49 protein-coding genes (2 of these 49 running past the window's edge) are annotated in these 57,671 nt (G+C 31.7%); 17 read left to right on the forward strand and 32 right to left on the reverse strand.

Going from position 1 to position 57,671, the window contains the following annotated elements; genetic code table 11:
• Positions 1–1,225 carry the 5' portion of a sensor histidine kinase gene (locus FHG05_RS13230; RefSeq protein WP_140998565.1) on the reverse strand. Its footprint begins 44 nt before the window's first position, so only the first 1,225 of its 1,269 coding nucleotides appear in the window; its start codon is at positions 1,223–1,225; the stop codon falls past the left edge of the window.
• Between the two features lie 143 nt (positions 1,226–1,368).
• Between FHG05_RS13230 and FHG05_RS13235 the strand changes: the two genes are divergently transcribed.
• The 7 genes from FHG05_RS13235 to FHG05_RS13265 all read left to right on the forward strand — a co-directional run bounded on the left by FHG05_RS13235 (position 1,369) and on the right by FHG05_RS13265 (position 8,915).
• On the forward strand, positions 1,369–1,842 hold the full coding sequence (locus FHG05_RS13235) for a DUF1573 domain-containing protein (protein ID WP_140998567.1): 474 nt from the start codon (positions 1,369–1,371) through the stop codon (positions 1,840–1,842).
• Between the two features lie 74 nt (positions 1,843–1,916).
• On the forward strand, positions 1,917–2,387 hold the full coding sequence (locus tag FHG05_RS13240) for a methylated-DNA--[protein]-cysteine S-methyltransferase (protein WP_140998570.1): 471 nt from the start codon (positions 1,917–1,919) through the stop codon (positions 2,385–2,387).
• 59 nt (positions 2,388–2,446) lie between these two features.
• The gene (locus FHG05_RS13245) at positions 2,447–3,604 is read left to right on the forward strand and encodes a serine hydrolase domain-containing protein (protein ID WP_140998573.1); all 1,158 of its coding nucleotides are present in this window, start codon (positions 2,447–2,449) and stop codon (positions 3,602–3,604) included.
• A 199-nt stretch (positions 3,605–3,803) separates the two neighbouring features.
• Positions 3,804–4,517 (forward strand): 3'-5' exonuclease, encoded by a 714-nt coding sequence (locus tag FHG05_RS13250; protein ID WP_140998575.1) that lies wholly within the window; start codon positions 3,804–3,806, stop codon positions 4,515–4,517.
• Between the two features lie 57 nt (positions 4,518–4,574).
• Positions 4,575–6,014 (forward strand): nucleoside recognition domain-containing protein, encoded by a 1,440-nt coding sequence (locus FHG05_RS13255; RefSeq protein WP_140998576.1) that lies wholly within the window; start codon positions 4,575–4,577, stop codon positions 6,012–6,014.
• Positions 6,015–6,018: 4 nt separating this feature from the next.
• Positions 6,019–7,104 carry a serine hydrolase domain-containing protein gene (locus FHG05_RS13260; protein ID WP_140998577.1) on the forward strand — a complete coding sequence of 362 codons (1,086 nt, stop codon included), beginning with the start codon at positions 6,019–6,021 and terminating at the stop codon, positions 7,102–7,104.
• 209 nt (positions 7,105–7,313) lie between these two features.
• Complete coding sequence (locus FHG05_RS13265; protein WP_140998578.1) at positions 7,314–8,915, forward strand: fumarate hydratase; 1,602 nt, start codon at positions 7,314–7,316, stop codon at positions 8,913–8,915.
• A gap of 96 nt (positions 8,916–9,011) precedes the next feature.
• Here FHG05_RS13265 and FHG05_RS13270 read toward each other — a convergent pair whose 3' ends face one another.
• From FHG05_RS13270 to trhO, 8 genes are all read right to left on the reverse strand, one after another.
• A complete protein-coding gene (locus tag FHG05_RS13270) occupies positions 9,012–11,921 on the reverse strand; it encodes a M4 family metallopeptidase (RefSeq protein WP_140998579.1) in 2,910 nt (969 codons plus the stop codon).
• Between the two features lie 139 nt (positions 11,922–12,060).
• On the reverse strand, positions 12,061–13,227 hold the full coding sequence (locus tag FHG05_RS13275) for a class I SAM-dependent rRNA methyltransferase (protein WP_140998580.1): 1,167 nt from the start codon (positions 13,225–13,227) through the stop codon (positions 12,061–12,063).
• 72 nt (positions 13,228–13,299) lie between these two features.
• Entirely contained in the window at positions 13,300–13,959 is a 660-nt protein-coding gene (locus FHG05_RS13280) for a CoA transferase subunit B (protein ID WP_140998581.1), read from the reverse strand.
• 2 nt (positions 13,960–13,961) lie between these two features.
• Positions 13,962–14,663 carry a CoA transferase subunit A gene (locus tag FHG05_RS13285; RefSeq protein ID WP_140998582.1) on the reverse strand — a complete coding sequence of 234 codons (702 nt, stop codon included), beginning with the start codon at positions 14,661–14,663 and terminating at the stop codon, positions 13,962–13,964.
• 18 nt (positions 14,664–14,681) lie between these two features.
• Complete coding sequence (locus FHG05_RS13290) at positions 14,682–16,967, reverse strand: penicillin-binding protein 1A (protein ID WP_140998583.1); 2,286 nt, start codon at positions 16,965–16,967, stop codon at positions 14,682–14,684.
• A 2-nt stretch (positions 16,968–16,969) separates the two neighbouring features.
• On the reverse strand, positions 16,970–17,461 hold the full coding sequence (locus FHG05_RS13295; protein ID WP_140998584.1) for a gliding motility lipoprotein GldH: 492 nt from the start codon (positions 17,459–17,461) through the stop codon (positions 16,970–16,972).
• Entirely contained in the window at positions 17,442–18,611 is a 1,170-nt protein-coding gene (locus FHG05_RS13300) for a PSP1 domain-containing protein (RefSeq protein WP_140998585.1), read from the reverse strand. Before FHG05_RS13300 ends, FHG05_RS13295 begins: the two co-directional genes overlap by 20 nt.
• Before the next feature lie 193 nt (positions 18,612–18,804).
• Positions 18,805–20,160, reverse strand: a complete 1,356-nt coding sequence (gene trhO / locus FHG05_RS13305; RefSeq protein ID WP_140998586.1) for an oxygen-dependent tRNA uridine(34) hydroxylase TrhO — start codon at positions 20,158–20,160, stop codon at positions 18,805–18,807.
• A gap of 277 nt (positions 20,161–20,437) precedes the next feature.
• Here trhO and recA point away from each other — a divergent pair, with 277 nt between their 5' ends.
• The 4 genes from recA to FHG05_RS13325 all read left to right on the forward strand — a co-directional run bounded on the left by recA (position 20,438) and on the right by FHG05_RS13325 (position 24,454).
• Positions 20,438–21,442, forward strand: a complete 1,005-nt coding sequence (gene recA / locus FHG05_RS13310; RefSeq protein WP_140998587.1) for a recombinase RecA — start codon at positions 20,438–20,440, stop codon at positions 21,440–21,442.
• 219 nt (positions 21,443–21,661) lie between these two features.
• Entirely contained in the window at positions 21,662–22,069 is a 408-nt protein-coding gene (locus FHG05_RS13315; RefSeq protein WP_140998588.1) for a hypothetical protein, read from the forward strand.
• Positions 22,070–22,085: 16 nt separating this feature from the next.
• Complete coding sequence (locus tag FHG05_RS13320) at positions 22,086–22,628, forward strand: RNA polymerase sigma factor (protein WP_140998589.1); 543 nt, start codon at positions 22,086–22,088, stop codon at positions 22,626–22,628.
• Entirely contained in the window at positions 22,625–24,454 is a 1,830-nt protein-coding gene (locus FHG05_RS13325) for a porin family protein (protein ID WP_140998590.1), read from the forward strand. Before FHG05_RS13320 ends, FHG05_RS13325 begins: the two co-directional genes overlap by 4 nt.
• A 115-nt stretch (positions 24,455–24,569) precedes the next feature.
• Here FHG05_RS13325 and FHG05_RS13330 read toward each other — a convergent pair whose 3' ends face one another.
• Together FHG05_RS13330 and FHG05_RS13335 are read right to left on the reverse strand one after the other, a co-directional pair.
• Positions 24,570–24,914 carry a toxin-antitoxin system YwqK family antitoxin gene (locus tag FHG05_RS13330; RefSeq protein ID WP_140998591.1) on the reverse strand — a complete coding sequence of 115 codons (345 nt, stop codon included), beginning with the start codon at positions 24,912–24,914 and terminating at the stop codon, positions 24,570–24,572.
• A gap of 152 nt (positions 24,915–25,066) precedes the next feature.
• Positions 25,067–26,074 carry a TlpA family protein disulfide reductase gene (locus tag FHG05_RS13335; protein WP_140998592.1) on the reverse strand — a complete coding sequence of 336 codons (1,008 nt, stop codon included), beginning with the start codon at positions 26,072–26,074 and terminating at the stop codon, positions 25,067–25,069.
• A gap of 94 nt (positions 26,075–26,168) precedes the next feature.
• On the opposite strand from FHG05_RS13335, the gene aspS reads away from it, so the two are divergent.
• From aspS to FHG05_RS13355, 4 genes are all read left to right on the forward strand, one after another.
• Positions 26,169–27,914, forward strand: coding sequence for an aspartate--tRNA ligase (aspS, locus tag FHG05_RS13340; protein WP_140998593.1), 1,746 nt, complete (start codon positions 26,169–26,171; stop codon positions 27,912–27,914).
• Between the two features lie 6 nt (positions 27,915–27,920).
• On the forward strand, positions 27,921–28,577 hold the full coding sequence (locus tag FHG05_RS13345) for a porin family protein (RefSeq protein WP_140998594.1): 657 nt from the start codon (positions 27,921–27,923) through the stop codon (positions 28,575–28,577).
• A gap of 6 nt (positions 28,578–28,583) precedes the next feature.
• Entirely contained in the window at positions 28,584–28,817 is a 234-nt protein-coding gene (locus FHG05_RS13350; protein ID WP_140998595.1) for a hypothetical protein, read from the forward strand.
• 74 nt (positions 28,818–28,891) lie between these two features.
• Positions 28,892–29,089, forward strand: coding sequence for a cold-shock protein (locus tag FHG05_RS13355; RefSeq protein ID WP_140998596.1), 198 nt, complete (start codon positions 28,892–28,894; stop codon positions 29,087–29,089).
• A gap of 73 nt (positions 29,090–29,162) precedes the next feature.
• On the opposite strand, the gene FHG05_RS13360 is transcribed toward FHG05_RS13355, so the two are convergent.
• The 12 genes from FHG05_RS13360 to FHG05_RS13415 all read right to left on the reverse strand — a co-directional run bounded on the left by FHG05_RS13360 (position 29,163) and on the right by FHG05_RS13415 (position 40,588).
• Positions 29,163–30,737, reverse strand: a complete 1,575-nt coding sequence (locus FHG05_RS13360; protein ID WP_140998597.1) for an ELWxxDGT repeat protein — start codon at positions 30,735–30,737, stop codon at positions 29,163–29,165.
• 115 nt (positions 30,738–30,852) lie between these two features.
• Complete coding sequence (locus tag FHG05_RS13365) at positions 30,853–31,782, reverse strand: hypothetical protein (RefSeq protein ID WP_140998598.1); 930 nt, start codon at positions 31,780–31,782, stop codon at positions 30,853–30,855.
• A 1-nt stretch (position 31,783) separates the two neighbouring features.
• Complete coding sequence (locus FHG05_RS13370) at positions 31,784–32,551, reverse strand: hypothetical protein (protein WP_140998599.1); 768 nt, start codon at positions 32,549–32,551, stop codon at positions 31,784–31,786.
• A 116-nt stretch (positions 32,552–32,667) separates the two neighbouring features.
• Entirely contained in the window at positions 32,668–33,153 is a 486-nt protein-coding gene (locus FHG05_RS13375) for a hypothetical protein (protein WP_140998600.1), read from the reverse strand.
• 10 nt (positions 33,154–33,163) lie between these two features.
• Positions 33,164–33,556: a hypothetical protein gene (locus FHG05_RS13380; protein WP_140998601.1), complete on the reverse strand. Its 393-nt coding sequence runs from the start codon at positions 33,554–33,556 to the stop codon at positions 33,164–33,166.
• A gap of 1 nt (position 33,557) precedes the next feature.
• A complete protein-coding gene (locus FHG05_RS13385; protein WP_140998602.1) occupies positions 33,558–34,286 on the reverse strand; it encodes a hypothetical protein in 729 nt (242 codons plus the stop codon).
• Between the two features lies 1 nt (position 34,287).
• Complete coding sequence (locus tag FHG05_RS13390; protein ID WP_140998603.1) at positions 34,288–36,801, reverse strand: tail fiber domain-containing protein; 2,514 nt, start codon at positions 36,799–36,801, stop codon at positions 34,288–34,290.
• A 5-nt stretch (positions 36,802–36,806) separates the two neighbouring features.
• Entirely contained in the window at positions 36,807–37,277 is a 471-nt protein-coding gene (locus FHG05_RS13395; RefSeq protein WP_140998604.1) for a T9SS type A sorting domain-containing protein, read from the reverse strand.
• 6 nt (positions 37,278–37,283) lie between these two features.
• Entirely contained in the window at positions 37,284–37,922 is a 639-nt protein-coding gene (locus FHG05_RS13400; protein WP_140998605.1) for a hypothetical protein, read from the reverse strand.
• 2 nt (positions 37,923–37,924) lie between these two features.
• Positions 37,925–38,659: a hypothetical protein gene (locus tag FHG05_RS13405; protein WP_140998606.1), complete on the reverse strand. Its 735-nt coding sequence runs from the start codon at positions 38,657–38,659 to the stop codon at positions 37,925–37,927.
• A 3-nt stretch (positions 38,660–38,662) separates the two neighbouring features.
• Positions 38,663–39,232, reverse strand: a complete 570-nt coding sequence (locus FHG05_RS13410) for a hypothetical protein (protein ID WP_140998607.1) — start codon at positions 39,230–39,232, stop codon at positions 38,663–38,665.
• Between the two features lie 3 nt (positions 39,233–39,235).
• Positions 39,236–40,588: an OmpA family protein gene (locus tag FHG05_RS13415; protein ID WP_140998608.1), complete on the reverse strand. Its 1,353-nt coding sequence runs from the start codon at positions 40,586–40,588 to the stop codon at positions 39,236–39,238.
• 119 nt (positions 40,589–40,707) lie between these two features.
• On the opposite strand from FHG05_RS13415, the gene FHG05_RS13420 reads away from it, so the two are divergent.
• Both FHG05_RS13420 and FHG05_RS13425 read left to right on the forward strand, forming a co-directional pair.
• Positions 40,708–41,247 (forward strand): RNA polymerase sigma factor, encoded by a 540-nt coding sequence (locus FHG05_RS13420; RefSeq protein ID WP_140998609.1) that lies wholly within the window; start codon positions 40,708–40,710, stop codon positions 41,245–41,247.
• 1 nt (position 41,248) lies between these two features.
• Positions 41,249–41,950, forward strand: a complete 702-nt coding sequence (locus tag FHG05_RS13425) for a tetratricopeptide repeat protein (RefSeq protein ID WP_140998610.1) — start codon at positions 41,249–41,251, stop codon at positions 41,948–41,950.
• Here FHG05_RS13425 and FHG05_RS13430 read toward each other — a convergent pair.
• From FHG05_RS13430 to glmS, 9 genes are all read right to left on the reverse strand, one after another.
• Positions 41,930–44,923 carry a CHAT domain-containing protein gene (locus FHG05_RS13430; protein ID WP_140998611.1) on the reverse strand — a complete coding sequence of 998 codons (2,994 nt, stop codon included), beginning with the start codon at positions 44,921–44,923 and terminating at the stop codon, positions 41,930–41,932. The genes FHG05_RS13425 and FHG05_RS13430 overlap by 21 nt on opposite strands.
• A gap of 85 nt (positions 44,924–45,008) precedes the next feature.
• A complete protein-coding gene (locus FHG05_RS13435; RefSeq protein ID WP_140998612.1) occupies positions 45,009–46,160 on the reverse strand; it encodes a beta-ketoacyl synthase N-terminal-like domain-containing protein in 1,152 nt (383 codons plus the stop codon).
• A 131-nt stretch (positions 46,161–46,291) separates the two neighbouring features.
• Positions 46,292–47,563: an adenosylmethionine--8-amino-7-oxononanoate transaminase gene (gene bioA, locus FHG05_RS13440; protein WP_140998613.1), complete on the reverse strand. Its 1,272-nt coding sequence runs from the start codon at positions 47,561–47,563 to the stop codon at positions 46,292–46,294.
• An 89-nt stretch (positions 47,564–47,652) separates the two neighbouring features.
• Complete coding sequence (bioD, locus tag FHG05_RS13445) at positions 47,653–48,273, reverse strand: dethiobiotin synthase (RefSeq protein ID WP_140998614.1); 621 nt, start codon at positions 48,271–48,273, stop codon at positions 47,653–47,655.
• 72 nt (positions 48,274–48,345) lie between these two features.
• Positions 48,346–49,488: an aminotransferase class I/II-fold pyridoxal phosphate-dependent enzyme gene (locus tag FHG05_RS13450; RefSeq protein ID WP_140998615.1), complete on the reverse strand. Its 1,143-nt coding sequence runs from the start codon at positions 49,486–49,488 to the stop codon at positions 48,346–48,348.
• 70 nt (positions 49,489–49,558) lie between these two features.
• Positions 49,559–54,358: a T9SS sorting signal type C domain-containing protein gene (locus FHG05_RS13455; protein WP_140998616.1), complete on the reverse strand. Its 4,800-nt coding sequence runs from the start codon at positions 54,356–54,358 to the stop codon at positions 49,559–49,561.
• Positions 54,359–54,449: 91 nt separating this feature from the next.
• Entirely contained in the window at positions 54,450–54,731 is a 282-nt protein-coding gene (locus FHG05_RS13460) for a F0F1 ATP synthase subunit epsilon (RefSeq protein ID WP_140998617.1), read from the reverse strand.
• Positions 54,732–54,809: 78 nt separating this feature from the next.
• Entirely contained in the window at positions 54,810–56,321 is a 1,512-nt protein-coding gene (gene atpD / locus FHG05_RS13465) for a F0F1 ATP synthase subunit beta (RefSeq protein ID WP_140998618.1), read from the reverse strand.
• Between the two features lie 152 nt (positions 56,322–56,473).
• On the reverse strand, positions 56,474–57,671 hold the 3' portion of the coding sequence (gene glmS / locus FHG05_RS13470) for a glutamine--fructose-6-phosphate transaminase (isomerizing) (RefSeq protein WP_140998619.1). The gene runs 650 nt beyond the window's last position; only the last 1,198 of its 1,848 coding nucleotides appear in the window; its start codon lies beyond the right edge, outside the window; it ends in the stop codon at positions 56,474–56,476.

Genomic DNA, 57,671 nt, shown 5'->3' on the forward strand with positions numbered 1-57,671 from the left:
AACCCGGATTTATATTTTCAGCTTTTATTTTCCAACCGTGCAATTGAACAATCTTTTTAACATAGGCCAAACCAATACCAAATCCTTCGATTTCTTTACTATCTGTTCTTTCTACTCGATAAAATTTATCAAAAATAAAAGGCAAATCTTTTTTGGGAACACCTGCACCATTATCGACAATCTGAATGGAATAATAAGTTTCTTCTTGTTTTACGGATATGGTTACAATCGGGTTTTTAGGACCATATTTGACTGCATTTTCGACAATATTATAAAAGATATTATAGAAATGGAATTCATCAGCTTGCACCATTAGGTTTTTCGAGAATAAAAAATCAAACTGAACTGGTTTTGTATATTTTAAAGAAATATTTTCTTTGGTCAATTCCACCATTTTCCTAAAATCGACTGCTGATTTATTAAGTTCAATATTGTTACTATCTGTTTTCGCAAGAGATAAAATCTGTTCTATATGTTCGTTTAATTTGTTACTTTGCTTAATTATGATTTGAATGTATTTGGAAAGCCTCGGGTTTTTCTTTATTTCTTCTTGATCATTAGCATAGTTAGAAGCAATTAAAATAGAAGCTAAAGGCGTTTTAAATTCGTGCGTCATATTGTTAATGAAATCATTTTGCAACACTGTGTATCGCTTTTGTTTTAACATCAATAAAACGGAATATACATACACAATAAGTACTACACACAAAACTACCGTATACAACCAATACTGCTTTAAACTTGTAAAATAACTTTGCTTTAAAGTAGGAAATCGAACCGCAAAATAATAGATTAAATCGTCATTTTTGGTAAAACAATCCACACATTTTTTACTGGGCTGACTCGTAGCGGTAATATAATTTCCATATACCATATTATTTGAACCACAATCATAAATTGCATATTCAAAATCCAAATCTAACTTTACTTTGGCAAATTCTTTCTTTAGATAAAACTCCAAGATGTTATTTTCAAACACATCATTCACATTGACTACATAATAATTATGAGCCACTTTTTTTATTTGGTTGGTAACGATTAATTCGGAATTATTATCTACGTAAATTCGTTCCACCACATCTAATAAAGCATAATGTATTTTGTCTTCCACTTCTTTTTTTTCAAAAGAATACGCTTGATTAAGCAAAAACAATTGCATCACAATAACGCCTAATATGGCAAGAAATCCAACCAGAATAACTATATTAAATCGTGTAAACTTCACCTTATTTTTTATGTAATGGTACGAATAATGCTGTTTGATTTTTAACTGTTAACAAGTCATTAACAATCATTACACGTTAGTTAACAACAAAGTTACTATTCCTTTTTAAATTTGCATATCGAATAATTACAAAAACATTATATATGAAAACGCTTAAACTATCAATTGTTGCATTATTCATTACTTCTTTATCTTTTGCACAAGCAGTAGAAGCTAAAAAAGTAGCACCAAAGGTCCCTAATACAGTTGCAACTCCAGCTCAAACTAAAGCTTCTGCTATGAAATGGAATACAGAAACTCATGAATTTGGAGAAATTGAAAAAGGAAAACCTGTTTCATATGAATTCACATTTACGAATACAACAAAAGAAACGATATTAATTACAAATGTAAAACCATCTTGTGGTTGTACAGCAGCTAATTATACAAAAACACCTATTAAACCAGGTGAAAAAGGAAGTATTACTGCAACATATAATGCAGCATCTCCAGGAAATTTTACAAAAACAGTAACAGTTACAACTAGTGAAGAAGGTGCAGCTCCTAAGGTATTAATCATCAAAGGAAGCGTTAAAGCTGAAGAGAAAAAAGAAGAAAAATCTGTTATGTTCAAATAATAAAACAACAATTTTTTTATATCTTACTTACGAAAAACCATCTTTTTATAAGATGGTTTTTTTATATTTATAAAATGCAAACAGTCTTTATTAATACTCCTTTAGGTACAGCCAAGATAGAAGGCGATACAAATGGCGTCTCTGTAATTTCAATTAGAGAAGAAGGAGAAATTTCAACAAAAATTCCTACCGAACTTAAAGAAGTGGTACTGCAATTACAAGAATATTTTGCAGGCAAAAGAACACAATTTAATTTTGAAATGAATCCTAAAGGGACCGATTTTCAAAAAAAAGTTTGGAAAGCGCTTCTCGAAATTCCTTATGGAAAAACCACTTCATACTTAGAATTATCCAAAAAACTAGGCGATGTAAAAGCCATAAGGGCAGTCGCTTCTGCCAATGGCAAAAACCCTCTTTGGATCGTGGTTCCTTGTCATAGGGTCATTGGTACAGATGGTTCTTTAACCGGTTATGCTGGAGGATTGTGGAGAAAGAAATGGTTACTTGAGCACGAAAATCCAGTAAAGCAAGAAAGTCTTTTTTAAATTTTTAAAAGCAAGCCTTTTTTTGTTTATTTTTATGCTTATAAAACCAATAAGCAACTATGAAATTCTTAAAAAAATTCTTCAAGTGGTTTGCAATTATACTTGTATCCATTATCATATTAATGTACATCTTTGATGTAGACTATTTATTAAGAGCAGTCCGAACAATTTATTTTAGAGGTTACACTACAGCCTTTTTGGAAGATTACACCCATTTTCCAAATAGAGAAATAAAAAATGGAGTGGCCCAACCTTGGAATATTGCTAAGGATTACAACCAAGTTCCTTCAACTGAAACGTTGGATAAAACCCACAAAGAGTTACAAACCGTTGCTTTTTTAATTATTAAAAATGATAGTATTGTTCACGAAAGTTATTTTGATGGATATACTAAAGATTCTAAATCCAATTCCTTCTCTATGGCAAAAAGTGTGGTTACTATGGCCTTAGGTAAAGCTATTATGGAAGGAAAAATAAAAAGTTTGGATCAAAAAGTAGCTGATTTTTTTCCAGAATTAAAAGGTGCATTTGCAAAAGAAGTTACTGTAGGTGATTTATCTTCAATGGCATCTGGCTTAAGTTGGGACGAAAAATACTACAGCCCATTTTCTATAGTAACCCGTGCTTATTTTGATGATGATTTAAAAAAGGTGATTTTAGGATTAGAGATAAATGAAAAGCCAGGACAGTCTTTTAAATATTTAAGTGGCGCAACACAATTATTAGCCATGTGTATTGAAAAAGCAACTGGAGAATACCTTTCAGATTATGTTTCCAAAAACTTTTGGCAACCTTTAGGAGCAGAAAACAATGCTTTGTGGCAATTGGATCATGAACCAGATGGAATTGAAAAAGCGTATTGCTGTATTGCAAGTAATGCTCGAGATTTTGCTCGTTTAGGAAAATTATATTTGCATAATGGAAATTGGAAAGGAAAACAAATTTTAGATTCTACTTTCGTACAAAAATGTATAACACCTCGCTTTCCTGAAAGTCCACAGTATGGTTATGGTTTTTGGATGCACACCATTAACAATAAAAAATTGTTTTATCTGAGAGGGCATTTAGGACAATTTGTAATTGTAATTCCAGAAGACAATCTTATTATTGTTCGTTTAGGACACATTAAAGGTGTACAAACAGAAACCGATCCTCACAGCAATGATTTATATACGTATGTTGAAGAAAGCTATAAAATTTTAAATCAAAGAAAATAAATACAAAACGAATAGTCATTTTTCAGGATTACACCATTAGAAACATTTCCTTAAAAAAAAAGGATAAAAAACGCATCGATATAAAAGACAAAGCAACAGGTTTTTTATTTTACTTGTTGCTTTTAAAAATTATAATTTTTTATTATTCGCCACTAGCTATAAAAGCAATTGAATCTTTATAGCATAAAACTATTTTAAAATGATTGAAAAAATTAACCTCAACAACATCTTATTTTTAGATATTGAAACCGTTCCTGAGTATGACAGCTACTTAGGTATGGATGAAGAAACCAAAAAGTTATGGGAAAGCAAAACCCAATACCAAAGAAGAGACGAAGTATCACCAGAAGACTTTTATGAGCGTGCTGGAATTTGGGCTGAATTTGGAAAAATAATTACCATTTCTGTAGGCTATTTTACTAACAAAGCTGACATTAGAAATTTTAGAGTGACTAGCTTTTGGGGAGAAGAGAAAAAAATTTTACAAGACTTTTCTAATTTATTAAACAATCATTTCAATCAGCCCCAACATCTTTTATGCGGACATAATGCTAAAGAGTTTGACATTCCATTTATCGCGAGAAGAATGATTATTAATTCCGTTCCTTTACCAAGCAAACTGAATTTATTTGGTAAAAAACCTTGGGAAGTACCTCATCTAGACACCTTAGAATTGTGGAAATTTGGAGATTATAAGCATTTTACTTCCTTGAAATTACTCACAAAAGTATTACAAGTTCCTTCCCCAAAAGATGATATTGATGGCAGTGAAGTGGCTCATGTATATTATATAGAAAAAGACATCGATAGAATCATTACATATTGTGAAAAAGACGTAATAGCTGTGGCTCAAATATTTTTACGTTTTAGAAGAGAAGACTTACTAATCGAAGATGAAATTATTCATGTATAATAGGAATTTGATTTTTTCATTCAATTTGAATTCATACTTTTACAAAAATTCAATTTTATGGTTTTAAGTAGATTTTGGTTAGCTATTTTTGTTTCTTCAATTGCATTTATAATTATTGGTTTGTTTACCAATAAATATTACTCTATCGATTATGTTTTAAATGGCAAACAAGGAGAGCCCATTTTAATAGCTGAAAAATATTTAAAAGATATTCCTCAAGCCGTTCAAGACTCGATTCTTAAGTCCAAAGAAAATACTTTTACAGTTAAAACAGCCAAGACCACTACTGATACCTTATATGTTTACAACAAACAATCGGTAAAAATTTATAGTGGGGTGCAACAAGCTGACGGATTACTTCCCATGGCAAAAAGTAGTTTGTTGGATTTAATTATTCCCTTAATTGCTTATTTAGCCTTTTTTTGTGGTATTATGGAATTGCTAATCATTTCAGGAGCTTCTGAAAAGTTAGCCAAAAAACTGAGTCCCATGTTTGCAAAGGTTTTTCCCACAATTCCTAAAAATCATGAATCCATATCGTATATGACCTTGAATTTTGCAGCCAATTTTTTAGGGCTGGATTCTGCTGCCACTCCATTTGGTTTAAAAGCAATGCAAAGCTTACAAGAATTGAATGACGATAAAGATCGAGCAAGTGATGCCCAAATTATGTTCATGTGTTTGCATGCTGCAGGTTTAACTTTAATCCCTACTTCGATTATTGGTTATCGCGCTGCCGAAAATGCAGCCAACCCTGCCGATGTGATGTTACCGTGTATTATTACTTCTTTTGTAGGAACAATTGCGGCATTCTTGTTAGTAGGCATGAAACAGCGTATCAACTTTAAAAGTGTCTCCCTTTTAGCTGTTTTGATGGGACTTATAGGTGCCATCATTGGTTTGTTATTTTATGTAAACACTTTAGACTTAATTGGTAAAAATTATTTTACAGCTAATTTATCGGGTGTATTGTTACTCGCTATTATTGGTTTTACCTTAATTTTCTCATTTGTAAATGAAAAAAAATTTACGGAGCATAAAACCACCATGTTTGACACTTTTGTTGTAGGTGCCAATAACGGACTCAAAACAGGAGTTATGATTTTCCCCTATGTGATGGGAATGTTAGTTGCAATTTCTTTACTGCGCAACAGTGGTTTGTTTGAAATTATAAGTCAGGGTATTTCTTTTATTTTTTCTCATTTAGGAGTAGCTAAAGAAATTACCGATTCACTTCCTGTAGCCATTTTAAGACCTTTTAGTTCTGGAGGATCTAGAGGATTTATGATTGATGCGATGCGTACTTTTGGCCCAGATTCTTTTGCAGGTCGTTTAAGTTGTATTTTTCAATGTAGTGCAGAAACTACTTTTTATGTAATCGCGGTTTATTTTGGTTCAGTAAGTATTAAAAATACGCGCTATACGTTAGGCATGATGCTTTTAGTCGATTTAATATGTGTGATTACAGGTGTATTAGTGGCCAGTTGGTTTTTTTAATAGTATGAAACCTTTATTTTTATTTTTTATTCCTTTACTAAGTTTTTCACAAATTAATTTTGATAAAATTAATAAGAAGACTGAAATATTAGCTTCCAAATATTTAAAAAAAGAAGATATTCCTGGAATGAGTATTAGTATTTCTTATAATGATACTATTATATTCTCACAAGGTTTTGGTTTTGCAGATTTAGAAAAAAAAACAAAAATATTTCCCTCAAAAACAAAATTTGAAATTGCTAGTATTACAAAAATGATTACGAGTGCCGTTTTAGGTAAAATGTATGAAGAAGGAACTATTGACTGGAATAAAACACCACATTTTTATTTGGATAGCTTAGCAAAAAAACCATTTGATTTCACAATTAAACAGTTAGCAGGGCATATTGCAGGTTTAAGAAGAAATGCTAGCGAAGAAAAGTGGTCTCTTGATAACAAATATTCTAAAAAAGATTTTTACAGAGTTTTTACTAAAGATTCATTACAATATCAACCGCAAACAAATTTTGTTTACAGCAATTATGGATTTAGTGTTTTGGGTTTTGTAATAGAAAAAATCTATCATAAAAATGTTTTTGACATCCAAAACGACTTGATTTTTAAACCTTTACAAATGAACAATACTTTTATAGATGATGGACATTATGATGAAAATACAGTTACATTTTATAAAGAAATTGAAAATAAAAAAGTAAAAATTACAGAATACGTTTATAATAACACATCATATTCTGCAGGTTGTCATCTTTCAACTTCTGAAGATTTGATTAAACTTGGTAATGCTTTTTTATTTGCTAATAGATTACTTAAACAAGAAACTTTAGTAGAATTAATTAAACCTCAAAAATTAAATTTTGGAGGTAAAACATTTTATGGAATGGGTGTAAATGTAAACAAAGACATCTATGGAAATTTTAATTATGGTCATGGGGGAAATGCAATTTCAGCTAGAAGTAAATTGTTAATATATCCAAGTTCCAAATTAATAATTGTTATGTTAGCAAATAAAAGTAAGACTAAAGAAGATAATTTTGTAGAAAAGATTGCAGATAATTATATTCAATTTTTAAATAATAAAATAGATTTTTAACCTCTAAGCATATTGATCTCTTTTATCGCTTAGATCGATCCTTAATTATCCAACCTAATGTCAAACTAAAAAACAAAGTAGTTAGCAGAATAATTGTTAATATGAAAATTGATTTTCAACTTCATACAAGACATTCTAAATAACCACAGAAATTTTTTATCAAAAATATTGAAATACTTACCTTTACCCCACTAAAAAAACACAAAAAAATGGATTTTATATACCAAGAACCTTTTCCAATTGAAAAGGATGACACCCAATACAAAAAAATAAGTTCTGATTATGTAAAAGTGGACAAAATAGGAGATAGAGAAATTCTAACTGTTGATCCAAAAGCACTAGAATTACTTTCTGAAGTAGCCATGAATGATGTTTCCTTTATGCTACGAACCAAACATTTACAAAGTCTTCAGAATATTCTAAATGATCCTGAAGCGACCGATAACGATCGTTTTGTAGCTTATAATTTATTACAAAACGCTACGGTTGCAGTAGAAGGCGAATTACCTTCTTGTCAAGATACAGGAACAGCTATTGTTATGGCAAAAAAAGGTGAAAATGTTTACACGGGAGCTGATGATGCCGAATGGCTTTCAAAAGGAATTTTTAACACCTATGAGAAAAAGAACCTGCGTTATTCTCAAATTGTGCCTATCAGTATGTTTGAAGAGAAAAATTCAGGTTCGAATTTACCAGCTCAAATTGATATTTATGCCAAAAAAGGAAATTCGTATGAATTTTTGTTTTTAGCCAAAGGTGGAGGTTCAGCTAACAAAACCTTTTTGTATCAGCAAACCAAATCGCTTTTAAATGAAAAATCATTAGAAACATTTATTCGTACCAAAATAAAAGATTTAGGTACCTCGGCCTGCCCTCCGTACCATTTAGCTTTAGTCATTGGTGGTACTTCTGCTGAATCTAATTTAGCAACCGTAAAAAAAGCCTCTGCAGGTTATTTAGATCATTTACCAACCTCAGGAAATATGGGTGGTCAAGCTTTTCGAGATTTAGAATGGGAAAAACGAGTACAAGAAATTTGTCAAGAAAGTGCTATTGGAGCTCAATTTGGAGGTAAATATTTTACACATGATGTACGTGTGATTCGTTTACCAAGACATGCTGCTTCTTGTCCGGTTGGTTTGGGAGTTTCTTGTTCAGCTGACCGAAACATCAAAGGTAAGATTACTAAAGATGGTATTTTCGTCGAACAATTAGAAACCAATCCAAAACAATTTTTACCAGAAGTTGCCCCTCATTTACAACCTGCTATTGAAATTGACTTAGACAGACCTATGCAGGAAGTATTAGCTGAATTAACCAAGTATCCTATTAAGACACGTTTGAAATTGAATGGAACGGTTATCGTTGCTCGTGATATTGCGCATGCAAAAATTAAAGAATTATTAGATGCTGGTAAACCAATACCAGACTATTTCAAAAATCATCCTGTATATTATGCAGGTCCAGCAAAAACACCAGAAGGAATGCCATCGGGTAGTTTTGGGCCTACAACAGCAGGAAGAATGGATGTTTATGTAGATGAATTTCAAGCTGCTGGAGGCAGTATGATTATGTTAGCCAAAGGAAATAGATCCAAACAAGTAACCGATGCTTGTGCCAAATATGGTGGTTTTTACTTAGGCTCTATTGGGGGTCCAGCTGCCATTTTAGCACAAGAAAATATTTTAAAAGTAGAAGTGGTTGATTTTCCAGAATTAGGAATGGAAGCTGTTCGAAAAATCACAGTGAAAGATTTCCCAGCTTTTATTATTACCGATGATAAAGGAAATGATTTCTTTGCTAACTTATAATTATTCACGGTAAGAAATTATAATATAGAAATAAAAAAAGAGGCTACAAATTGTAGCCTCTCCTTTTGAATATAACTAACTTAACTTAATTAATTCTTATTCCTTAATAAATTTCTTAGTGATTTTTTCCTTATAAGTATTCAATTCAACTACAAAGATTCCTGTATTTAATGAACTGATGTTAATTTGGTCATTCTTAATTTGTCCTTGTAATACTAATTGACCCATAACATTATATATCTTATAATCTTTCATACCATCATTAGAAATTACATGTAAAACATTTCCTTTAACTGGATTTGGATACATTACAAAATCTACACCTTTACTTGTTTCTGTAATGGTAGAAACCTCAGTTACTAAACCAGTTGTACCCACACAGAAGTTTGTTGACTCACTTGAACCAAATGAACCACCACTAGCTAAAGTTGTTCCATTAGAAGTGACAGAATAACTTCCGTTTCCATAAGAACAGCAAATTCCATCACCATAGCTGTCGTTAATTTTAAAAGTATAACATCCAGCAGCTAAACATTTCGTAATTGTTAATGAAGAGCCATCAGCTTGACTACCGTAAGTTCCTCCAGACTCAACCACCTGTCCGCTTGAATTCAAAATCTGCCAGCTTGTTTCTTCTGGATAATTATCAAATACAAAATTGATATTCACATTGGTACATGTTGGTGGATTTACGGTTCCAGTTGATAAGGCCACATCATCCACAGCAATATCTCCTTGCCAAGTACTTCCAGTTGTTCCAACAAATCGTAATTGAACAGTTGAACCTGTGTAAGTAGCTAAGTTAACAGAAGCAGATAACCAAGAATTACCTTGGTTCCCAGATTTTGTCCAAAGATCGGTCCAAGAAGTTCCATTTGTACTTGCTTGTAATGTTAATCCTCCCATACCAGCTGCTCCATACATATGATATTTAAAGGTAAAAGTTGCTGCTGAAGCGCTACTTAAATTATAACATGGTGAGTTTAATATTGTCTTTTTATTAGAATAATTAGGGCTAGAAGCTTCTACGTATACATAATAAGAACCTTGAGCAGCACTTGATGGTCCTGTACCACTTGAAGGAGTACCATTCGCGTCAACAATCCAATCGAAATCATCTCCAGAACCTTGTGTCCAAGCTCCCAAAGTATTTTCAAACCCTTCAGCATAAGGGTATGAAGTAATTGTAGTTGAACAAGTAGTTCCACCACCACCTCCGCCACCAGAGTATGCCGCACCAACACCTACGGCATAGAATGCATTAGTTGTTGCTATTACTTCAGCTGAACCAGCTCCATATAAATCAGTAGCTGCTTGTATACCATAAGTTCTTGCGTTTGCAAATGTAGAGTTAGCAGAAAGATAAACACTTTCTAAACGATACGCAATTTTTGCAGCTTTATCAATTCCAATTCCAGTTACGCTATATGTATTTCCAATATCATTAGTTCCCGATTTACCAACCGTTAAAATATAAAACCAGTGATTTAAGACACCACTATTTCTATGCACGCCACAATAGTCATTCGATTGCGTAGGCGTTCCACAATTAGGATTTGTCCAATAGGTTCCGCCATATGTATCTGGTTGTCCTTCACTATTTGGATCACTCATAGAGCGAAGCGCTAAATGTCCTGAGCGTCTTTCAATATCCTCACCAATTAACCAAGTACTTTTATTTGGAGCCGCATAATACTCTACAGCTGCTCCCCAAATATCTGAAAAAGCTTCATTTAAAGCTCCAGACTCTCTTTGGTAAGCCAGATTAGCAGTGTATGTACAAACTGCGTGACCTATCTCATGAGCCGCTACATCTAATGCTGTTAAAATGTCGAAATAGGTACCACTTCCGTCTCCGTATGTCATTCTAGATCCATCCCAAAAAGCATTATCATAATTAGAACTATAATGTACATAACTATTAATAGCTGCTCCTGAGTTGTTAAAACTATTTCTATTGTGTACTGCACTCCAATAATCATATGTTTTTTCTGCACCCCAATGTGCATCTAAAGCTCCATTATCTTTATTGGTCGAATGCTCAGCGGTTGTCCAATTATTATCATTGTCTGTGAAATTTACAGCAGAATTATAGTTGGTACTTTTATTTAAATCGTAGGTATTCACTCCATTTCCTCTAGTATTATCCTTTAAGATATAACTCCCTCCACTTAGGGTAGTTTCAATACTTTGAGAACCGCTATATCTTGTTGCCGCTGTTCCAGAAACTAATGCCTCAAAGGCTTTAGCAATTTTCTCAGGATTTTTAAGATCTGAACAAGCATGATTTGATTCAAAAAGGTGTGCGGAACCATGCCCAAAATTAGTAGCGTGTTTTATGGTAGCATTATAAAACAATACTTTACCGGTTTTAGCGTCTACATAAACATCAGCTCTGCTTATAGGATTGGTTCCATAAATGTCAAATTTATAGGCTAGTTGTAATTGCGGTTCTACTCCTTCCTTTCCTATACTTTCTAATTCAGGTAATAAAACCAATTCTCCTTGAGGTTTTGAGTAACCAATAAGAGCCGCTTCTTTTGCGTTTTCCCATAAAAAGGAAGTACTATGGGTTGCTTTTTTAGCAGCTTCAAGAGCTACGTTTGAGCTAATAGTTGGATTAATGTTAATTTTAGTTGGATTGTAAATTTCACCGTTCATAGAAACAATTCTACCGCCTTTAGAATTGATTGTATAAGTGGCAAACTCTATTTTAACATTATTATAAAAAAGTTGATACTTTTCATGAGAAAACCCAAGGTTGTCGTTTTCTTCTTTAATTTTTTGAAAAGTAAATCCACTTTTAAGATTCAAATTTTCTTTTAGAATACTTTGAAAATTTGAAGAAGAAAGGTTAGCACCTTCTTTGAATACAATTAGACTAGGTTTCCCATTTTCATCTAAAATTTTCTCTTTGATTTTTTTATCCCCTTCTTGCCCATAGGATAAAAATGAAAAAGAAGCAAGCAAAGACAATGCTACTGCTTTTTGTAGTTTGTTTTTCATAATTGTTTGATTGTTAAAGATTAGTTAAAAACAAAGGTAATAATTTTTTAACACAAACAATTACAGTAAAAATATATTTTTTGTTAAAATTAAATAAATAATGCTTTTTTTATATTAAAATTTATTAAAAAAATAAAAACTATTCAACAAAAAGCACTAATCCTTTAAGATAATGCCCTTCTGGATGATAAATGTTTGTAGGGTGATCGGGTCCTTGGTTTAATTTATGCAAAACTCTAATATTTCTACCTGTTTCAATAGCAGCTGCTGCTATAGTATTATAAAACAACACATCGTCAATAACTTGAGAACAAGAAAATGTAAACAATATTCCATTTGGTGCTAACGCTTTTAACCCTGCTATATTTAATCTTTTATAAGCCTGAGTAGCAGTATGCTTACTTTTTATATTTTTAGCAAATGCAGGAGGATCTAAAACAATTACATCATATTGTTGAGAATGTTCTTTCATGAATTCAAACACATCAGAAGCAACTGCTGTATGATTGGCACTAGGAAAATTTAATTGCATATTCTTTTTAGCTAAATCTACTGCTTTTTGCGAAATATCTACAGAAGTAACCAAGTTAGCACCCGCGTTCATTGCATAAATTGAAAAACCACCGGTATAACAAAAAGTATTCAGTACTTTTTTATCTTTTGAAAATGTTCCTAATAACTTTCTATTATCTCTTTGATCCAAGAAAAAACCCGTTTTTTGCCCTTCTACCCAATTCACATGAAATTCGATTCCATTTTCATTAGCAATACACTCGGATTGATTTCCGAATAAGAAAAAATCTTTCCCAGTATTTGGAAGTGTACCGCTACTTTTACAATAAATTGTTTCACAAAAATCTTTTAAACTTGTTTTTATAGCATCTGCTATAGCCTCCATTTGCAAGTAAATTCCAGAGGAATGTGCTTGAATTACCCAATTTTTATTATAATAATCAATAATTAAGCCTGGTATTCCATCTCCTTCACCATGAATAACTCGGAAAGCATTCGTTTGATTTAAATTCAGTAATTTCAATCGTAATTCCCAGGCAGAAGTAATCCTTTTTTTCCAAAAATTAGAATCAAAAGTTTCATCATTAAAAGTTAAGATTCGAACAACAATACTTCCTCTATCGCTAAAAAAACCAGTTCCTAAATGCGCATTGTTATAATCAACCACATCTACCATTTCACCATCTTCGATTTCCCTACTGACTCCATACACCGCTCCACTAAAAACCCATGGATGTCTTCTTAAAATCGACTTTTCTTTTCCTTTCTTTAAAATTACTTTTGGATAACTCATATTGTAAAAATTAGCCACAAAACACTACTATAAACAGTGAATTGTGGCTCTATTATATTTGTATTATTTTATTTAATCTAGAATCATTTCTGGAATATCTCCTTCTATAATCAAAGTCCCTTCTGTAGCATTTTTCACCTCTTCTACAGTAACACCAGGAGCTGTTTCTAACAATTTAAAGCCTTCTGATGTAACTTCAAGAACCGCTAATTCTGTTACGATTTTTTTTACACAACCTACTCCAGTTAAGGGCAAAGAACATCGCTTTAACAACTTTGATTCACCCGCTTTGTTTACATGCATCATGGCCACAATAATATTTTCAGCTGAAGCAACTAAATCCATAGCTCCTCCCATACCTTTTACCATTTTACCAGGTATTTTCCAATTCGCAATATCACCATTTTCAGCTACTTCCATAGCACCTAAAATAGTTAAATCGACTTTCTGACTTCGAATCATCCCAAAACTAAAAGCGGAATCAAAAAAACTAGCTCCAGGTAAAGTAGTTATGGTTTGTTTACCAGCATTGATAATATCTGCGTCCTCTTCACCTTCGAAAGGGAAAGGCCCCATGCCTAAAACACCGTTTTCACTTTGAAATTCAACCGATATGTCTTCTCTAACAAAATTAGCAACCAATGTTGGTATACCAATCCCAAGATTTACATAGTAACCGTCTTTTACTTCTTTTGCAATTCTTTTTGCAATTTGATTTTTATCTAATGCCATGATTACGCTCTTTTTCTAGTTGTACGTTGCTCGATTCTTTTTTCAAATGTAGCACCTTGAAAAATACGATTTACCATAATACCAGGAATGTGTATTTCATTTGGATCCAAAGTTCCTGCTGGCACTAATTCTTCCACTTCAGCTATCGTAATTTTAGCCGCACCTGCCATGACTGCATTAAAATTCCTAGCGGTTCCTTTAAAAATCAGATTTCCTGCTTCATCACCTTTCCATGCTTTAACAATAGAAAAATCTGCTTTAAATGCTAGCTCCATAACATGCATTTTTCCGTTAAATTCTCTTGTCTCTTTCCCTTCAGCAACTTCAGTACCAAACCCTGCAGGTGTAAAAAAGGCAGGTATTCCTGCTTGGGCAGCTCTACATTTTTCCGCTAGAGTTCCTTGTGGTGTTAACTCTACTTCTAGTTCCCCTGAAAGCATTTGTCTTTCAAATTCTGCATTTTCACCAACATAAGATGAAATCATTTTTTTTATTTGACGGTTTTGCAACAATAGTCCAAGTCCGAAATCATCCACTCCTGCATTGTTAGAAATACAGGTTAAGTTGGTTACTTTTTTATTTACTAACTCAGCTATACTATTTTCTGGAATTCCACAAAGACCAAAGCCTCCTAACATAATTGTCATTCCACTTTCAATCCCTTGTAGTGCTTCGCTAACGTTTTTTACAGTTCGCTTAATCATATTTTATTTGCGTTTTTTTCAAAAATCGAATTCAGACATATTTGGTTTATCCACATCAGTAGAATCAACCGTTGGAGCTGCTGTAGTACAATCGACACGAATACTTATCTTTTCAGGTCTTTCAAAACTTTCTTGAGACACGTTTAATTCTTTATCCTTGTAACATTTATCCATAAATAATCCCCAAATTGGCAAAGCCATACATGCTCCTTGTCCGTATAAAGTTCTTCTAAAATGTGCCGCTCTGTCTTCGTTTCCAACCCAAATTCCAGCTGATAAGTTTGGCACCATTCCAATAAACCATCCATCAGAGTTGTTTTGTGTAGTTCCTGTTTTACCAGCAATAGGATTCGTAAATTTATACTTGTAATTGGTTAAACCATTAACAGAACCCCATCTTAAACGAGCCCCAGTTCCAGATTCTGTAACCCCTTCCATTAACTTAATAATAGCATACGCGACATCTCTGTTCATTACATCTTTGGATTGCGGAATTACTTGATCTAAAACCACTCCGTTTTTATCTTCTATTCTAGTAATGAATGTTGGTGCAATATACACTCCTTGATTGGCAAAAGTACTAAAAGCACCCACCATTTCTTTCACTGTTATATCAACAGCACCTAAAGCGATTGCTGGAGTTACTGGTATTTCTGTAGTAACTCCCAAATCTCTTGCCATATCTACTACAGATTGCGGTCCTACTCGGTCCATCAATTTAGCAGACACAGGATTTAATGAATTAGCCAATGCTTTTTTAAGTGTAACCATACCTTTAAAAGCACCTCCATCATTCGTTGGCGACCAAGTTTTTGAAATCCCCCATTTTCCTTTTTGCATGGTAAATGGACCATCAATAATAGAATCACAAGGCGACATTCCTAATTGTTCAATAGCCGTTGAATACACAAAAGGTTTAAAAGTAGAACCCACTTGTCTTGCTCCTTGGCCTACGTGATCGTATTGAAAATATTTATGATTAATACCACCAACCCATGCTTTAATATGACCCGTTTGTGGTTCCATGGCCATCATACCTGTTTGAAGGAAATGTTTATAGTAACGAATAGAATCTCTCGGAGTCATTATCGTATCTTTTTCACCTTTCCAAGTAAAAATTTTCATTTTCGTTTTAACCTCAAATGATTTCAAGATTTCTTCTTCGGACTTTCCATCGTCTTTCATGATTCTCCATCGTTCCGAATTTTTCATTGCGCTTTTTATAATCTTCTCTGTCTCTTCATCAGTAATTTTTATAAAAGGCGCATTCTTTTCCGTTTTTGCTAATTCGAAAAATTTAGCTTGCAAAATGGTTAAATGTTCTTGTACAGCCTCTTCAGCATATTTTTGCATGCGAGAATCGATTGTCGTATAAATTTTCAAACCATCTCTATAAATATCGTATTCTGTGCCGTCTTCTTTTTTATGATTTTTTACCCAATCTTTCATATACACCTTCAAATACTCTCTGAAGTAAGTTGCAATTCCTTGATTATGATCTTCTGGTCTAAAATCTAAAACAAGAGGTTTTTTCTGTAGTTCATTTTTTTTAGTTTCTTTCAGGTAGCCACTACGAACCATTTGTCCAAGAACAATATTTCTTCTGTTTTTTGATCTCTCTTCAAAACGTTTTGGATTGAATCGAGAGGGATTGGTTAACATTCCAATGATAACAGCTCCTTCTTCAGTAGTTAAATCTTTTGGTTCTTTATTAAAATAGATTTTGGAAGCAGAACGAATACCGATTGCTCCATTTACAAAATCCACCTGATTCAAATACATGGCAATGATTTCGTTTTTAGTGTATTGACGTTCTAATCTAGTAGCAATAATCCATTCTTTTATTTTCTGAACAATTCTCAAAATTATATTTCTAGAACCATCACTACCATGAAATAAATTTTTTGCAAGCTGTTGGCTAATCGTACTCGCGCCACCATCTCTACCTAACATTACAACAGCTCTTAAGGTACCTCTTGCATCAATACCTGAATGTTCATAAAAACGTTCATCTTCTGTAGCAACTAGTGCATGTACTAAATCTTTTGGTAATTCTTCAAACGTAACAGGGACTCTATTTTGGGCATAAAATTTTCCCAAAACAACTCCGTCAGAAGACATAATTTCTGTAGCAATATTCGAATCTGGATTTTCTAAAGTTTCGAAAGTAGGCATCGCTCCAAAAAAGCCCCAAGAAGCAAATAGAAATAATAAAATAATAAATCCTAACCCAAATAAAAAGGTTTTCCAAAATATTTTTATATACTTAGAAAATTCACTGCTTTCTTTTTTCTTTGTTGCCATATTTATTTTGTTTTTTCTATTCTGAAACCCACATCTGTTACACCATTCAATTCTTCTACACCTGTAACACTCCCAGTTTCTCTTAATGCTTGTTGTATTTCTATAGTATACTTCCCTTTTTGTTTAAACACAAAATTTTCTTGATACCATAATTTACTTTCTTTTACATCGGAAAAGCCTTCCCCCATTAATGAACCATCCGGATTTGCCATTGCATATTCTAAAGTATCAATTTTAACTAAACTATCGGGTTGTTTTAACGAAACTGTAACAAATAAGTTGCTAAAAGGATAATCATTATTATTTCTGATATTCAAAAATAAATTATATGGATTAATAGTGTCATTCTGTTCAAAAGTGAATCGAACAACATCCTCTTGTTTCCATTTCCCATTTAATGATTGATATTCATCAAAGACTCTCTTTTCGTCGCAAGAAAAACAGAGTATACATAAAAAAATCAGTATAAAAAAATTACTCCTTTTTAGGTCCATTTTTAAAATTTGTTGGTTTACGACGTTTCTTATTTTTATTATTTTTCTTTTTAGGCTTTTGATCAAATCTAGTTAAACTATCTTGTCCAACCACATTTTGGAAATTTTTCTCAACTTCTTTAGTTGCTTCTACTACAAAATCTTCGATGGCAGAAATTCTAATTTTTTGCTTGTTTTTAGCCAAAATTTCTTTCACATCAGCAACAGATAAAACATGCCAATGCGCCGGTTGATTTTCATAAGAAAACCACATTAATTCTTTGAAAATATCTACCTTTTGGCAGTGTGCATTTCCTTTTTCAGTATATAATTTTGTATCTAAATCTGGGAAGTCTTTAAGCGCATCGAGATAGGTGTCTAATTCGTAGTTTAAACAACATTTTAATTTTCCGCATTGTCCTGCTAATTTCTGAGGATTTAAGGAAAGTTGTTGATAACGTGCTGCAGAAGTATTTACACTTCTAAAATCAGTTAACCAAGTAGAACAACACAATTCTCTTCCACAGGAACCAATTCCTCCTAAACGAGAAGCTTCCTGACGAAAACCAACTTGTTTCATTTCAATACGAATGCTAAATTCTCTTGCAAAATCTTTAATCAATTGACGAAAATCAACCCGATCACTAGCGGTGTAATAAAATGTGGCTTTGGAACCGTCACCTTGGAATTCCACATCAGAAATCTTCATTTCCAAATTAAGCGAAATAGCAATTTCTCGAGCACGCATACGTACTTTCTCTTCTTTATTTCTGGCTTCACTCCAAATATCAATGTCTTTTTGAGAAGCCTTACGGTATATTTTTGCAAGTTCACTATCAACACTTACATTTTTCTTTTTCATTTGGATTTTAACCAATTCTCCTGCCAAAGATACAATACCCACATCGTGTCCAGGTGAAGCTTCAGTGGCTACTATATCTCCAATGGATAATGCTAATTTTTCAGGATTTCTAAAAAATTCTTTTCTTCCATTTTTAAAACGTACTTCTACACAACCGAAAGGTTCTTGCCCTTGTGGTAATGTCATATTGGATAACCAATCAAAAACTGTTAATTTATTGCAGCTTCCTGTGCCACATGATCCTTTATTGCCACATCCTTTAGGAACTCCATCTGTAGTAGTCCCTGTCGAACAGTTATTACATGCCATAATTTGAATATATATTGATTGCGCTTAAACAGCACTACTTGTCTAAAACGTATTTTGAGTGTAAAGATAATATAAATTTACTTATAGATAGAAACTGAAAATTAGCTTTAAAACAAAAAACCTATTTACATTTTAACGCAAATAGGTTTTTTAAAGTATATTTTTAAAACTGTTTTTTATACTCGTAAACTAGTTACTTCATTTTAAATAGCTTATCTGATAATCGCACTCGAAATGGTACTTGGAAAGTTACCTTATCTCCTGACTTAGCTTGAGCAACTTCTTTTCCATTTACTAGCATTTTTTCAAGTAGCAATTCTTCATTACCAGTTGTAGGTCCTGAGATTAAAATTTTATCTCCAATATTTAATTCTTGATTTTCAATTAAAAACTGAGCCACTTGTGCTTTTACAAAATAATGTTCGGCTTTACCTAACAAAACTTTTTTAACTTTAATCTTTTCACGAATGGTTTTTGTCTTTGAAACCACATCTAAAGACGCATCAGACAATACACCAGAATGTTTAAACTTTAACTTTTCTGATTTTCCCTTTCTAAAGACTTTATTCCCTACTTGCTTACCTTTTCTTAATTTCACTTGTTCTGCTAATGGTAAATGAATTACTTCTTGGCATTCTGTTGAACAGCAATTCTCCATAGCAGCTTTACATTCGTCACATTGAATAAACAATAAATGACAACCATCGTTCACACAATTTGTGTGATTATCACAAGGTTTCCCACATTGATGGCATTGCGAAATAATATCCTCAGTAATACGTTCGCCCAAACGATTGTCAAAAACAAAGTTTTTACCAATAAATTTACTTTCTAAACCTTCTTCTTTGATTTGCTTTGCATAATTGATGATACCCCCTTCTAATTGGTACACATTTTTAAAACCCTGATGCTTATAATAAGCAGACGCTTTTTCACAACGAATTCCTCCAGTACAATACATTACCAAGTTCTTCGTTTCTTTAAAATCTTTTAATTGCTCATTAATAATAGGTAAGCTTTCTCTAAAAGTTTCCACATCTGGAGTAATCGCACCTTTAAAATGACCTACTTCACTTTCGTAATGATTTCTAAAATCTACTACAATTGTATTGGGATCTTCGAGGATTTCATTGAATTCTTTAGCTTTTAAATGAATTCCTTTTTTGGTAACATCAAAAGTAGCATCATTTAGTCCATCTGCTACAATTTTATGACGCACTTTAATCGTTAATTTTAAAAATGAATGATCGTCTTGTTCCACAGCTACATTCAAACGAATGCCTTGCATAAAATCATAGCTTTCAAGTGTGTCTCTAAAAGCTTCAAAATTATCTGCTGGAACACTCATTTGGGCATTTATTCCTTCGTGAGCCACATAGATTCTCCCAAGAGCATCTAAAGGATTCCATGCTAAAAATAAATCGTTACGAAATTGTTGAGGGTCTTCAATTTTGGCATACGCATAAAAAGACAACGTTAAACGTTGTTTGCCTGCTTGATCAATTAGCTCGGCTCTTTCTTCTGCGCTTAAGGTGTTATACAGTTGCATGCTATAAACGTTTAAGTGAGAAATTATTTTATAAACCCTAAATGGAAGGATTTATGACTGCAAAGATAAAATTTTATTTTAAAGTGGAAAACAAACAAAATAAATTCAAAATTTAAATTATGCACTATTTACTCGCATAGCAATTTCAAAAAATTTCATCTGAAAATCAACTTTTTAATACCTCAAAAAGCATCCTAAAGCAAAAATTCAACTTGTTAATAAAATTTCATTGCAAAAAGATAAAAATTAGGTATTTTTACGCAAAATATACATAATTATGAGCACAGATAAAGACGCAAAATTAAAAGCCTTACAATTAACATTAGACAAATTAGATAAAACCTACGGAAAAGGAACTGTAATGAAAATGGGAGATGCTGCTGTAGAAGAAGTAGAAGTCATTTCATCTGGTTCATTAGGATTGGATTTAGCTCTTGGTGTAAATGGATATCCAAAAGGAAGAATTATTGAAATATATGGACCTGAATCTTCTGGTAAAACGACTTTAACATTACATGCCATTGCTGAAACGCAAAAAGCTGGTGGAATAGCTGCCTTTATTGATGCAGAACATGCTTTTGATCGTTTTTATGCAGAAAAATTAGGAATCGATATTGATAATTTAATTATTTCTCAACCAGACAATGGAGAACAAGCACTAGAAATTGCTGAAAGTTTAATTCGATCTGGAGCAGTAGACATAGTAGTTATTGACTCAGTTGCGGCTTTAACACCTAAAAGTGAAATTGAAGGTGATATGGGAGACTCTAAAATGGGATTACATGCTCGTTTAATGTCGCAAGCCTTACGAAAATTAACCGCAACAATTCATAAGACCAACTGTACTGTATTTTTCATTAATCAATTGCGTGATAAAATTGGAGTTATGTTTGGAAGTCCTGAAACCACAACTGGTGGTAATGCATTAAAGTTTTATGCTTCTGTACGAGTTGATATTCGACGTTCATCCCAAATTAAAGATGGTGAAAATGTAATTGGTAATAGAACTAAAGTTAAAATAGTTAAAAACAAAGTTGCACCACCATTTAAAACTGCAGAATTTGACATCATGTATGGTGAAGGAGTTTCTAAGGTTGGAGAAGTACTTGATTTAGCGGTAGAATTTGAAATTGTAAAGAAAAGTGGTTCATGGTTTAGTTATGGAGACACTAAATTAGGACAAGGTCGAGATTCTGTAAAAGCCCTAATAAAAGATAATCCAGAACTAATGGATGAATTAGAAGAAAAAATAAAGGAAACAATTAAAGCCGCAAATGCTTAAAACAAAAAAATCACGAAAAAAATCGTGATTTTTTTGTTTAACCACGCAACCTTTTCTACTTCTTAGAATCTTTCATTTAAGTAATGAACATTAAAAACATCTTATTATACTAGTTTATTTATAACAACTTAATTAAACTTTATAAAGATTTAAAAATAAAATTAAAAACATTAAAATAGGTTAACTCATATAGAGCTCCTAAAATTAAAATTTACACCTATGAAGCGAGTCCTTTTTTTACTAACTATGTTTTTAGTACTAAACTCATGCAGTCTTAATGACAATATGGAAAAATACCATCTTGAAATATCCCCAGTTGAAGAGGCTATTTTACCTGACAGTTTTGAACTCGACGGCACTTATGAAATTAAGTTAAAATATTACCGCCCTAGTACCTGTCATGTATACGACAAGATATATTATGAGAAATATTTAAATATAAGAACTATCGCAATTCGAAATGTGGTATTTGAAAGAAATAATTGTGTTCCTTTTGAAAATGAACTTACAGAAGTTACTTTTAACTTTCATGTAACAAACAACGGTTCTTATATTTTTAAATTTTGGAAAGGTACTGACGCAAATGGAGAAGATATTTATGAAGAAGTAGAAGTTCCTGTTATTTGATAAAACTTTATTCATTTTGATAATTGACCAACTCATAAATGATTGCAAAAAGGGAAATACTAAGGCTTTTGAGCAAATATACCGACTATTGAGTCCTAAAGTATTTGCTGTTTGCCTTAAGTATTCGAGAAATTATGAGGAAGCACAAGATAATTTACAAGAAGGGTTTATTTTAATTTATGAAAAAATAAATCAATTCCATTTTAAAGGATCTTTTGAAGGTTGGGCAAAAAGAGTTGTAATTAATTACATCCTTCAACAATATAGAAACCAAGGAATTTTTGAAATAATTTCAGAAAATCTACCTGATGATTCAGAAATTGAAGTTGATGAGGAAAATGTATCTCTTGAATTTTTAACAAAAATCATTCAAGAATTACCCGATAGATACCGGTTAGTATTTAATCTTTATGTAATGGATGGATATTCTCATAAAGAAATAGCAGAAATGTTAGAAATTAATATTGGTACTTCTAAATCAAATTTAGCAAGAGCCAAAGCAATTTTAAAAAACAAAATTGAAGAAAACGCAAACACTTCAATTCCGAAAACGAAATGAAAGAAAACAAAAATATAGAACGCTTATTTCAAGAAAAGTTTAAAGACTTTGAAGCAAATCCACCGGAAGATGCTTGGGATGTAATTGCTTCTAGAATTGAAAAGAAAAAAAACAAACGAAGAGTTATTCCTTTTTGGTTTAAAGCCGCTGGAATTGCAGCCTGTTTGCTTGTCGCTATTTTCTTATTACTTCCTTCTGAAGCCGATAAAAATAATTTTATTCATTCTGATGAAAAAATTGTTTTAGAAAACAACAACAATAATAAAGAAGAAAACAACAACACTATTCACAACAATACAATTAAAAAATCCAATTCTGATGTTGTAGTTACACAAGAAAATAACATTCTCAATTCAAAAGAAGAAAACCCCTCTAAAAACAACAATTTAAATGAGAATCCTATTCTTAACAAATCCAATTCAAATGATAAGATTACTAAAGCTAAAAATAATGCATTCGTAAGTGTTTCAAGCGAAGAAAACAATCTAACACGAATTGGAAACCAAGAAGAAATCACTCAAGAAACTCAAAATAACATAATTACTAATGATAAAGCAAGTCCTAATGAAAACAAGGCATTAGCCAACCATTTTAATTCATCTAAAGAAACTCTTGAAAATAAAAACAAATTAATAGAAACAACATCAACAAATGAAAAAGCGGTTGCTATTTTAACCAACAAAAATATAAGTAACATTGATAAAGAATCTTTAACTAAAGCTGAAGAAAAGCCAAATTCAAATGATACTATTACAAACAAAGTTCCTCTTAATATCATTGTTTCAGGTAAGGCAGAAGATCGAGTTGTAGAAAATCAAAACACTAAAAATTCAAATTTAGTTGAAGAGAAAACATTAATAAAAGATAAAGTTGTAGGTGCAACACAACCCAATCAAAAAACAAAAAATACGACAGAAAACACAATTGATTATACTAGAGAAATTCAAAAAAATGAAATCTCTGGAAATTCATTAGTTGTTACCAATGATGTCAGTAAAGATAGTACTATAACAACTACGGAAGCTTTGGCAGAAGTAAATGTTTTAGAACAATTGCTAAAAGAAAAGGAAGCGGGAGAGAATGCTGTTGAAAAAGAAAAAGAGAAAAGAGATAAATGGGTGATTAGTAGTAATGCTGCGCCCGTTTATTTCAATTCAATTTCGGATGGCTCACCCATTGATGAACAATTTAGCAATAATGAAAAAAGTTATGCCACAAGTTTAAGTTATGGAGTAGGTTTACAATACAATCTTAATAAAAAAATTAGTATTCGTTCAGGTATTAATGCAATTAATATAAATTACAACACTAATAATGTTTATTACTCAAGCACCTTAAATCAAATTAATGCAATTTCATTAAATATTGACCAAAACGTGAACGCGGAAAATTTAGTTTTGAGAAATACTCCATCTGAAGATGCCAATATTTTATCCGCTGATGTTGAAAACATGTCAGAAGCAACTCAAGCAAGTTTAAACCAAGAGATGGGTTATATAGAAATTCCATTAGAAATGACCTATAAAATTTTAGACAAAAAATTTGGCATAGAAGTTATTGGCGGAATGAGTACTTTAGTGTTGAATAAGAACAATATATCCTTAGTCTCTAATGGTTCCGAAATGGTTATTGGAGAAGCCAACAATTTAAATAACATACATTTTAGTAGTAATGTCGGTTTGGGTTTTAACTACAATTTTTTGAAATCATTTCAATTTAATTTTCAACCTGTATTTAAATACCAGATCAATACGTTTAATTCCAATTCAGGAAACTTTAAACCTTATATAGTAGGTTTATATTCTGGAATTAGTTTTAGCTTTTAGCTTTATTGGTTAAGCTTAAATTTTAGTTAGGTGTTTCATTACTTCAAAAAAGGATGAAACTGAAAAAGTCCCAATTTCTTGGGACTTTTTTGATATAGGGTTAGTTATTATAAATTTAATTTCTAACTAAAGCTTCTTTAGACCATTTTTTAACTTCCGCAATTCTACTATTTGCAAAATCTACTTCATTTAAAGCTGAATCATTCCAGAAAAACCATTTTCCAGTTTTATTACCATTTTCATATTCTCCCATCGCTTGTTTTGTTCCATCTTGGTTATAAGAAACCCATTTCCCATGAAGTTTTCCGTCTAAATAAAAGCCTTCTTGTTTAACCTGACCATTGTCATAAAAATAAGTTGCTTTCACCATTTGATCTACTACTTCATACTTTGGTTTAACTTCTTGAGCTGCCATCATTCCTGAAACCAATAAAACTGCTGCAATTACTATCTTTTTCATATCTTTAAAATTAATAGGTTAACGATTCTATAACAAATATAGAAAATATTTTACATAAAACAAACTTTTACTTAACAATTTCATAACATTGGAAAAATAGACATAAAAAAACCAACGAAAAATCGTTGGTTTAAATTAATATTTAATTGCTTTTATTTGTTAAAAAACTCTTTCAATGTACTATCTAAAGTAGCAGAAGAAGGTCGTGGTGCATCAGCAAAAATAACTTTACCGTCAGGACCTATTAAGATAAATCTTGGGATAGCATTAATACCATAAGCTTTTATGAAATCAGAATTCCAATTGTTATCTGCAAATAATTGAACACCTCCTAATTCTTTTTCTGAAACAAATTTTTTCCATTTGTCATGGTCTTTTTGTGTATCTACAGAAATACTTACAAAAACAATATTATCGTTATGGTATTTTTCTTCTATTTTTTTCAAATGAGGAATTTCAGCTCTACATGGCGCACACCAAGTAGCCCAAACATCAATATAAACATATTTCCCTTTGAAATCTTCTAATTTGGTCATTCCTCCCTTATGGTTTTCGAAATTGAAAGAAGGACTTGCAACCCCATTCATTTTTTCAGCTATTTTCTTCTGAGCATAAAATTGACTCAACATCATGGATTCTTGTTGAATCATAGCTGTTAACATTTGCGATAAAGAAGTATCAACTCCTGCTTGTTCTAAAGCAGCTAAATCATCTGACTTCTTTTTGTTTAAACCTGCTTGAAAAGCAGTTTCATCTTCCGTAAATAAAAAATCCAAATCTTTTTCAAAAGCTTCATCAGTTAAGGCTTTTTTTGCCAAGTAGTTATTTTCAACAGATCCTTTTCCTTCATATTTAATAGATTCGTCAAAACTTTTAGCATCCATTGTAAGTTTTAAATCATATCCATTTTTCAAAAACAACATCGTCGTTTCAGAACCATCAAACAATTGAAATAATCCATCTGAAGGAATTTCAAAAGCATCTTTAAATTGACCTCTTTTATTAAGACGTAATGTTTTCTTAAAGTTTTTTCCAGAAGCTAAAACAATAGAATCTGAATTGCGATTTGCGATTTTACCTTCAAAAGAAACCATTTTAGAAGCATCCTGAGCATGTATCGATAAAACAGCAAATAATAATAAAATTACCAATTTTTTCATAAGAGTTAAATTGAATTAAAAATAATCTTCAAATCTAATAAATTTACTCGATAAAATTAATATTTGTTATTACTTTTGCATAAATTTTAATAAAATGTATAGAAGTCATACTTGTGGAGAACTTACCGCTTCACATATAAATACAGAAGTAACATTAGCAGGTTGGGTACAAAAAACCCGTGATAAAGGTTTCATGATTTGGGTTGATGTAAGAGATCGTTATGGGATAACTCAATTAATTTTTGACGAAAAAAGGACCGACACTAGCGTTTTTGAAAAAGCAAAAACGCTAGGTCGCGAATTTGTTATCCAAGTAAAAGGAACTGTGATTGAAAGGGAATCTAAAAACCCTAACATGCCAACTGGTGAAATTGAAATTTTAGTTTCTGAATTAAACATCTTAAATGAAGCCATGCTTCCTCCATTTACTATTGAAGATGAAACGGATGGTGGTGAAGACATACGAATGAAGTATCGTTATTTAGATATTCGTAGAAACCCAGTAAAAAATAATTTATTATTCCGTCACAAAGTAAGTATGGAAGTACGTAAATACCTTTCTGACAAAGGTTTTTGTGACATTGAAACTCCTTACCTAATTAAATCTACTCCAGAAGGAGCAAGAGATTTTGTGGTGCCAAGTAGAATGAATGAAGGACAATTTTATGCTTTACCGCAATCGCCTCAAACATTTAAACAATTATTGATGGTAGGTGGTATGGATAAGTATTTCCAAATTGTAAAATGTTTTAGAGACGAAGATTTAAGGGCTGACCGTCAACCTGAATTTACTCAGATAGACTGTGAAATGGCTTTTGTAGAGCAAGAAGACATTTTAGATATGTTTGAAGGTTTAACGCGTCATTTATTAAAAGAAATAAAAGGCATTGAAGTAGATAAATTCCCCAGAATCACCTACGATTATGCTATGAAAACGTATGGAAATGACAAACCAGATATTCGTTTTGAGATGAAATTTGGAGAGTTAAATGCTGTGGCACAACATAAAGATTTTGGTGTATTCAATTCTGCGGAATTAGTAGTAGGTATTGCAGCTCCTGGTTGTGCTTCTTATACTAGAAAAGAAATTGATGCTTTAATTGAGTGGGTAAAAAGACCTCAAATTGGAGCTTCAGGAATGGTATATGTAAAATGTGAAGAAGATGGTTCCTTCAAATCTTCTGTAGATAAATTTTATGATCAGGAAGATTTGAAAAAATGGGCAGAAGCAACTCAAGCTAAAGCAGGAGATTTAATTTTAGTTTTATCAGGTAATGCTGACAAAACGAGAACCCAACTTTCCGCTCTAAGAATGGAAGTAGCGACTCGTTTAGGATTAAGAAAATCAGATGAATTTGCTCCATTATGGGTAGTTGATTTTCCTTTATTAGAATGGGATGAAGAAAGTGGTCGTTATCATGCGATGCACCATCCTTTTACTTCTCCAAAACCAGAAGATATTGAACTAATTGAAACCCATCCTGGAAAAGTAAGAGCGAATGCTTATGATATGGTTTTAAATGGAAATGAGATAGGCGGTGGTTCTATCCGTATTCATGACAGAGCATTACAATCTAGAATGTTTGACTTACTAGGATTTAGCAAAGAAGAAGCACAAGCGCAATTTGGCTTCTTAATGAATGCTTTTGAGTTTGGAGCTCCGCCACATGGTGGTTTGGCTTTTGGATTGGACCGATTAGTATCTATTTTAGGAGGTCAAGAAACGATTCGTGATTTTATTGCTTTCCCAAAAAACAACTCGGGAAGAGATGTCATGATTGATGCACCATCAAAAATTGACACTAAACAATTAGAAGAATTACATATTAAGTTGAAATAATTATCCATGAAAAAAACAATCTTACTTGTTTTCTTTTTAGCAAATTTATTGGCACAAGCTCAAAATAAAATTATTTTAAGTATTTCTTCAGGTGCTACATTTTCTAATATTAGGGGAAATGATTTTGCAGAAGAGAACAAGTATGATTTTAATTATGTAGGAGGAATTGTCATTGAAAAACCTATTAACACGAATTTTTCATTTGTCACAGGCTTACATTATGAAAATAAGAGCTTCAAAAATGAAATTGATGCTGCTTTTTTTACCAACTCAATGGATCCTTTTGTTTTTAATGAAGGTACACTGAAAGTAAAGGTAACTTTACAATATATTACCATACCGGTTTTGTTTCGTTACTATTTTGATAAAGAAAAACAATTTTATTTTAATGCTGGACCATATTTAGGTTTTTTTCTTAATACCACAACTAGAGTGGATGGAGATAAAATAAAAGAAGATAGCAATGATATCTTTAAAAAGATAGACTTTGGTTGGTCTCTAGGAATTGGTAAAAAATTTAAAATAACTGAAAAAAACAAACTTAGTATTGAATTGAGAGATAATTTAGGCTTACTAAACATAAGTGACGTTCCTGTTCAAGGTAATGGAACTGTAAAAACAAATTCTTTCAATCTCATTTTAGGTTATGAATTTAATCTGTAAGCAACAATGAAATATATCTTAATCGTTTTACTTGTCCTTTTTTTTAGTTTTTTAGGCTATGGTTCCTATTTGAATTCGGAAATTGCTAAATCGGGTGATAAATGGATAGGAATAGGTGTATTAATTATTGCTTTTGGGATAATGCCTCTTTTTATTCTTCACCGATATAAAAAAAGTAAATTAAAAGAATTCTTAAATTCTCAGCTCGATAAAAACAGAGAAAAGTCTGAAAATCAATAATTTTTCGATTAATATCGTGTTTGTTTCATAAATAAGTATATCTTTGGATATTATTAATTATTTTATATTACAACATGCGAACAGGCACAGTTAAATTCTTCAATGAAGAAAAAGGTTACGGTTTCATCACTGATGAAGAAACTGGAAAAGACATTTTCGTACACGCTAGTGGAATGAGAGTTGAATCATTAACTCAAGGAGAAAGAGTGAATTACGAAGAAGAAGAAGGAAGAAAAGGTAAAGTAGCTGCTCAGGTAGTAGTTATCGAATAATACATAATTATTTTTTGATTACCTAGAAAGTGTAAAAGTCCTGCAGTTGCAGGACTTTTTTATTAACTAATAGCTATTTCTTAATTATTTTCTGAATAAAAATCTGATTGGTCTGTAAGTCTTTAATTGTAACTATATATAAACCAGAATTTAAATTAGTAATATCTATAATATCTTGATTTTGGTATTTTACAATTTCTTTCCCAACTATATCGCAAATTACAACTTGAAACTCATTTAAATTTTCCATTTTAATATTCATAACATCTAAAGCAGGATTCGGATAAATCAAAATACTACTACTTTTATTAAAATTTTCGAAAGATAAATTCTGATCAATAATTCTATAAGTTTTGTAACCACTAGCAAAACCATTTGATGTTGCTGTAAAATAAATATAGCCATTCAATTCAAAAAACCCGCTTGGTTCAGAACTTATATCTCCAGGAACAATATCTTCAATTAAAGATAAATTATCATTTTCGTCTAATTTCCAAAGTTCGATCCCCATTTCTGGTGTATATAAAGATAAATATAGAATATCATTATATAAAAAGGGAACTGTAAAATCAGCTGTTAGATTTGGAATATTGGTGACTTTAATTGTCCCAAGTTCTGTCCCATCTGTTTTCCAAATTTGATTACCTGTACCATCATTCTGAACAAAATATAATTGATTATTAAATTCTGTCAAACCACCTGGTGGCGAACCATTCGCATTATTACCTGGATAAACATCTTTGACCATTTGTGTGCCTGCTTCCGTACCATCTGTTTTCCATAGTTCATAACCATTAACATTATCTCTAGCTGTAAAATATAGTATTGGTCCTACTTTAATAAAGTTATTTATTCCAGAACTATTAAAATAATTTGCATCAACATAAATGTCTTTAATTAATAATGTATTGGGAGTAGTAGCGTCTGTTTTCCATAATTCATTCCCATAGGAAGTTGAAAATCCACCAAAATAAAAGTCATTCCCTATTTTCTTTCCAATTGAAATTTGTTTGTAATCAATATTATTTTCTGTATACAAATCTTTAACTAACATGCTTACATTTCCATTAGAACGCCAAATAGCCCATCCATTAGCAGCTGTTTTAGCATTAAATAGTATATCATCATTGTCATAGTTGAATACATATAAATCAAGAACCGTTGTGAAATTTTCAATTGGGGTAACCAAACTTTCGCTATTTGGATTTAAATTCATTTTCCATAGAGTTCTACAACAATTGAAACCACTTGCTCCTTCTGTGAAAAAGATAAAATTTTGTGTTTTTACAAAATTATTTGGTTTTGTAATAGCACTATTATTTACCATTATATATGTACCCGCAACAGTTCCATCTGTTCTCCATATTTGATCATTATTGGCTTGAAAATAAACAACATCATCTAATAAAGTAAAAAAATTGGGATCACTGTTCCCAGTACCTACATTAATATCTTTTAACAAATTTGTTCCCGCCGATGTTCCATCAGAAACCCAAAGTTCGTTACCATATTCAGGAGTATTTCGAACAAATATAACTTTGTTATTCACTTTGGTAGGAAACGACCAGTAAAAATCAGTAACAATTTCTACTTGAGAAAAAATAGTGTTACAGACCAAAAATAATAGTAATAAGGTAATTTTTTTCATGATAATAGTTATTTAAAATTTCTAGTTAGTGTCTCTTTTGAAAAAAAGTAAACATAAAAATGACAAAACCATCAAAAATTAATTATATGGTTTTATTTACATTACTATTTATTTCTTAAAAACCAGCTATTTCTTTATATCCAGTAGTGTCAAATGAATAGCTACCTTCTTCAATTTCTGTAACTTTTACATTAAAGTTTGATCCTGAAAGTTCCGTTATTAAATACGTAATACCGTCAATCTTAAGATATCCAAGATTAAAAAAACCTGCTCCAATAGCTTTCCCATTAGCGAAACAAACATTCCCTCCTGGTCCTAACCAAAGTACCATTTTTTTACCCTCAGCATCCTTTCCTATGTATTCAAATTGAAAATCATTTGTATTTAAAAATGACTTTTTATTTCCAGTCTTTTTAAATTTTGCATGAAATGTATTACTAAAGGAAAGATTATTTAAATCGTTAAAAATAGTTCCATAAGGCATTTTTACTTTCCATTTGTTACCTTCTGCGATTGTATAAGATGTATTTTCATTTTTCTTAAGAAACGTATTCATGACTACCTCATTCATTTCTCCTTGGTAGAGTTGTTGCCAACTTTCATTTGGCATAAAACTTTCTTCTGCTTGTATATTATGAAAATAAAAACCAGAACCATTAAATTCATCAGTAATTACTTCAAATGATATTCGTTTTGTAGTATTTGGACAGTTTACAAGACATCCTTTTTCAAACAAATATTTTCTTAAATCAAAATTCTTTTTTTCCTTAATTGTTCCTTTTCCACCATGAGCTTCATGAATGACTTGTAGTGTTTTATTTTTTTCAATAGTAGAAATACATTCTACTAAATTAAGTATAACAACTCCTTTTTCTTTTGCCAGAAAATTAGGTTTTACTAGTATGGCATCAATCTGATGTTTATTTAAAGTTACTTTTGCAAATTCACAACCCTTGTTTTCACTACAAATAGTAATGGTTTGAACTTGTGTGTATCCTATTTGAGATAAAAACAAGATAAACAAAAAAAGAATATTTTTTTTCATTTTAAATGCTTTTATAAGAATATGTTATTTCACTGCTAGCGACTCCATTAGCGCTGGTAAAAAAAGATTTAACAACAAAACCGTCGGTATCGTAAGTGTTTGTAAATGGATTGGTTTGAGCTAAATTGTCATCAAACATAGAAACAACTGGGTAAGTAGTAGTAACATTGTAATTTGTGGATTCTAAACCTGAAATATACCAAAGTACTGGAATCCATTTCTTATTAATTACATTATATAATGGTCCTTTTTTCGATGTGTCAAATGAAAAAGCATATTCACTGCCATTTCTGTTTTTTATTTCAATATCGTTAGTTTCATTTACGATAAAATTATTATTTCCTCCTGTACTACTATATTGTTTTGTTGAGCTATTATAGGTAAAAAATTCAGGAGCCGAATAATAGTAAGTATAATTAACACTATTAAATATGCCATTATTATATCCATAATTTACCACTGAAGCAGGATCTCCATTCTCAGGTTGATTGTAAATTGCAGAAACTGGTATGTTATTTTGATAGGTATAAGCAAAACTTGCATTTAAATCTCCATTTGAATAGTAATACGATATTTTAGAAATTTCTTTATTCAAATTGTATTCAAAACGCAATTCATAGGTGAATATTAAAGGGAATGTAAAAGGGTTAGTTGTTTTAACTTCAATTTTATCAATTACTTTAAGTAGTGGTTGAGGGGTAGGTTCATCATCTTTGCTACAAGAAAAACTGAACATTGCTAAAGCAAGTATTAAAATTAATTTTTTCATAATTATTTATTTAAATTTCTAGTTAGTGTCCTCTTTTTAAAAAAGTAAACATGGCAATAAAAAAACCGCTAACTTTAAATGTTGAACGGTTTTTAAAAAGAGTTTAATTTTTCTCTTTATAAATTGATAAAAAAACGAGCTGGTGCAATTTCACCTTTTATGCCTAATGCTTTTGCTTCAATAGTAATTTCATAATTCCCTTTTGGCATTTCTGAAATTGTTTCGTTAGAATTTGTTTGTAAATTGGCTAACATAGAAATGAAATCAAATGTTTCTACTGGCATTAACATATCACCTGGAAAAAAAGGAATGGGTGCTCTTTTCATGCTGGCTATCACTTTTCCATCTCTTTTAATCGTTGTATTAAAAACAAATTGAACCACTTCTTTTTTATCTGTATTTAATTGAATATCAGTTCCTGTAAAAACAAAATTGATTTTATATTTATTTTCTCTAAAATCTGCATATAAATTGACTGCTTTATTACTTTTAATTGTTAGCTCTGCTTTGGATTGATTGTTAATTTTTATCTCTCCTTGTACTAATTGAGCTTGTGATTTTATTCCAAAAATCAAGAGTAATATTAAAATGGTATTTTTCATTATAATTACTTTATTTTTTTAATGTGAAATAATCCTCTATTACTTTTGTAGGCCTTGAATCATGAAAATCTATAGTTTGTTTTATATATCCCATATATACTTGTGTTTCTCTATATAAAGAATACTGAATTTCAAAAGTTCTTTTGGCTATTTTATCATTTTCTACCATTGTCATTTTATAACGATTGGTTCTATCTGTGTCGTCGAAAAGTTGGGGTACTTTGTTCCAATTATAAAACAATTTAACAACTCCTCCTACTTTAGAATAAAACTGAGTCGTATTATCAACTGTATTTACAATAAATTTAGGCGTGTTGTTATTGGGTTTATTGTTTTCAAATACAAGTTGTGCATTGCCTTTCAAACCAAAGAATAAAAATAGAGCTAAAATAATCGACTTCATTTTACTTTAATTTTTGATTAATAATCATTCTTGCTGCTTGAATTGCTTTTTTATCATTGGTTAAAGTATCTTCAGAAAAATCTACTCTTAAAGTAAATGAAAGTCCTTTATAAAACACTTTTAAATCTCTTGTAGTTACACCCATAACACCACTATCTACAAAAACAGAATAAGTACCCAGATCTGGAACTTCCTCAACTTTAAATTTGGAAATAGATTCTTTGGCAGCTTCTAAAGCAGCATCCGTTTGATCTTTAGTCATTTTATTCTCTGTATGTAATTCATTTGCTTTTTTATCCATTTCAGCTGTACCATTTTGAATTTCTTCTGCAGTTAAAGTATGATAATCGTGTTTAAATTGTTCCAAAGTGGTATTTTTTACCCAAGTTAACTCGATAATATTATCAGCTGGGACATTTAAAGATTGTCCATTTATAGCTACTTTTTTCGTTCTATCCGATTTCCACTTATATTTTAGACTTTCTAAAGAGGAAAACTTAGAATAATCTTTCTTTGCTTCGCTTTTTGGTAAACCCAAAACCTCGGCAGCCATTTCTAAAGTTAATAGTTCATCTATTTTGCCTTTAAAATCTTCTGCTTTTAAACCCGTTGCCTCTATAGATTCTACCATTTCTGTTTCTAAACCGTTTAGTTGTTCTGATTTTTTATCACCTTCACAAGAAAAGGCAAATAAAAAAATGCTTGCTAATGCTATTAGTGTTGTTTTCATCTTATTTTGTATTTTTTAAAGTTTGTATTTCAGCTTTCAATTCTTCAATCATTATTTGTTGTTCTTGAATAGCTTTTATCATAGGTGCTAATAAGTCATTATAACGAACGCTGTACATGCCTTCTTCATCTTTAGTAATAATTCCGTTGGTGTTTGCTCCGAATTTTTTAAGTGATGTTTCTAATTCTTGAGCTATAATTCCATATTCTACTTTTTTAGTTTCATCATTTTTACGTGTGTAGAAAACCGGTTTTAAATCCTTTATAAAATTCAATCCTAAGTTAGAAGGTTGAATGTTTTCTTTCCAGCGTTTGTCTGATGTTACTGACCAAGCGACTTGCGTTCCTGCATAAGTTATTGAAGTATTTCCAATGCGTACTTGATTTGAACCAGTTGCAGAAGGAACTTGCGCATTATTACCAATTCCAATATTATTTGAGCCGGTTGTATTACCTAATGCAAAGAATCCTATCGCTGTGTTATCAGATCCTACTATATTTCCTTGTAAAGATTGGTTTCCTATGGAAGTATTTCGGTTTCCAGTGGTGTTTTGCCCTAAAGAATAGGCTCCTAACGAAGAATTATTTACACCTGAAGTTTTTGAAGATGAAGATTGAAATCCTACAGCTGTATTAGCAGCAGCTGTTGAACTAGAATTTAATGCTTGAGTACCAAATGCCGTATTTTCTGAACCTGTTGTGTTATTTTGTAGTGCAAAACTTCCATTTGCTGTATTAGAATTTCCAATTGTATTAGAATTTAATGCATTATATCCATTAGCTGTATTAGAATTTCCACTGATGTTAGCATTTAACGCAAAACTACCATTAGCTGTGTTTCTTAAGCCAGTTGTATTATTCTCTAAAGAAGCAAAACCTAATGCTGTATTGTTGCTACCGGTAGAATTTAAAAACAATGTAGCAGTACCATTAGCGGTGTTATTAATTCCTGTGGTGTTGGAATATAAAGAAGACGCTCCTGTAGAGGTATTATTAGTTCCTGTAGTATTTGAAAATAAAGAATTACTTCCATTTGCAGTATTATTGCTCCCTGTTGTGTTTGAACCAAGAGCACCTGATCCATTCGCGGTATTAGAATCACCTATCGTATTAAATTTTAATGCTCCTAAACCAGTTGCAGTATTAAGACCTCCTGTTGTGTTTGAAAATAAAGCCTGATAACCAGTAGCGGTATTGTTAAGACCTGATGTATTTGATTGAAGCGCAGAATAACCTATTGCTGTATTTGCACCTCCAGTGATATTGGAATATAATGCGGACACACCTATAGCTGTATTAGAAAACCCAGTGGTGTTTGAAAATAAAGAATTACTCCCATTTGCAGTATTATTACTTCCTGTTGTGTTTGAACCAAGAGCACCTGATCCATTCGCGGTATTAGAATCACCTATTGTATTAAATTTTAATGCTCCTAAACCAGTTGCAGTATTATGACCTCCTGTTGTGTTTGAAAATAAAGCCTGATAACCAGTAGCGGTGTTATTAAGACCTGATGTATTTGATTGAAGCGCAGAATAACCTATTGCTGTATTTGCAGCTCCATTGATATTGGAATATAATGCAGATACACCTATAGCTGTATTAGAAAACCCAGTGGTGTTTGAAAATAAAGAACCACTTCCATTTGCAGTGTTATTATTTCCTGTTGTGTTTGAGTATAAAGAAGAACTACCAATTGCAGTATTATGACTTCCTATGGTGTTTGAACTTAAAGCTATATTTCCATTTGCAACATTATTATTTCCTGAAGTATTATTAAACAATGTGCCAACTCCAGATGCAGTATTACTGTATCCTGATGTATTGCCATTAAGAGCATACAAACCAATTGCAGTATTATCTGATCCAGTTGTGTTAAAAACTAAAGATTCTCTACCCACAGCAGTGTTGTTTTGACCAGTTGTATTAAATACTAAAGAATTTAATCCAAAACTTGTATTATTTACTCCAATCCTTCCAGACAAAGCATTATTTCGTTTAAAAACTAAATCTTGGTCATCTGTAGTACCAATAAAGTTATTATTAGGATTTGTATTTAAATTTCCACTTAACCCCCAACCTTCATCACCACTTTTTTTAGCATATAATGCATAAGGCGAACTTAACAATTGGCTTGTGCCAACAATTGTATAAGTTGTACCACCTGTTGGGTCGGTTTCAATTTTGATAAAATAAGGACCATTTGCCCAATCTATTGTTGCAAATGTTCCTGTTAATGGAATTCCTGTTCCTATTTCTACAGTTACTAAACCGTTATTATTCGTTTCTGGATTTGGATTAAATAATTCTTTGTACACTTCTGTTCCAGTTGCCGAACCTTGCAGAATACTAATTCGCATTCCAACTGCTTGATTCGTTATTAATGTATTGGATGCATTACGAATTACGGCTTGATAACTCATTTTTTCTGGCGCTTGTGCGAAAGCAGTGCTCAGTGAACAGTAAATTATAAGAAGTAAAACTGTTTGGAACAACATTTGTATTTGAGATTTCATAATTGTTATTTTTTTATGATTTTAAATATTTTTAAATCATTATTTGCTTGTGATACTTTTAAAAAATAGTGAGCCGATGAGAAGTCACTCATTTCTATTTGGGTTTCATTTTGAATAATTTTTCCACTTGTAATGATTCTTCCTTGCATATCGAAAAGTTGGTAATTCAAATTGGTTAAGTCATATTCTTTAATAGATAGTGTTACATTTTGAACTGTTGGATTTGGGTAAACCAAAGCTGTTAATTGAATTTGAGGAATAGTATTAGTACCTAAAGTTACAATCTCAAAAGCTTGCTGTACGCCTTGTGAGATAGTTCCGTTTGAACTACTATTAGTTTGATAATCTATCTGACCAATAGAGTACGTTGCACTTCCAAAAGTTCCCGTTGCAGTTGCTCCAGATGTGACTGTATTACTTTGGGAAAAAATGGCAAGTTGCAAAAACAATGCGAATAATGTTAGAGTTAATTTCATCAGTATTTATTTTAAAACATTGTTTTTATCAATACCATAACTAAGAATAATTGGGTGGGTGATTTTTCCTTTCCCAGAAATAGCTTTCCAATTTGATGGGCTATCTATATCTGAAGTTTCGCCTCCTTTTCCATCAATTTTAAATTCCACAATATCTTTTGTTAGCTTTATAATAGTGATTTCTCCTTCATAAGGAACTTCAGAAGTCATCATGCCATTTTCAGTAACATCCATAAACATAATCATTGCTGAAGGATTTGTACCATCATATCTATTACTCACTGCAAATTTTCCGTTTAATGGAAGTGAAAAATGTTCAGGAATATGACTTAAAGTTGCAATAAATGACTTCCCATTTTCTCCTGTTAACTGTAAAGCAATAGACAACCCATCATTGTCTTTTTGAAAGATTACTGTAGCTTGCATTCTCTCATTGCCATTTAAATAGGTCTTGCTTTCAGATTTATAATTAATAAATCCTCCATTGTTATCCATATCTTCTGTATCAGGTAAATCGACTTGAGTACCTGTTTTGTTTTCTACGACTTTTTCCATAGCTCCTGTAATGACATCTTGAGCACTTTCTTTGGTTTTATTACAAGAGAATAGCGTTATGATTGTTAACGTAAATAGTATTTTTTTCATGGTTAGCGTTTTTTATATTCAATTTTGACCAAATTTGTTTTTATAGCCTTTTCTCCATTCCATTCTCCTTTTTCCAATGCTTTGGTCCAACCCCAATTTCCTTTAAAAAAATTTCTGTCACCATTTGCTCTTTTTGATGGAATTTTGAATTTAAAATAACCTGTTGAACCATTATTAGTAAAGAATCCTTCAAAAACTCCGTTTGTCTCGTCATATGACCCTTCAATGATTCCTTTATTATCATATTTTCCAGTTATTTTATTCCCAACTTGTTCCAATATTAAATACCCAAAATTGGTATTCCATTTTCCGGACCAAACTGCATTCTGTAATCTGTCAGTTCTAATTATACCTCTTCTATTTCCTGTCCATAAAAAATCGGGATTAGTTGTTCCAGTATTATCAACATTATAAAACCCCCAAGTACCACTAAAACTATACAAACCCGTGTCTAAACCTGAACTAATAGATGCTCTTAATTTAAAACTTCCCCAATCTTTTCCATTGTGAAATTTTCCTTCATATCCACTATCCTGCAAAGTAAGTTTCCCTACCATTGTTCCATTATTTCCATAATCACCATACACTAAACTTCCGTTTGGATACTCTGGACCACTTTCTTCTATTAAAAAAAGAATTCCATATTTAGTTTGATAAAAACCTTGCCAACTCTGTGCAAATCCTTGTAAACTAAACGCTATAAAAAGGACTGCTATTTTGTACATTACATTTTTCATATGTTATTGTTTTTGAAGAGCTACCACAACATAGCTTGAATTTGAAGTTTTTTTTACGGTAACAGTCGTTTTATTGACTTTATAGATTAATTTTTTTAAGTCGTACGTTTGTGAATATTTATGGTAATCTATATTAGAACCAATTAATTTTCCTTTTAAATGGTGCCAAATCCTAACTTCATACCTGATGTTTGGGTCAGTCCAATCACTAGTGGGAATTAAAAAATCTCTTTTATAATTAGGTGAATCTGGCAAAATATAAATTACATCACCATTCTTAGGAAATGCTTTGTCTTCAGTCGTATTAAAAAAATATTGACTTTTATTACCAAAACTCTTTATCAATTCCGTTTTACTAGCAGTAACTTTAAAAACCTGGATACCAACAAATCCGTATAAACTAGGGGATTGAAGTACTGTTGTATGTGGTCTAGCTAACATTTCTAACTCAAATTTTATAGTTGTGTTTGCAGCAGTTTCAACATTCGAGGTAGGTGATTTTTCGGATAACATTACAAAACTTGATAACAAACCAAATAAAGCAATTACAAGGGTTAAAATGACTTTTTTCATATTTTATAATTTTATAAATTCTACTCGTCTATTATTTGCTTTTCCAATAGCAGTCTTATTAGAATCGGATGGTTCGGATTCTCCTTTTCCTTCCGTTAGTATTCTGCTCTCATCTATTTTAAATTCTGATGCTAGGACATTTTTTACTGCTAATGCTCTATTTTTAGATAAAGTCAAATTCGAAGTTGCATCCCCATCACTATCTGTATGTCCAATGATTTTGATAGCTACAGTAGGGTTTTCATTTAAAATGGATGCAATTTCTTTTAATACTCCATAAGAACTCGGCTGAATAATATCTGAATTTACTTCAAATAAAATCCCTCTAGTGACCAATTTCCCTTCAGTAAGCAACTTGTTTCTTGTATCTGGAGCACCAACAGCATATCGGATATTTGAAAGCATAAATTCATCTTTGTTTTCACTCTCAGAAAAATTCATGTATTTAGGTCCTATTTTAAATACATTATACTTTGATTTCGAGTTAAAAGCTTGTGGGATATCTAATACCTTATTTTCATTTACATAAATTCTCAGTCTTGAATCTTGTCTCCATATAGAAAATTTCACTTGAGCGGGTTCCTCTTTATTTTCTCCTTTACACACTAAATCTTTAACTGTAAATCCTTCATTTTTATTGATAGTTTCACCATTTTCAACTACATAAAAACTTGAAGAACCTTCACATCCTAACCATTTGAATTGAAAATAATTGTTTAAATATTCTTCTGATAAATCGCTTTTTGGATTGGAAGATGGCAGTAGGTAAAATTGATATTCTAAGATATTATTGCTTCTATAACGAGTAAAAACTTCAAATTCCAAAGTGAAATTTGTTCGCATATTATTCACAAAATCAGGTTGAAAATAGCCGTCTTTAGTCATGAACAACCATTTTTGATTGCTATCATCTAAGGTTACTATTTCTGCTGAAGAATTCGTGTTCCAACCTTTTGGAAAATCACCAACATTTGTAGAAGAAAAATCATCAAAACCTATAATTTTTTCTCCTGGAACAAAATCAAATTTTGAATACACTTTCATGCTTTTTGATTTAGAAGAAGGAAATGAACTTGATGAAGTATTAGAAGATTCTGAATTTTGATTGCCACTTTCTACATCTTCTGAATGGTCTTGATTTTTATTTTTAGTCTTTTTATTCTTCTTTTTAAAAAGTTTACCTATTCCTTCCTCAACTTTATCTAAGGCCTTATCAACTGTTCCGTCTCCTTTCTGTTCTGCTCTATCATAGGTTTTTTCTTTTGCATTTTTGGCTACTCTACCACCAACGGTTTCTTGAGCATAACAAGAAAAAATCATTACTATAAAAATAAATACTGCAATTTTTGTCTTCATATTTTCTATATTTTATTTTTTGTTTCTATTTAGTGTATGGAAATAAAAAAGGTAAACATGATGATTGAAAAATATTTTTTTTAACTAGATTTGTTTACCTCTATAAAAAAAATACACTAATGATTACACCCAAGAATGTAATTGACTTATTAAAAAAAGACGATGAAAAAACCATTAGGAAACTATATGATGAAAACAAAAAGGGTTTTTTAATTTTTGCGAATCGGTATCATTTAGATGCAGAAGATGTTTTAGATATTTATCAAGATGCTGTAATTGCTTTGATAGAAAATGCTAAAAAGGGCAAGATTGATGATTTACAAAGTAGTGTTTCCACGTACTTATTTGGAATAGGTAAGTTTATGGTTTTTCAAAAATTAAAAAAAGAGAAGAAGACTTTTTCAAAAGATGATTTTTCAAATTTAGAGTATGTAGATGAAGGTTATAATGAAGACGAGAATAATATTCAAGTTATATTATTACAGCATGCTTTTAATAAATTAGGAGATCAGTGTAGAAAAGTATTACAACTTTTCTATTATGAAGAAAAAAATTTAGATGAAATTCAAAAGATTCTTGAATATAGCAATAAAGATGTTTTAAAAAGTCAAAAATCCAGGTGTCTCAAACAATTGAAAGACTTAACAAAAGAAAATTAAAATGGAAAAATACTCATATATAGAAAAATACTTTGAAGGCAATTTATCGCCTGATGAAGAGCTTATTTTCGAAAAATTATTACTAGAAGACTCAGATTTTGCAGAAGCATTTGAATATGAGAAAAATGTTAAAAAAGCAATATCACTCAACGAAAGAGCTGCATTAAAACAAAAACTAAAAACTTTTGAAAAATCGAAAAAATCGTACAAATGGTTGTCAGTTGCTGCTAGTTTTGCGATTTTAATAGGGATGTATACTTTGACAACTCTTTTTGATACGAATTATGATTCGCTTTATAAGGAATATTACCAAACTTATCCAAATACAGTTTCTCCAACTGTTAGAGGAGAAACTACAGATGATATAAAATCAAATGCATTTTATGCTTATGATTCTGGTAATTACAAAGAAGCCATTCCTTTATTCTCAGAAATTTATACTAAAGATGGAGACGATTACGCGCTATTTTACAAAGCATTATCATTAATGGAAATAAAAGAATACCAAGAAGCGCTTAGAAATTTAAATTTGCATGATTATACTAAGGAAAATACTTTTACACCTTTCTTTAGATGGTATGCCGCTTTGACAAATTTAAAATTAAAAAACACTGAGAAAACAAAGCAACTTTTAAAAGTACTTACACAAACAGACAATCCTCAAAAAGAAGCAGCTGCAAGGTTACTTTCTGAATTGGAATAGTTTTTTCTTATAAAGAAAGGCAATTAGTAATAGTAATATTCCAATACTTACATAAATTATCCAATTATTGGAAAAAGTAATTATAGGAGAAGTGTCACCATTAACAATAAAACCGGCCCAATAAAAAGGATGATTTTTTAATGGGTTCTTTTTGATAAAAGTCATTTTTGCATTGGCCAAAGCCTCGTTTTTTTCTTGTCCTTTTTTTAAATTCTCATAAAAAGAAATCATAATTTCAGATGTTTCTTGATCCGGAACTTGCCATAAACTGACAACTGCACTTTTAACACCAGCGTAAGTTAATGCTCTTGACATACTCATAATACCTTCACCATTTTTAATAGTTCCATTACCTGTATCACAAGCACTTAAAACTACTAATGAAGCAGGAATATTCATTCCATATAAATCTGAAAAATAAAGTTTTTCTTCATTGGAAAACAATAGACAAGATTTATTAAAATCATCTTCAAATAGTTGTGAATGCATAGACAAATGAAAAACATCAAAATTTTCTATCTCTTTAACAAAATTAGTTTTAGTTGCATCTTCTTTTGCAAATAATTTCCCTCTAAAGAGATGTGCTATTTTTTGTGATTCTAAAGTAGCAAACTTTAACTCTTTAAAATCACTTCGCTTCGGATTGCTTGATTGTTCCTTATATAGAGGCGAAAAGGCAGCTAAATTAGAATTGCCTTCATTTTTCATGTTTTGCTTGTGTAATAACCACATTGATAATGAGTAATCATACGATAGCAAATGATTTTCTATAACATAGCTCTTATTTTGATTATTATATAATGCTTCGAATGGAATATAATTTAAAAAACTTTCTGGAAGTATTGTGACTCTTTTTTTCAGAGAAAAAGGCAACAAAAAAGAATAAAGACTATCACTTTCTTTTTTAAAATTGGTTTGAATATTTTTAACTTGTTGAATGTAATTCTTAACTAACTTTTCAATTCGTTTCTTTTTTCCTATTTTTTTAATTTCGATAGAATTATTTGAAAAGATAAGCGCATAAATAGTTTCACTACAAACGTAATATTTAACTAATTGTTCTTCTTTTTTAAGTTTAGATATTACTTGATTTATATCAAAATCAGAAGTATTAAACTTATAATAATTTTTTTCCGTTTTACTAATTTTATGCTCTAATGCTTCAAGTTCTTTTTGTAATAATGTTATTTTAGTAGTATAAAATTTTTGCTCATTTATATCATTTGATTTTTGCTTCTTATAATATTCGAGTTCAACTTTTAAATTGTTAATTTGACTTAAATAACTTGCATTTTCAGGTGTTCTTCTTTTAATTTTTTTATCAAATTCTTTTAATAAATGTTGTGATGCATTACGTTCAATTAAGTTGATATTCTTAATCTTTTCTTGAAAAGAAATAGTGTTTAAAAAGGAACACTCTAAAATTCCTTCAGTAATTTTATAATGATAATAACTTAGATAATCGTTGAACTCACCTTTTAAATAATATTCTTGAAACAAATTTGCAGCTATTTGATAAAGATTTAATGCAATTTCTATATCTTTAATTTGTTTCGATTGATTATATTTATCTAAGTAAACTGTTGCTACTTTTTCAAAAATATTAATAAAATATGCATCTGCAAGTTCTGATACATTTTCAAATTTTATTTGATGTATGGGGATTTTTGTATTCGTTTTCTCATAAACCAATTGTTCTAAAGTTTTTTTGCTAATTGCAACAGCTTCTTGATTCCTATTCATTCCACTTAAAATCATTGCTTTAATAATTTGTATGGAAAACTTACTAGAATTAAAATGTTGTTGATCGACTATTTGTTCTGCGATTTGAATATGATGCAACGCTTTTTCATAATTTTTTAATTTTTCATACGATGTCCCTAATTTCGCATTTACTAACATTTTAGGAATAACCAAATTGAAATTTTGAATTTCAGGTTCTAATTGATGTAAACGCTTCACTGTTTGTTCATACTCTTCAAACTCGTACATAAAATCTGCTACATCAAAAAATCGAATTATAGAAAACTCAACAGCTTCTAAATTTTCTTTATTAAAAGAGGTTTCTCTTTTAAGACTATCACAATATTTAGTTGCTAATTCAAATTCACCTATAGCTGCAAAAAAAGTTACATTTGCATCAATTAACATTTGTCTAGAATGAAAATATAAATTTTCGGAATATTTTTTTAATTTGTTTTTGTTCTTAAAAAAAAGAATATCTGCCTTACTTCTTGTCTTCTTCGCTTTTTCATGATCTCCATATTCCAAAAGATTACTAATTAAGTTTCTGTAACCCGTTAATAATTTGTCTATGTTCTCTGGCTCATTTTTTGCAATTTTCTCTAAAATATTAATTGCTTTCTCATAACATTCATTTGCTTTGGTAGGCTTATAATTTTCGATGTAGGCATCTCCTAAATTATTATAATCATTAGCTATGTCTCCATTTTCTCCATTAATTGCAATATTTAAATCCAAAGATTTGTTATAATATAAAATTGCTTCATAAGGATTTTTGTGTTGTCTATACAAGTATGCTAAGTCAGAAAAGTAAGCGACTTTTGTAGTTATTGATGCCAATTCAAAATCTTGTAATTTTTTCCCTTCTAAGCCTTTTTCAATTGCCTCTTCCCACCATTTCTTTTCAGATAAATACTTGTAATAAACCTGATAAGTCTTAATTAATAAGTTGGACTCTGATAATGTTCTTTTCTCAATCTTTAAAAGTTTTTTTTGTAAATTTTCCAAAAAAGAAATAGCTTTTTTCTCTTTCAAAAAAGAAAAGTAATCAATATAATTTTTTGATAAAGATGGATTAATGTCTCTACTATTTTGCCAAAGTTTAATAGCACTTCTAAAATCGTTGGATTTCTCTAAACTATCAGATAAACGTACTATCTTTTTTAATTCATTATGTTGTGAAAAGAAAGAAATGGAATACAATAAAACTAAAAAAAAGCACTTTTTCATGTTATTATTTTAATATTTTAAAAATAGAAAAATAATTTGTTGTTTGCTTTAAGAAATGAAAAAAAGTTCTTCCGGAAATTAATTTCTATTTTGAAAGTAAAACACTCACTGCATTTCCTCCAAATCCAACGGCATTTACTAATACTTTTCTAATTTGTTTCGGTAATTCTTGTTCGTAAAATGGAATCGGAATTGCTTTTTGATGTTCTAACATAAGTATTCCTAATTCAAGACTCAACATTCCAGAGGTTCCAAAAGTATGCCCTAATTTCCACTTGTTTGTGGTTAAAAAAGGGAGCTTTTCTCCAAATACTTTTTGAATGGCCTTATATTCAGAAGCATCTCCTTTTATGGTTCCTGGTGCATGCATCACTACTACATCTACTTCATTAAAAGCTGTTTCTTTTAAAGCCATTTGCATCGATTTTTGAAAACAATCGGCTTCTGTTGAAATGGAAATATTGTGTTCTAAAATTTCTGTTGCATAGCCAACACCTTCCACATAAGCCAAGGCATTATTCTTTTCTCCTGTTTCCAAAGCAATTACACTAGCACCTTCTCCCAAGACCATTGTGTTTTCCTTTTTATTCAAATCAAAAGCTCTACATGGATAATCACCCCTTTTTTTTGAATAAATATTTAACGCTTTCATTTGAGCTATAGTAAAAGGCGTTAAAGGTGCTTCAGAACCGCCAATGATAAATTTTTCAACCATAGCTGCCTGCATCCAAGCTACACCATTTAATAAAGCATGCAAGGAAGTGGAACAAGTAATAGAATGCGAAATTTCAGGGCCAGAACTTTGCAAATCATTGGCTACCCAACTCGAAATATTTCCTAGAGTTGTAGTAGGTGAAGCCAAAGTACTGACTTTATTGGTTGCTATAAATTCGGAATGAAATTTTTCAAATAATGTAGTTGCTCCTCTTGAAGAACCAATGTTAATGCCAAAAACTGTTTTTTTATCCCAACCAGTTTGCTGCATTAACTGCCTAGAAACATATATCGCATATAAAACCGAAAGGTCTAAGTTACGGTATTTTGTATCGGATTCTTGAAGCACTTTAATTTCTTCTTTTATCGCGTTTGGAAGACTCGCAACCCAATTTTTTTGTTTCCCAATTTCTTTTTCCGTAATAGCTGTTTTATCATTTAGATACTGGTTCCAAATGATTGATTTTTCATTTCCTAATGCGGAAATTGATGCTAAAGCGGTTATGGCAATTTTTTGATTCAAAAGGTTTATGGTTTTTCGAATAACCCTGATGGAAACGACATCCTTTTCTTGAGATACAATCGAAAGAAAAGATATAGTGCACAGCAGGAAAATGGAATGCAAATATACCGAGACATTTGTTCCTTACAAAATTAAATCAAGGTTAATGCTTCTTCGATAGTGCTATATACTTGCGCTAATTGTACATCATTGATAATGTATGGTGGTAAAATGTATATTATATTCCCAACAGGCCTTAAAATGATTCCTTTTCTTATAAAAAAATCATATAAAGTATTACGAAGTGTTCCATAATAATCCTGTTTCCCTTCTACTTTTATTTCTAAAGCAAAAATGACACCTAAAACACGAGTACTTTGCACTTTAGGGTGATTTTTAATACGTTCCGCAAATGCTAAATGATGTTGGTTCACTTGATTAATATTTCCCTGAATTTCTTCGGTTTGCAACAATTCAATCGCAGCTAATGCCGCTGCACAACCTGTGGGGTTTGCTGTAAAAGTATGTCCATGAAATAAAGCTTTGTTTGTATCATCATCATAAAAAGCATCAAAAATTTCTTGTGTAAAGCTTGTAATTGCCATTGGAATTGTTCCTCCAGTTAAGGCTTTTGACAAACACATCATATCGGGTTGTTGCTCCAAGTAATCACAAGCAAAATTTTTACCCGTTTTACCAAAACCTGTCATGACTTCGTCTGCAATTGTAAAGACTTGATATTCTTTTGCAAGTGCTATTAACTGATCTAAAACAGTTGCCGAATACATGACCATTCCTGCTGCGCCTTGTACCAAAGGTTCAAAGATAAAAGCAGCGTATTCGTTGGTTTCCAATAAGGCTTTTAAAGCTTTTAATGTTTTTGTCTCATTTCCTTCAGTTGGTACAGGAACTCGAACAACTTCTAACAAAGAACCTTGAAAAGCATCGGTAAAAAAGGAAATTCCGCTTGCAGCCATAGCGCCAAATGTGTCTCCGTGAAAAGCATTTTCGAAGGCAATTATTTTGGTGCGTTTTTGTCCTTTATTATAAAAATACTGCAAGGAAGCTTTGATGGCAACTTCCACAGCTGTAGAACCGTTATCGGAATAAAAAAACTTCTTTTGATTAGACGGTAAAATCTGACTTAATTTTTCTGAAAGTCGAATAACTGGTTCGTGTGTAAAACCACCGAATAAAACATGTTCTAACTGTGTTAATTGATTGTATATCGCTTGTGCAAGATAAGTATTAGAATGACCAAATGGATTCACCCACCAACTCGCAATAGCGTCAATAAATTCTTTTCCATGTTCATCCCAAAGTAAGGCGCCTTGTCCTTTTATAATTACAGGATGAGAAAAAGCCGTTTTATGTTGTGTATAAGGATGCCAATTGTATAGAGTATCTTTTTCTGAAAGTGTCATGTTGAAGTTTGAATTTAGAAATCAGAAGTTAAAATCAAATTGCATACAAAGATAAAAGTCTGTTTTCTTTTCTCTTAGCTAATTCTATATTATTTAATTTTTAAAAGACTTTCTTTGAATTTATCCGCGTAATAACGAATGACATTGGTATCAAAGTAGGGTTCGTTTTCAATCCTTCCTAAACAAGTCAACTGTGTTTTTGAAAGAATAATAGCTTCTGTTGCTACATTTTCATCTCCATTAAAAATAATTCCAGCAATTGGAATCTTTCTGTTTTGCAAAGCTTCAATAGTAAGTAAAGTATGATTGATGCTCCCTAGATAATGTCTTGAAACCACAATTACCTTGTAATCTGGCTGAATTAAATCGACTATAGTTGCTTCGTTATTGAGAGGTACCAAAATTCCTCCTGCTCCTTCTATAACTAAATGGTTTTCAGTCACAGGCTCCTGAATTTGTTCCAATTGGATAATTATTTCATCCTTTTCTGCAGCAAAATGAGGACTTGCAGGTGTATTTAGCGCATAGCTATTAGGATGAAAAACAGTAACTGAATTCGTAATATATTGTTTTATTTTATGCGTATCGGACTTGTCTAAATCTCCTGCTTGTATAGGTTTCCAATAATCGGCTTGTAACGCTTCTACTACAATCGCGGAAGCAATTGTTTTTCCAACATCGGTTCCTATTCCTGTGATAAATAGTTTCATTATATAAACGGTAAATAGTTCAGACAAAGGTCGTGAAGAATACAATAAAAGACAATTAAAAAGACCTTCAATTTAAGATAATTTCTTTTTAAGAAGCAGTAGTACTTGTTCCATTTCCGTTTCGGTGTTGTAGGCATGCAAACAAAACCGAAGCCTTTCTTCTCCTTCAGGAACTGTAGGAGATAATATAGGTTTTACATCGAAACCATTTTCCTGTAAATAAGAAGCAATTTCTTTCACCTTTTCATTTCCTGGTATCACTATTGATTTTATAGATGAGTGAGAAATGGGTGTTTGTAAGTAGGGACAATTCGTATTAAAATATTCCGAGTTCTTTTCTAACTGTTTTATTGTTGCAAGGCTAATAGCCAATTCCTGATACGCAATTAAAATGGTTGCTACCGAATGCGGTGAGAGAGCAGTCGTATAAATTAAGCTTCTGCTAAAATTAACAAGGTATTCTTTTAAATCTTGACTTCCTAAAATGGCAGCTCCATGACAACCTAAGGCTTTTCCAAAAGTCATTATCCGAGCAAAAACTTTATTTTGCAGTTGAAATTGTTGCACTAACCCTTCTCCTTGACATCCTTTTTCAGTCCCTAAAACACCTAATGCATGCGCTTCATCAACTACTAGCAATGCCTTATGTTTTTCACAAATTGCTACTAATTCCACTATATTTGGACTATCACCATCCATGGAGAACACAGCCTCTGTAACTACATAAATTTCAGCAGCGCTAGCTGTAAACCGTTGCATGAGTTTCTCCAAATCGACTAGGTCATTATGCTTAAACTTATAAGCTTTAGCCAAGCCCATTTGAATTCCATCACGGATTGAGGCATGACATAATTCATCATAAAGTATAACATCATTACGTTGCGGAACTGCACTAAAAAAGCCCACATTAGCATCATAACCCGAATTATATATTAGAGCGGCTTCAGATTGATGAAAATGAGCAATAAAGGATTCTGCTTCAAAATATATTTCATGATTTCCCGATAATAATCTAGAACCAGTTGCTCCATTTCGAATTATTTTTTTAGTTGCCAAATAGTCGTGCACTTTATTAAAAATAACTTCATTTTGGGAAAACCCTAAATAATCATTACTTGCAAAATCAATGCTTTGAGATTGTCTTTTTAATACACGTAAAGCGTTATTTTCTTTACGAAAATGAAGTTTTTCAAGTAATAATTTTGGTAAATTCATAGTTCAAAAATAAATAAAGTCTTGTAAAAACAAGACTTTATTTAGGTTATATTTTACGAATTGATTTCTATTAAAAAAGAGTTTTCTTTACAACCGTTTTATTCGAGTTTAATTTCACTTTAATTAGAATTAAGTTGTTGGATTGTAGTAAACTACTCACTTCAACTTGTTGCGAATTTATATTCTTTTTTTCAAAAAGTTTTCTTCCTAATACATCATAAACTTCAATTTCATTTATTATTTCTCTACTAGAAGTAACTCGCAATGGATTATTTTCAACAACAACTTCATTAAAATCAGCTATAAAATCTGTATTGGAAAGTAAAGTATTGGTAAATTGTAGCACAAAACGATTATTGATTTCGTTGGCTTCAGCATGAAAGAAATAAGGCTGATTTTTAATATCGGTTACTGTGTTTAAAAGTAAATCTACTATAAAAACAGGCGCATTTGTAAACAAACCATCTACAGCAGCAATACCAATTTTATAGTTCCCATCAGTTGGAATACGAACACCTATTGGAATTGTAATTTCTTCTGAAAAAGGCAATGCATAACCTTGAATAATCATTTTATCATTTCCTAAAAAAGTATAGATGCGTTGCTGGTTTTGTTCCACTTTTGTAAATGCATCGTACAAACGATCCTTTTCATTAGTGGCTCCAGTAACAAATCCAATTAAGGTTCTATCCGATTGATTATCACTATTGGATAAATCCAACCAAATTCTATTTTTTTCATTTTCTGTATTATTTCTATAAAACTGATCATTAAAGTACGATTCGCTTCGAAGCGAATTATTAAAATCAATTTCATCGGAAAGCGTTGGCCCGTCATTCATAAGCACCATAAAGGATTGACCTCCTGCGATAAAGCCGTTAAATCCTGATGGACCACTAACCGTTCCTGTGCCATTGTGTACAATAAAGTCGGTTGCAGAATAATTCGAAACATAATCCCCGTAGTAAGGATCTGAATTACCTGCACTTGGTAAAGTTCCATGTGTCCAAATACGAACAGCACCTTCTATTTTAGTACTATTTAAATTTAAAAAATCTAATGCATTAATGGACGAAGGATAGGGATTACCAATTAAATTCCAGTTATCATCAAAACGGGTGATTGTAGTTCCATTAGTACCTGTATAATCAAGTCCTGTATAGCCACCTCTTGAAACAGGTACTTTAATAGCTCCATTATTAGGTGTTCCATTCGTAAAAACAGCAGTAAAATCTTGAGCAGAAGCGGAAAAATCACTAGGCCCTCTTACAATATAGCCTACACCCGAAGGCATAATTTCTGAAGAAGTATTGACCCAGAAACCTTGTGCTCCATTTGGATTCAGTACCAAAGGTTCCCATTTAAAAATTTTATCTGAAGGTGTTAACGGTGAAATTGCATCGACATTAAAATCTTTAATTGGCGATGACCAAAACACATAATCTAATAATCGGATACTCGCTATACGCTCATAAGAAATAGTACCTACGTTAGCATCTAGATCATTCACTTGAATTAAAGAACCATTATTTTTTACGTTTAAAGTTCCATTGTTTACAATTTCATTTACTACTTTAACATAATTTGAATCTTCGATATCCAGAACGAAACCAGTATTTATTTCCAAGGTACAACAAGAAAAACTTGAATTTACGCTCGTATTGTAATCCCCATTTAAAACAACAACATTGGTTTCTGTTGGAGTACCATTTGACCAAGCTGTACCATTCCAAGTAGTAGTTGTTCCACATTTAGGAACCAATTGAATATCATCAATAGCTATATCAGAAGTAAAACCATTACCAATAATACCTCTAATTCTTATTTTTATTGTTTTACCAATGTATGAATTTAAGTTAACTGTTGCGGTATTCCAAATATTTCCTAAATCACCTGAAAAAGAAGGAATAACATCTTCTTGCCATAATCCGTCTGAAAATAAATCAACATGAAGACTCCCAGTGTTAGCTCCATACATATGATATCCAAAAATAAAATCATAACCTTGATCTATACTCATACATTGACTTTCTAAAATAGCAACTTGATTATTGCAACTTCCTGAAGACTCTAGATAAAGATAATTTCCTGTAGCTGTTCCTGGATTAAAATCAACGGTTGGTCCAGTACTTGCAGAAGGCGTTCCTCCTTCATCTACTCTCCAATCTATATTATCTTCAGTTCCATTTGTGAGGTTATTCCAAAAACCAGTTAGACTACATACAGTTGTTCCACAATCACTTGCTATCGAACATAAAGCTTCACTTTCAAAATCATCATTAAAATTAGTGGCTACTACTCCAGCTTCAATCTCAATATAAGATGTTTTTGTATTGGTGTTGGATCCATTTGAATTTGTAGCGGTTAATTCAATGGTGTATAAGCCAGCATTGGTGAATATAACTTCTGGGTTTTGTGAGCTTGCTGAAGTTCCGTTACTATAAATAAATGTGGAAGGTGTAATTGTCCATGACCAAGAGGTTGGAGAAAAATCAGATTTGTCTTCAAAGACGAAATTTGTCCCAGTACAACCTTTAGTAGTAGTTGCAGTAAAGCAAGCTGTTGGGGCAATTGTTCCAGGATCTTTTAAATCAGAAACCCATAATCCTTGACCATAAGTAGCCGCATATAGTTTACTTTTACATTCAGTAGCATTAGTATATATTTCTAACTCTGTAACTTCTAAATTAGCTAAGCCAGAACTATAAGAAACCCAATCAGACAAAGTATTGTCTTTGTAGTACACACCTACATCCATACCAACATACATTGCTGCTATAGAACTTCCAGAATCTATAACTATAGTATTTAATGAAATATTCGGCAGTGTTCCCGAAATGTTTGTCCAATTTAATCCTGCATTAGTAGATTCATAAATATCATTCCCAAGTGCAATAAATAAATGATTTGCATCTATAGGATCAATTTCTATATCTTTAGGTGTAGATGCAACAGGTAAATTACCTGTTAAATCAGTCCATGTTGGCGTTGCAGCTAAAGCATTTGTAGTACTATAAAAACGATCCGAAGCACTTCTTGCTACATACATAATATTACTATTCGAAGGAGCAATAGCTAAATCTGTTATATTAGAAGCACCTCCAAAGCTAGAAATTTGAGTCCAAGTTGTACCTGTTTTCACAGCATCATTTCTCCAAACATTATCATATCCTGCAAACATTCTATTGGATTCATTAGGATCTAATTTATAAGGTGTAACCCAAGCTCCTGTTTCAGAAATTGATCCAGATATAGTAGAAAAACTGACTCCGCCATTAGTTGACCTTCTAAGGTCTCCATAATACAAAGCGCCATACATATAATTAGCATCGGTAGGATCAATGATGCATTCCATACCATCACCTCCAATTTCAGTAGTAAATATTCCACCTCTGTTAACTGAAGTACCATTGTCTTGATATCCATTAATTACAGTGTTTTCTATAGTTTGAGCAACCCCAATTTTATAAATTTGAGCAATTCCTAGACCACTACTAATATCATTCCAGTTGGCACCTCCGTCGGTAGTATAATAAATCCCGCCATCATTTCCATTATATAAGTTATTCGTATGTGGAGAAAACTCTAATGCATGTTGATCAGCATGAACACCATCAATTGATCCACTTGGACCTACCCAATAGGACACACAATTCATCGTTGAACCACCATCAGTAGATTTCCATAGATTAACACCACCTGTATATATCGTGTTTGCATCTGTTGGATCAGCAACTATCACTAAATCATACCAGGCTTGGCTACTCGTATCTGAACCATTGGTTTGATAGCCTAAAATATTAGGTGTCGTGGTGGTTGTAATAAAGTTAGTACCACTATCTGTAGAACGATAAATTCCTACTAAACCACTACCGCCTCCAGCTAATAAATACACCCAATTAGGTTGATCTTCAGATACTGCTAGAGCCATACGTTGCGTACCCGTTGGCACACCACTTGTAATTTGAGTAAAAGAAAGTCCGTTATCAAGAGAAACATCGAAAGAAGTGCCAGATGCATATATGATATTTGGATCTCCAGGTTTAAAAGTTATATCTTTCATTGCTGAACTTGTTGATGTAAATGTCCAATTAGCACCTCCATCTGTACTTCTGTAAATTCTACTTCCATTTGTTGTAGCAATTAAATTATTTGGGTCGGAAGGATTTATAAGCAATTCATAAACCGTTCTATTGCCCATACCTAGATTTTGTGGATTCCAAGTAACGCCACCATCTAAGCTTTTCCATACGCCATATCCTGGAGCATCACCACTATCTCGATCGCCTGTTCCAATGTAAATAATATTAGGATTTGTAGGGTTGATTGCAATAGAAGAGACACCCAAACGAGTTAATCCACTTGAAAATTCTGTCCAAGTTGCTCCATTATCTGTAGATTTCCAAAAACCTCCTGAGGGAGCACCTACATAAATTACATTGGCATCTGTAGGGTGAAATGCAATACAATTTAGACGACCACTTCCATTAAGCTGTCCTGTGCCATTATTTGGAGAAGCCACAGGACCTACTATTTGCCAATTTCCTGAAGGCGTGGTAGCTCTATTAGTGGTAACGCCTTTATTAATTCTATATTTTTGGATTTCTTCTAATACACTACCATCCTTTGGAAAATTCCCATTTACATCTACTCTTTGTTGCCAATAATATTCCCATCGTTTAAATTGTTTGATTCCTTTTCCTTTCGGAATTTTTTTAGAATCAACCATATGCTGATTGTAATATACATTAAAATCATTTTGAATGACAAAGAAATTAGCTTCTTTATTATGCATTAATTCTTGCCAATTATTTTGAGAAAAAGTAAAATAAGAACTCAAAACAAAGGTTAATAACACAATTTTTTTCATAGTTTAAGTATTGTTTGTTTCATCGCAAATATTGCAAAAAAAAATAAGCCTTACAAATTGCAAGGCTTATATAAGTTTGAAAGTCATCATTTTAGTCAGCTAAAACAATCACTTTATTATCTTTCATTTCGATAGTACCCGAATTAATTGGCAACCAAAATGTTTGCTCATTCACTTTATTGAATTTAGAAACAAATTCTTTTTCAATAGCTATGTTTTGAGCATTAATCTTAACGTTTCCTTTTGTTAATAAAGACACTATAGGAGCGTGATTATTTAACATCTGGAATTCACCGTTTACTCCAGGAACTGCTACAGAGGTAACTTCTCCTTTAAATAATGTTGCTTCTGGTGAAACTATTTCTAAAATCATATTTATTTAGTTAATAGTTGATGGTTGATAGTTGATGGTTGTATTTCTAACAACTTACAACTTACAACTTACAACGAATTATGCTTCTGCCAACATTTTCTCTCCAGCTTCGATAGCTTCTTCAATAGAACCTTTAAGGTTGAATGCAGCTTCTGGTAAGTGATCTAATTCACCATCCATAATCATATTAAAACCTTTAATTGTTTCTTTGATATCTACTAGTACACCTGGAATACCTGTAAACTGCTCTGCTACGTGGAAAGGTTGAGATAAGAAACGTTGTACACGACGTGCTCTAGATACAACTAATTTATCATCTTCTGATAACTCTTCCATACCTAGAATAGCAATAATATCTTGCAATTCTTTGTAACGTTGTAAAATTTCTTTTACTCTTTGAGCACAAGCATAATGATCTTTTCCTAAAATTTCTGGTGTTAAAATACGTGATGTAGAATCTAATGGATCTACAGCAGGATAAATACCTAACTCTGCAATTTTACGAGACAATACTGTTGTTGCATCTAAGTGGGCAAAAGTAGTTGCTGGTGCAGGGTCAGTTAAGTCATCGGCAGGTACATAAACTGCTTGTACAGATGTAATAGAACCTCTTTTTGTAGAAGTAATACGCTCTTGCATAGCTCCCATCTCAGTTGCTAATGTAGGTTGGTAACCTACAGCAGATGGCATACGTCCTAATAATGCAGATACTTCAGAACCAGCTTGTGTAAAACGGAAGATATTATCTACGAAGAAAAGTACATCTTTTCCTTGTCCATCTCCAGCTCCATCACGGAAATATTCTGCGATAGTTAATCCAGATAAAGCTACACGAGCACGTGCTCCTGGTGGCTCATTCATCTGACCAAAAACGAAAGTAGCTTTAGAATCTTTCATGATATTCTTGTCCACTTTTGTTAAGTCCCATCCACCATCTTCCATAGAATGCATGAAATCATCACCATATTTGATAATTCCTGATTCTAACATTTCTCTTAAAAGGTCATTACCTTCACGTGTTCTTTCACCAACTCCTGCAAATACAGAAAGTCCTCCGTGACCTTTAGCGATATTATTAATCAACTCCTGAATTAATACCGTTTTACCTACTCCAGCACCTCCAAAAAGACCAATTTTACCTCCTTTTGCATAAGGCTCAATTAGGTCAATTACTTTAATACCTGTAAATAAAACTTCTGTAGAAGTTGATAAATCTTCAAATTTTGGTGCTGGTCTATGAATTGGTAAACCATTTGCTCCTTCTTTAGGTAAATCACCTAAACCGTCAATTGCATCACCAATAACATTAAATAAACGACCAAACACTTCAGAACCAATAGGCATCTGAATTGGTGTTCCTAAAGAAACAACTTCTTGTCCTCTAGACAAACCGTCAGTAGAATCCATAGAGATAGTACGAACAGTATCTTCACCAATGTGAGATTGTACTTCTAATACTAATTTTGTTCCGTCTGCTTTAGTGATTTCTAATGAATCATAAATTTTAGGAAGCTCAGCATTTTCCGTGTTAAATACCACGTCAACAACTGGTCCGATAATTTTTGCAACTTTTCCTGTAACTTTAGACATTGCTTATGTATTTATTAAATAGCTATTTAGTATTGAAAAACTCTTCTATTTTTCAGAGTGCAAAGATAGTTTTTTTGTCGACACTTTTGCAATTTATTTTTTGAATTTTTTGCAATAAAAAAGCGAAAATTTAAATTTTCGCTTTAATAATGCTATTCTACAGTGACTGATTTTGCTAAATTTCTAGGTTGATCCACATTACAACCTCTCATTACCGCTATATGATACGATAACAACTGCAATGGAATTGTGGTTAATAAAGGAGTTAATGCTTCCGTAGTTTCGGGTATTTCAATCACGTGGTCTGCTAAGGCTTTCACTTGAACATCTCCTTTGGTAACAACCGCAATAATTTTACCACTTCTCGATTTAATTTCTTGAATATTACTCACCACTTTATCATAATGCCCTTTGTTAGGCGCAATAATTACAACTGGCATTGATTCATCAATTAATGCAATAGGTCCATGTTTCATTTCTGCTGCAGGATAACCTTCTGCATGTATATAAGAAATTTCTTTTAATTTTAAAGCTCCTTCTAAAGCTACAGGAAAATTATATCCTCTTCCTAAATACAAACAATTTGGGGCATCTTTATAAATTTTAGCAATTTCTTTTGCAACCTCATTTGTATGCAATGCCTCAGCAACTTTTTCTGGAATTAGTTCTAATTCTAATAAATATCTTTGATAATCCGAATTTGCCATTTTACCATTTGCCTTAGCCAATCGTAACGCCAATAAAGTTAAAATGGTAATTTGGGTCGTAAATGCTTTTGTTGAAGCTACACCAATTTCAGGCCCTGCATGTGTGTAAGCTCCTGCATGTGTCTCTCTTGAAATCGAAGAACCTACAACATTGCACACACCAAATACAAAAGCCCCATTCTCTTTAGCCAATTTAATTGCAGCCAAAGTATCTGCTGTTTCTCCAGATTGCGATATAGCTATAACCACATCATCTTTACTAATAATCGGATTTCTGTATCTAAATTCAGAAGCATACTCAACTTCTACTGGTATTCTTGCAAATTCCTCAATAATATATTCTGCAACTAGCCCAGCATGCCAAGATGTTCCACAAGCTACAATTATAATACGCTCAGCATTTAAGAATTTTTCAATATTATCTTCCACTCCAGCCATCTGAATAATTCCTTTATTCGCTAAAAGCCTACCTCTATATGTGTCTTTAATAACATTAGGCTGTTCATAAATCTCTTTCAACATAAAATGCTCATAACCTCCTTTTTCAATTTGTTCTAAGTTCATTTGCAACTCTTGAACATAAGGATCAACCAAAGAATCGTCTTTAATTTTACGAACTTTCATTGGTTTGTGTAAGCGTACA

Source organism: Flavobacterium profundi (assembly GCF_006491645.1).
Classification (GTDB): Bacteria; Bacteroidota; Bacteroidia; order Flavobacteriales; family Flavobacteriaceae; genus Flavobacterium; species Flavobacterium profundi.

Coding starts and splice junctions, on each gene's coding strand:
- FHG05_RS13235 (WP_140998567.1), top strand. CDS start 1,369: ATGAAAACGCTTAAACTATCAATTGTTGCATTATTCATTACTTCTTTA.
- FHG05_RS13240 (WP_140998570.1), top strand. CDS start 1,917: ATGCAAACAGTCTTTATTAATACTCCTTTAGGTACAGCCAAGATAGAA.
- FHG05_RS13245 (WP_140998573.1), top strand. CDS start 2,447: ATGAAATTCTTAAAAAAATTCTTCAAGTGGTTTGCAATTATACTTGTA.
- FHG05_RS13250 (WP_140998575.1), top strand. CDS start 3,804: ATGATTGAAAAAATTAACCTCAACAACATCTTATTTTTAGATATTGAA.
- FHG05_RS13255 (WP_140998576.1), top strand. CDS start 4,575: ATGGTTTTAAGTAGATTTTGGTTAGCTATTTTTGTTTCTTCAATTGCA.
- FHG05_RS13260 (WP_140998577.1), top strand. CDS start 6,019: ATGAAACCTTTATTTTTATTTTTTATTCCTTTACTAAGTTTTTCACAA.
- FHG05_RS13265 (WP_140998578.1), top strand. CDS start 7,314: ATGGATTTTATATACCAAGAACCTTTTCCAATTGAAAAGGATGACACC.
- FHG05_RS13270 (WP_140998579.1), bottom strand. CDS start 11,921: ATGAAAAACAAACTACAAAAAGCAGTAGCATTGTCTTTGCTTGCTTCT.
- FHG05_RS13275 (WP_140998580.1), bottom strand. CDS start 13,227: ATGAGTTATCCAAAAGTAATTTTAAAGAAAGGAAAAGAAAAGTCGATT.
- FHG05_RS13280 (WP_140998581.1), bottom strand. CDS start 13,959: ATGGCATTAGATAAAAATCAAATTGCAAAAAGAATTGCAAAAGAAGTA.
- FHG05_RS13285 (WP_140998582.1), bottom strand. CDS start 14,663: ATGATTAAGCGAACTGTAAAAAACGTTAGCGAAGCACTACAAGGGATT.
- FHG05_RS13290 (WP_140998583.1), bottom strand. CDS start 16,967: ATGGCAACAAAGAAAAAAGAAAGCAGTGAATTTTCTAAGTATATAAAA.
- FHG05_RS13295 (WP_140998584.1), bottom strand. CDS start 17,461: ATGGACCTAAAAAGGAGTAATTTTTTTATACTGATTTTTTTATGTATA.
- FHG05_RS13300 (WP_140998585.1), bottom strand. CDS start 18,611: ATGGCATGTAATAACTGTTCGACAGGGACTACTACAGATGGAGTTCCT.
- trhO (WP_140998586.1), bottom strand. CDS start 20,160: ATGCAACTGTATAACACCTTAAGCGCAGAAGAAAGAGCCGAGCTAATT.
- recA (WP_140998587.1), top strand. CDS start 20,438: ATGAGCACAGATAAAGACGCAAAATTAAAAGCCTTACAATTAACATTA.
- FHG05_RS13315 (WP_140998588.1), top strand. CDS start 21,662: ATGAAGCGAGTCCTTTTTTTACTAACTATGTTTTTAGTACTAAACTCA.
- FHG05_RS13325 (WP_140998590.1), top strand. CDS start 22,625: ATGAAAGAAAACAAAAATATAGAACGCTTATTTCAAGAAAAGTTTAAA.
- FHG05_RS13330 (WP_140998591.1), bottom strand. CDS start 24,914: ATGAAAAAGATAGTAATTGCAGCAGTTTTATTGGTTTCAGGAATGATG.
- FHG05_RS13335 (WP_140998592.1), bottom strand. CDS start 26,074: ATGAAAAAATTGGTAATTTTATTATTATTTGCTGTTTTATCGATACAT.
- aspS (WP_140998593.1), top strand. CDS start 26,169: ATGTATAGAAGTCATACTTGTGGAGAACTTACCGCTTCACATATAAAT.
- FHG05_RS13345 (WP_140998594.1), top strand. CDS start 27,921: ATGAAAAAAACAATCTTACTTGTTTTCTTTTTAGCAAATTTATTGGCA.
- FHG05_RS13350 (WP_140998595.1), top strand. CDS start 28,584: ATGAAATATATCTTAATCGTTTTACTTGTCCTTTTTTTTAGTTTTTTA.
- FHG05_RS13355 (WP_140998596.1), top strand. CDS start 28,892: ATGCGAACAGGCACAGTTAAATTCTTCAATGAAGAAAAAGGTTACGGT.
- FHG05_RS13360 (WP_140998597.1), bottom strand. CDS start 30,737: ATGAAAAAAATTACCTTATTACTATTATTTTTGGTCTGTAACACTATT.
- FHG05_RS13365 (WP_140998598.1), bottom strand. CDS start 31,782: ATGAAAAAAAATATTCTTTTTTTGTTTATCTTGTTTTTATCTCAAATA.
- FHG05_RS13370 (WP_140998599.1), bottom strand. CDS start 32,551: ATGAAAAAATTAATTTTAATACTTGCTTTAGCAATGTTCAGTTTTTCT.
- FHG05_RS13375 (WP_140998600.1), bottom strand. CDS start 33,153: ATGAAAAATACCATTTTAATATTACTCTTGATTTTTGGAATAAAATCA.
- FHG05_RS13380 (WP_140998601.1), bottom strand. CDS start 33,556: ATGAAGTCGATTATTTTAGCTCTATTTTTATTCTTTGGTTTGAAAGGC.
- FHG05_RS13385 (WP_140998602.1), bottom strand. CDS start 34,286: ATGAAAACAACACTAATAGCATTAGCAAGCATTTTTTTATTTGCCTTT.
- FHG05_RS13390 (WP_140998603.1), bottom strand. CDS start 36,801: ATGAAATCTCAAATACAAATGTTGTTCCAAACAGTTTTACTTCTTATA.
- FHG05_RS13395 (WP_140998604.1), bottom strand. CDS start 37,277: ATGAAATTAACTCTAACATTATTCGCATTGTTTTTGCAACTTGCCATT.
- FHG05_RS13400 (WP_140998605.1), bottom strand. CDS start 37,922: ATGAAAAAAATACTATTTACGTTAACAATCATAACGCTATTCTCTTGT.
- FHG05_RS13405 (WP_140998606.1), bottom strand. CDS start 38,659: ATGAAAAATGTAATGTACAAAATAGCAGTCCTTTTTATAGCGTTTAGT.
- FHG05_RS13410 (WP_140998607.1), bottom strand. CDS start 39,232: ATGAAAAAAGTCATTTTAACCCTTGTAATTGCTTTATTTGGTTTGTTA.
- FHG05_RS13415 (WP_140998608.1), bottom strand. CDS start 40,588: ATGAAGACAAAAATTGCAGTATTTATTTTTATAGTAATGATTTTTTCT.
- FHG05_RS13420 (WP_140998609.1), top strand. CDS start 40,708: ATGATTACACCCAAGAATGTAATTGACTTATTAAAAAAAGACGATGAA.
- FHG05_RS13425 (WP_140998610.1), top strand. CDS start 41,249: ATGGAAAAATACTCATATATAGAAAAATACTTTGAAGGCAATTTATCG.
- FHG05_RS13430 (WP_140998611.1), bottom strand. CDS start 44,923: ATGAAAAAGTGCTTTTTTTTAGTTTTATTGTATTCCATTTCTTTCTTT.
- bioA (WP_140998613.1), bottom strand. CDS start 47,563: ATGACACTTTCAGAAAAAGATACTCTATACAATTGGCATCCTTATACA.
- bioD (WP_140998614.1), bottom strand. CDS start 48,273: ATGAAACTATTTATCACAGGAATAGGAACCGATGTTGGAAAAACAATT.
- FHG05_RS13450 (WP_140998615.1), bottom strand. CDS start 49,488: ATGAATTTACCAAAATTATTACTTGAAAAACTTCATTTTCGTAAAGAA.
- FHG05_RS13455 (WP_140998616.1), bottom strand. CDS start 54,358: ATGAAAAAAATTGTGTTATTAACCTTTGTTTTGAGTTCTTATTTTACT.
- FHG05_RS13460 (WP_140998617.1), bottom strand. CDS start 54,731: ATGATTTTAGAAATAGTTTCACCAGAAGCAACATTATTTAAAGGAGAA.
- atpD (WP_140998618.1), bottom strand. CDS start 56,321: ATGTCTAAAGTTACAGGAAAAGTTGCAAAAATTATCGGACCAGTTGTT.